Annotated in this window: 45 protein-coding genes (2 of these 45 only partly in view); 35 read left to right on the top strand and 10 right to left on the bottom strand. The window is 47.2% G+C overall.

Going from position 1 to position 57,671, the window contains the following annotated elements; genetic code table 11:
* The 22 genes from SO_RS19050 to SO_RS18945 all read left to right on the top strand — a co-directional run.
* Positions 1 to 592 carry the 3' portion of a GspE/PulE family protein gene (locus tag SO_RS19050; RefSeq protein ID WP_011073811.1) on the top strand. The gene continues 1,169 nt to the left of window position 1, outside the view, so only the last 592 of its 1,761 coding nucleotides appear in the window; its start codon lies off the left edge, out of view; it ends in the stop codon at positions 590 to 592.
* A gap of 2 nt (positions 593 to 594) precedes the next feature.
* Positions 595 to 1,815 (top strand): type II secretion system F family protein, encoded by a 1,221-nt coding sequence (locus SO_RS19045; protein ID WP_011073810.1) that lies wholly within the window; start codon positions 595 to 597, stop codon positions 1,813 to 1,815.
* 26 nt (positions 1,816 to 1,841) lie between these two features.
* Positions 1,842 to 2,336 carry an MSHA biogenesis protein MshF gene (locus SO_RS19040; RefSeq protein WP_011073809.1) on the top strand — a complete coding sequence of 165 codons (495 nt, stop codon included), beginning with the start codon at positions 1,842 to 1,844 and terminating at the stop codon, positions 2,334 to 2,336.
* A 76-nt stretch (positions 2,337 to 2,412) separates the two neighbouring features.
* Positions 2,413 to 3,030, top strand: coding sequence for a prepilin-type N-terminal cleavage/methylation domain-containing protein (locus SO_RS19035; protein WP_011073808.1), 618 nt, complete (start codon positions 2,413 to 2,415; stop codon positions 3,028 to 3,030).
* 85 nt (positions 3,031 to 3,115) lie between these two features.
* Positions 3,116 to 3,631 (top strand): type II secretion system protein, encoded by a 516-nt coding sequence (locus SO_RS19030; RefSeq protein WP_011073807.1) that lies wholly within the window; start codon positions 3,116 to 3,118, stop codon positions 3,629 to 3,631.
* Positions 3,632 to 3,815: 184 nt separating this feature from the next.
* Positions 3,816 to 4,289, top strand: coding sequence for a type II secretion system protein (locus SO_RS19025; RefSeq protein WP_011073806.1), 474 nt, complete (start codon positions 3,816 to 3,818; stop codon positions 4,287 to 4,289).
* Positions 4,279 to 4,845 carry a prepilin-type N-terminal cleavage/methylation domain-containing protein gene (locus SO_RS19020; protein ID WP_011073805.1) on the top strand — a complete coding sequence of 189 codons (567 nt, stop codon included), beginning with the start codon at positions 4,279 to 4,281 and terminating at the stop codon, positions 4,843 to 4,845. The genes SO_RS19025 and SO_RS19020 overlap by 11 nt, the downstream gene beginning before the upstream one ends.
* Positions 4,845 to 5,693, top strand: a complete 849-nt coding sequence (locus tag SO_RS19015; RefSeq protein WP_011073804.1) for a PilW family protein — start codon at positions 4,845 to 4,847, stop codon at positions 5,691 to 5,693. The genes SO_RS19020 and SO_RS19015 overlap by 1 nt, the downstream gene beginning before the upstream one ends.
* Complete coding sequence (locus SO_RS19010; RefSeq protein WP_011073803.1) at positions 5,683 to 6,138, top strand: MSHA biogenesis protein MshP; 456 nt, start codon at positions 5,683 to 5,685, stop codon at positions 6,136 to 6,138. The genes SO_RS19015 and SO_RS19010 overlap by 11 nt, the downstream gene beginning before the upstream one ends.
* Positions 6,131 to 9,904, top strand: a complete 3,774-nt coding sequence (locus tag SO_RS19005; protein ID WP_011073802.1) for a DUF6701 domain-containing protein — start codon at positions 6,131 to 6,133, stop codon at positions 9,902 to 9,904. The genes SO_RS19010 and SO_RS19005 overlap by 8 nt, the downstream gene beginning before the upstream one ends.
* 342 nt (positions 9,905 to 10,246) lie before the next feature.
* Positions 10,247 to 11,296, top strand: a complete 1,050-nt coding sequence (locus SO_RS19000) for a rod shape-determining protein (protein WP_007651015.1) — start codon at positions 10,247 to 10,249, stop codon at positions 11,294 to 11,296.
* Positions 11,297 to 11,340: 44 nt separating this feature from the next.
* Entirely contained in the window at positions 11,341 to 12,408 is a 1,068-nt protein-coding gene (gene mreC / locus SO_RS18995; RefSeq protein ID WP_011073801.1) for a rod shape-determining protein MreC, read from the top strand.
* The gene (mreD, locus tag SO_RS18990; RefSeq protein ID WP_011073800.1) at positions 12,408 to 12,896 is read left to right on the top strand and encodes a rod shape-determining protein MreD; all 489 of its coding nucleotides are present in this window, start codon (positions 12,408 to 12,410) and stop codon (positions 12,894 to 12,896) included. The genes mreC and mreD overlap by 1 nt, the downstream gene beginning before the upstream one ends.
* Positions 12,897 to 12,898: 2 nt before the next feature.
* Entirely contained in the window at positions 12,899 to 13,483 is a 585-nt protein-coding gene (locus SO_RS18985) for a Maf family protein (RefSeq protein ID WP_011073799.1), read from the top strand.
* A 175-nt stretch (positions 13,484 to 13,658) separates the two neighbouring features.
* On the top strand, positions 13,659 to 15,125 hold the full coding sequence (gene rng / locus SO_RS18980; RefSeq protein ID WP_164925918.1) for a ribonuclease G: 1,467 nt from the start codon (positions 13,659 to 13,661) through the stop codon (positions 15,123 to 15,125).
* Positions 15,125 to 19,297: a YhdP family protein gene (locus tag SO_RS18975; RefSeq protein ID WP_011073797.1), complete on the top strand. Its 4,173-nt coding sequence runs from the start codon at positions 15,125 to 15,127 to the stop codon at positions 19,295 to 19,297. Before rng ends, SO_RS18975 begins: the two co-directional genes overlap by 1 nt.
* On the top strand, positions 19,221 to 20,069 hold the full coding sequence (locus SO_RS18970) for a carbon-nitrogen hydrolase family protein (protein WP_011073796.1): 849 nt from the start codon (positions 19,221 to 19,223) through the stop codon (positions 20,067 to 20,069). The genes SO_RS18975 and SO_RS18970 overlap by 77 nt, the downstream gene beginning before the upstream one ends.
* 139 nt (positions 20,070 to 20,208) lie before the next feature.
* Complete coding sequence (gene tldD / locus SO_RS18965) at positions 20,209 to 21,657, top strand: metalloprotease TldD (RefSeq protein WP_011073795.1); 1,449 nt, start codon at positions 20,209 to 20,211, stop codon at positions 21,655 to 21,657.
* 133 nt (positions 21,658 to 21,790) lie between these two features.
* Positions 21,791 to 23,212 carry a TolC family protein gene (locus SO_RS18960; RefSeq protein WP_011073794.1) on the top strand — a complete coding sequence of 474 codons (1,422 nt, stop codon included), beginning with the start codon at positions 21,791 to 21,793 and terminating at the stop codon, positions 23,210 to 23,212.
* Complete coding sequence (locus SO_RS18955; protein WP_011073793.1) at positions 23,202 to 24,176, top strand: HlyD family secretion protein; 975 nt, start codon at positions 23,202 to 23,204, stop codon at positions 24,174 to 24,176. The genes SO_RS18960 and SO_RS18955 overlap by 11 nt, the downstream gene beginning before the upstream one ends.
* A gap of 98 nt (positions 24,177 to 24,274) precedes the next feature.
* Positions 24,275 to 25,489, top strand: a complete 1,215-nt coding sequence (locus SO_RS18950) for an ABC transporter permease (protein WP_164925917.1) — start codon at positions 24,275 to 24,277, stop codon at positions 25,487 to 25,489.
* A 1-nt stretch (position 25,490) separates the two neighbouring features.
* Positions 25,491 to 26,627, top strand: coding sequence for an ABC transporter permease (locus SO_RS18945; RefSeq protein ID WP_011073791.1), 1,137 nt, complete (start codon positions 25,491 to 25,493; stop codon positions 26,625 to 26,627).
* Between the two features lie 159 nt (positions 26,628 to 26,786).
* On the opposite strand, the gene SO_RS23430 is transcribed toward SO_RS18945, so the two are convergent.
* The gene (locus tag SO_RS23430) at positions 26,787 to 28,976 is read right to left on the bottom strand and encodes an immunoglobulin-like domain-containing protein (protein WP_011073790.1); all 2,190 of its coding nucleotides are present in this window, start codon (positions 28,974 to 28,976) and stop codon (positions 26,787 to 26,789) included.
* Positions 28,977 to 29,598: 622 nt separating this feature from the next.
* On the opposite strand from SO_RS23430, the gene SO_RS18935 reads away from it, so the two are divergent.
* On the top strand, positions 29,599 to 30,930 hold the full coding sequence (locus tag SO_RS18935; RefSeq protein WP_011073788.1) for an APC family permease: 1,332 nt from the start codon (positions 29,599 to 29,601) through the stop codon (positions 30,928 to 30,930).
* Between the two features lie 54 nt (positions 30,931 to 30,984).
* Here the strand turns inward: SO_RS18935 and SO_RS18930 are convergent, their stop codons facing one another.
* Complete coding sequence (locus SO_RS18930) at positions 30,985 to 33,465, bottom strand: Ig-like domain-containing protein (protein WP_011073787.1); 2,481 nt, start codon at positions 33,463 to 33,465, stop codon at positions 30,985 to 30,987.
* Between the two features lie 28 nt (positions 33,466 to 33,493).
* Positions 33,494 to 34,027 carry a ribosome biogenesis factor YjgA gene (gene yjgA, locus SO_RS18925; RefSeq protein WP_011073786.1) on the bottom strand — a complete coding sequence of 178 codons (534 nt, stop codon included), beginning with the start codon at positions 34,025 to 34,027 and terminating at the stop codon, positions 33,494 to 33,496.
* Between the two features lie 161 nt (positions 34,028 to 34,188).
* Here yjgA and pmbA point away from each other — a divergent pair, with 161 nt between their 5' ends.
* Positions 34,189 to 35,532 carry a metalloprotease PmbA gene (gene pmbA, locus SO_RS18920; RefSeq protein WP_011073785.1) on the top strand — a complete coding sequence of 448 codons (1,344 nt, stop codon included), beginning with the start codon at positions 34,189 to 34,191 and terminating at the stop codon, positions 35,530 to 35,532.
* Between the two features lie 117 nt (positions 35,533 to 35,649).
* On the opposite strand, the gene SO_RS18915 is transcribed toward pmbA, so the two are convergent.
* Positions 35,650 to 37,776 carry a TonB-dependent receptor plug domain-containing protein gene (locus tag SO_RS18915; protein ID WP_011073784.1) on the bottom strand — a complete coding sequence of 709 codons (2,127 nt, stop codon included), beginning with the start codon at positions 37,774 to 37,776 and terminating at the stop codon, positions 35,650 to 35,652.
* Between the two features lie 180 nt (positions 37,777 to 37,956).
* Positions 37,957 to 38,802, bottom strand: coding sequence for a substrate-binding periplasmic protein (locus SO_RS18910; RefSeq protein WP_011073783.1), 846 nt, complete (start codon positions 38,800 to 38,802; stop codon positions 37,957 to 37,959).
* Positions 38,803 to 39,090: 288 nt separating this feature from the next.
* On the opposite strand from SO_RS18910, the gene SO_RS18905 reads away from it, so the two are divergent.
* Together SO_RS18905 and SO_RS23275 are read left to right on the top strand one after the other, a co-directional pair.
* Entirely contained in the window at positions 39,091 to 39,324 is a 234-nt protein-coding gene (locus SO_RS18905; protein WP_164925916.1) for an alternative ribosome-rescue factor A, read from the top strand.
* A gap of 170 nt (positions 39,325 to 39,494) precedes the next feature.
* Positions 39,495 to 39,701 (top strand): hypothetical protein, encoded by a 207-nt coding sequence (locus SO_RS23275; RefSeq protein ID WP_238560612.1) that lies wholly within the window; start codon positions 39,495 to 39,497, stop codon positions 39,699 to 39,701.
* An 85-nt stretch (positions 39,702 to 39,786) separates the two neighbouring features.
* On the opposite strand, the gene rimO is transcribed toward SO_RS23275, so the two are convergent.
* Positions 39,787 to 41,232 carry a 30S ribosomal protein S12 methylthiotransferase RimO gene (rimO, locus tag SO_RS18900; RefSeq protein ID WP_011073781.1) on the bottom strand — a complete coding sequence of 482 codons (1,446 nt, stop codon included), beginning with the start codon at positions 41,230 to 41,232 and terminating at the stop codon, positions 39,787 to 39,789.
* A gap of 391 nt (positions 41,233 to 41,623) precedes the next feature.
* Between rimO and SO_RS18895 the strand changes: the two genes are divergently transcribed.
* Positions 41,624 to 42,337 (top strand): oxidative stress defense protein, encoded by a 714-nt coding sequence (locus SO_RS18895; RefSeq protein ID WP_011073780.1) that lies wholly within the window; start codon positions 41,624 to 41,626, stop codon positions 42,335 to 42,337.
* Positions 42,338 to 42,601: 264 nt separating this feature from the next.
* Positions 42,602 to 43,387, top strand: a complete 786-nt coding sequence (locus SO_RS18890; RefSeq protein ID WP_011073779.1) for a class I SAM-dependent DNA methyltransferase — start codon at positions 42,602 to 42,604, stop codon at positions 43,385 to 43,387.
* A gap of 484 nt (positions 43,388 to 43,871) precedes the next feature.
* Here SO_RS18890 and SO_RS18885 read toward each other — a convergent pair whose 3' ends face one another.
* A complete protein-coding gene (locus SO_RS18885; protein WP_011073778.1) occupies positions 43,872 to 45,980 on the bottom strand; it encodes a hypothetical protein in 2,109 nt (702 codons plus the stop codon).
* 165 nt (positions 45,981 to 46,145) lie between these two features.
* Here SO_RS18885 and SO_RS18880 point away from each other — a divergent pair, with 165 nt between their 5' ends.
* The gene (locus SO_RS18880; RefSeq protein WP_164925779.1) at positions 46,146 to 46,292 is read left to right on the top strand and encodes a hypothetical protein; all 147 of its coding nucleotides are present in this window, start codon (positions 46,146 to 46,148) and stop codon (positions 46,290 to 46,292) included.
* A gap of 335 nt (positions 46,293 to 46,627) precedes the next feature.
* On the opposite strand, the gene SO_RS18875 is transcribed toward SO_RS18880, so the two are convergent.
* Positions 46,628 to 47,731 (bottom strand): phosphoribosylaminoimidazolesuccinocarboxamide synthase, encoded by a 1,104-nt coding sequence (locus tag SO_RS18875; RefSeq protein WP_011073777.1) that lies wholly within the window; start codon positions 47,729 to 47,731, stop codon positions 46,628 to 46,630.
* A gap of 600 nt (positions 47,732 to 48,331) precedes the next feature.
* Between SO_RS18875 and SO_RS18870 the strand changes: the two genes are divergently transcribed.
* From SO_RS18870 to nrfD, 4 genes are all read left to right on the top strand, one after another.
* Positions 48,332 to 49,039 carry a pentapeptide repeat-containing protein gene (locus SO_RS18870; protein ID WP_238560508.1) on the top strand — a complete coding sequence of 236 codons (708 nt, stop codon included), beginning with the start codon at positions 48,332 to 48,334 and terminating at the stop codon, positions 49,037 to 49,039.
* Positions 49,040 to 49,683: 644 nt separating this feature from the next.
* The gene (phsA, locus tag SO_RS18865) at positions 49,684 to 51,966 is read left to right on the top strand and encodes a thiosulfate reductase PhsA (protein ID WP_011073774.1); all 2,283 of its coding nucleotides are present in this window, start codon (positions 49,684 to 49,686) and stop codon (positions 51,964 to 51,966) included.
* A gap of 12 nt (positions 51,967 to 51,978) precedes the next feature.
* Entirely contained in the window at positions 51,979 to 52,545 is a 567-nt protein-coding gene (locus tag SO_RS18860) for a 4Fe-4S dicluster domain-containing protein (protein ID WP_011073773.1), read from the top strand.
* A 2-nt stretch (positions 52,546 to 52,547) separates the two neighbouring features.
* The gene (gene nrfD / locus SO_RS18855; protein ID WP_011073772.1) at positions 52,548 to 53,492 is read left to right on the top strand and encodes an NrfD/PsrC family molybdoenzyme membrane anchor subunit; all 945 of its coding nucleotides are present in this window, start codon (positions 52,548 to 52,550) and stop codon (positions 53,490 to 53,492) included.
* Positions 53,493 to 53,643: 151 nt separating this feature from the next.
* Here nrfD and SO_RS18850 read toward each other — a convergent pair whose 3' ends face one another.
* Both SO_RS18850 and metJ read right to left on the bottom strand, forming a co-directional pair.
* A complete protein-coding gene (locus tag SO_RS18850) occupies positions 53,644 to 54,387 on the bottom strand; it encodes a sulfite exporter TauE/SafE family protein (protein WP_011073771.1) in 744 nt (247 codons plus the stop codon).
* Positions 54,388 to 54,483: 96 nt separating this feature from the next.
* Positions 54,484 to 54,798, bottom strand: coding sequence for a met regulon transcriptional regulator MetJ (metJ, locus tag SO_RS18845; protein WP_011073770.1), 315 nt, complete (start codon positions 54,796 to 54,798; stop codon positions 54,484 to 54,486).
* Between the two features lie 221 nt (positions 54,799 to 55,019).
* Between metJ and metB the strand changes: the two genes are divergently transcribed.
* Both metB and SO_RS18835 read left to right on the top strand, forming a co-directional pair.
* A complete protein-coding gene (metB, locus tag SO_RS18840) occupies positions 55,020 to 56,183 on the top strand; it encodes a cystathionine gamma-synthase (RefSeq protein ID WP_164925915.1) in 1,164 nt (387 codons plus the stop codon).
* 11 nt (positions 56,184 to 56,194) lie between these two features.
* A protein-coding gene (locus SO_RS18835) for a bifunctional aspartate kinase/homoserine dehydrogenase II (RefSeq protein ID WP_011073768.1) crosses the window boundary here: on the top strand, positions 56,195 to 57,671 show its 5' portion. Its footprint extends 917 nt past the window's final position; the window shows 1,477 of its 2,394 coding nt (coding positions 1-1,477); it begins with the start codon at positions 56,195 to 56,197; the stop codon falls past the right edge of the window.

Genomic DNA, 57,671 nt, shown 5'->3' with positions numbered 1-57,671 from the left:
CATGGTCGGGGAGATGCGCGACCAAGAAACCGTTGAAATTGGCCTGAGGGGCGCACTTACGGGTCACTTTGTGTTATCCACTTTGCACACCAATGATGCGGTAACCAGCGCGCTGCGTTTGCTCGATATGGGCGCTGCCAGTTATTTAGTCGCAAGTGCCTTAAGGGTGATTATTGCCCAGCGATTAGTGCGCCGTGTATGCCATAACTGCGGCGTAGAACATCAACCTACTGCGCAGGAAAAAGCGTGGTTAAATAGCGTAAGCCGTCAAGATTTTACCCATGCGAATTTCCGTATTGGTACGGGTTGTCAGAGCTGTAATGGCAGTGGTTATCGTGGCCGTATCGGTATTTTTGAAATCCTCGAACTGGATGAAAAAATGATTGATGCCATGCGCACTGGCAATCCGCAGGATTTTGCCTGCGCAGCACTACAAAGCCCGAACTTTACCCCGTTAGCCGAATCGGCATTGCAATATTTAAGTGAGGGTATGACGACCATTGAAGAGGTGGCTAAGCTGGTAGAGGATGTGAGTGAATCTCAAGTGCCACTCTCACGGGATATTATTAGTCAACAAGGCGTCGAGGCCTAATTATGCCAGTTTATCAATACCGTGGACGCAGTGGACAAGGTCAAGCCGTAACGGGTCAGCTCGATGCCGCCTCCGAAAGTGCGGCGGCCGATATGCTGTTATCCCGCGGCATTATTCCTTTGGAAGTTAAAGCGGCAAAGGTCGCGAAGTCATTTTCACTGACGCAGCTCTTTGGTAGTAAAGTCGGTTTGGATGAATTACAAATTTTTACTCGGCAAATGTATTCACTCACGCGTTCGGGGATCCCGATTTTGCGGGCCATTGCCGGTTTATCTGAAACCGCGCATTCCCAACGGATGAAGGATGCGCTTAATGATATTTCTGAGCAACTCACCGCAGGTCGCCCGTTGTCATCTGCTATGAACCAACATCCAGATGTGTTTGATTCACTGTTTGTTTCTATGGTGCATGTGGGGGAGAACACAGGTAAGTTGGAGGATGCCTTTATTCAGCTCTCGGGCTATATCGAGCGTGAGCAGGAAACTCGCCGCCGGATTAAGGCCGCGATGCGTTATCCGATCTTTGTATTGATTGCGATTGGCCTGGCGATGGTGATCTTAAATATCATGGTGATCCCCAAATTTGCCGAAATGTTTTCCCGTTTCGGTGCAGATTTGCCTTGGGCGACCAAGGTGCTGATTGGCACATCTAACTTATTTGTTAACTATTGGCCTTTGATGTTGGTGATGTTACTTGGCGCCATCATTGGGATCCGTTATTGGCACCATACGGAAAAAGGTGAAAAACAATGGGATAAGTGGAAATTACATATTCCCGCAGTGGGTTCGATTATTGAGCGTTCGACCCTTGCCCGTTATTGCCGCAGTTTTTCGATGATGTTAAGCGCGGGCGTGCCGATGACACAGGCGCTGAGCCTTGTGGCGGATGCGGTGGATAACGCCTATATGCACGACAAGATTGTTGGTATGCGCCGCGGCATCGAATCCGGCGAATCTATGCTGAGGGTATCGAATCAGAGCAAGTTATTTACACCATTGGTGTTGCAAATGGTCGCAGTAGGAGAAGAAACCGGGCAGATTGATCAGTTATTGAATGATGCTGCCGATTTCTACGAAGGGGAGGTCGACTATGACCTTAAAAATCTTACCGCCAAATTAGAACCGATCTTAATTGGTATTGTGGCCGTTATTGTATTGATATTAGCCTTGGGTATTTATCTGCCCATGTGGGATATGCTCAATGTGGTCAAAGGTGGTAAGTAATGCTTTATGTTTTCAGGATCAAATAGATGCAGAGCCAACAGAAGGCTGACAGCGATCTATTACGGGTATACGGGCGACTAATTAGCCTTTGCCTGATCTTGATTATCTTAGCCGTGATTGGAGTTAAGTACTTTTCCACCATGCCACAGCTTGCCGCCCGTACTGTGGAATTAGAGCATACACGTTTCTTAAATGTATTAACCATGGTGCGCTCCCAATGGTTATCCCTTGGCAAACCGTCACAAATGCGGCTAGATTGGGAATTATTAAATGAGCAAAGTGCCAGAAATGACCAAACGCTGGTGATGATGAATTCACAGGGCTGGCCGCAGCCAAATACGCTTGATGACCAAGGTTGTCAGGCGCTATGGCAACAATTTATGGGGCAAGAGCTAGCGGAAAATACCTTAATGGGTGCCTATTTTAGTAAGGATAATAGCTGCCGTTATCGCTCAAAAAATGGGGACAGCATCGGTTACCAACTAAACTCTGGCAGGGTCATTTTTTTGACTAATTCCTAAAAGATTGTTAAGTAACGGGCTTTTATAAACTGATTTAGCTGTTAGAATGGACTTTCATCAAGATAGGGAGAGACTAATGAAGACGAAGCAAAATGGTTTTTCATTGATTGAACTGGTCATAGTGATCGTCATTTTGGGTTTGTTAGCGGCAACAGCGATCCCACGGTTTTTAAATGTCACTGACGATGCTGAAGATGCCAGTGTGGACGGTGTGGCTGGTGGTTTATCGACTGCGGTGAGTTTTGTGCGCTCACAATGGGAAGTCGACGGTCGCCAAAATAGCAGTGTGATCTTAGACGGTACCTCAGTATCCCTCGACCCACGTTTTGGTTATCCCACGGGGACATCGGGTACCGATGCTACAGCCATGACAGATGCAAGCTGTCAGCAGGTATTTAATACGGTACTGCAAAGTGCACCGCGTAACGTATTGTATTCTCAAGATGCGCGTAATCAACGCTATACAGTGCGTGTGATTGATGGCGCAGGTGGCAGTGCTAATTCGATTACCGGAGCAGCCGTGAGTGGTTTGGATTTATGTGTTTATCACCAAGTAGCCTCACTAGTGTTAAACCAAACCACGGGTGTACCCTCTCCAGCCCCTGACTTATCTACCACAGGAGCTAAAGGGGTGGTTTATAATCCAGGTACGGGTAAAGTATTAAGCTTCACTCAAACACCATTTACGCCTTAATTTAATGTTTTATTTGGTTTATCTTTTAAGTAGTTTGTTTTTAAGTTACTTAAGTTAATTGGTTCTCAAAAAAGGGTAGTTTTATATGAAAAGACAACAAGGTTTTACCTTAATCGAATTAGTCGTAGTGATCATTATCTTAGGTATTCTTGCTGTCACAGCAGCACCTAAGTTTATTAATCTGCAAGGCGATGCGCGTGCGTCTGCATTACAAGGTCTAAAAGGTGCAATTCAAGGTGCAAATAGTTTAGTGTTTTCTAAAGCTGCATTAGCTGGTAAAGAAAAGGGATCACAACCAACCTTTTCATTGGGAGACACTGGAACAATCGCAATTCTTGATGGTTATATGCTAGCAACAAAAGCTTCATTAGAAGCTGGTATGGATATTACTTTTGACGCTAAAGCTGATCCTCAGCCTGTTACTGCAGATTGGATTATAGATCCAACAGCTGGTACACCAGGTACTGCTAAGATTTATCAACATGGCGCACCTGCAAATTGTTTTTTAACTTATACAGAAGCAAAAGCTGCTAATACTTCAACAAATCCAGCCACCCCAGGTGAACTGCCTAAGTATGTTATTACAGATAGTGGTTGTTAATTTGAATTACGGAAAAAGGCCTGCCTAGCAGGCCTTTTTTTTAGGTCGATAATCTATTGATTTTTTTAGTTCTAATAAATTGAATTTACGTATTATTTATCTTGGTTGTGCGAAATATTTGCCTTACTAATCAAGTTGGTAGAAACTGAACCTAGAACCTTATATCAACAATGGCTAATTTTTGATGGCGAAACAGGCTGGATTTACCTTAGTCGAACTTGTGACCACCATTATCCTGATTGGGATTTTGTCGGTGACGGTATTGCCGCGCTTATTTAGCCAGTCCTCCTATAGTGCCTTTAGTCTACGTAATGAATTTATGGCTGAGCTGCGCCAAGTTCAGCAAAAAGCGTTAAATAATACTGACAGATGCTTCCGTGTTGCGGTTTCGACTACGGGTTATCAGGTGAGCCAGTTTGCAAGCCGTAATAGTGCTGGTTGCACAGGTGCGGCACTGGCACCCAATCCGTTATATACCCAAGCCTTTCAAGGTGGTGCACAGTTAGTGCTCACTGGCAATAGCGCAAATAGTTTCAATCTTGATTTTGATATTAATGGTAGACCTTCGCTGGCTTGTAATGGCTCATGCATTAAAGTGATTGCCAATGATACTCTGGTCATTAACATCTCCAGCGAGGGTTATATTTATGCGAATTAATCCTCGGCTGTTTTCAATGAAAACATCGATAGATACATCCCCAAACGCCGCTCAAAATACAATCCGGCAACAGGGTTTTACCTTAATCGAACTCGTGGTCGGCATGCTGGTAATAGCCATTGCTATTGTGATGCTCAGCAGCATGTTATTTCCGCAGGCGGATCGCGCGGCCAAGACTTTACATCGAGTAAAAAGTGCTGAACTGGCCCATTCGGTAATGAATGAAGTCTGGGGCAAACGTTATGACCAAAATACTAATGCCAATGGCGGTGTGCCCGCCTGTGGGAGTCCATTAGGCAGTAGCTGTTCAGCCACATTGGGGCCTGAAGCAGGCGAAGGCCGTAACGATTTTAACGATGTGGACGATTATCACGGCTTAAGCCAAAACGACGCTATGCTCAATTCTAGCCAAACCTATGCAGAGGCGTATCCCAACTATCAACTAAGTGTGACTGTTACTTATGGGGCCGCGCCTAATACCAAGTTAGTGACCATTAATGTCACTACCCCGGATAACGAAGTGATCACTTACAATCTGGTGAGGAGCAATTACTAATGGGCTCTTTATCCGTTAAGCGTAAGCATCAATGCTCGCGGGGTTTTACCTTAGTTGAAATGGTCACAGCGATCCTTATCTTAGGCATTCTTGTGGTTGGGGTGAGTAGCTTTATCATTTTCGGCACGCGGATTTTTGTGGAGTCGAGTTCGGTCGACCAAGTGTTAAGTCAAAGCCGTTTTGCCATTGAGCGTATAACCCGTGAACTAAGGAGCGCGCTGCCTAACAGTGTGCGACTTAATGGCAATAATCTCACTTATCAATGTGTAGAGTTTGTTCCCATCGAGGCGAGCACCACCTATTTAGCGATGCCGATTGCGCCGGGGGCTGCAGCCTTAACAGGAACCGTTATTTTAGATAATGTGGCCAGTGATATTGCGGTTAACCAATATGCTTGGATTTATCCTTTGACCGATAGCGATGTGTATAACAGTGCTAGGCAAAAACGTGCGCAGATAAACAGCATTAGCACCGCTGCTAATCAAGTGAACTTAACCTTTACGGCTAGCGCAAGATTTGCCGAAGCTTCTCCGCGCCAACGGATCTATTTTGCTTCTGCCCCCGTCAGTTATTGCTTTGAAAAAGCGCCATCCAGTAATGAGTTAATCTTAACGCGTTATACTGGTTATGGGTTGACTGCTAGCCAGCCAGTACCTGCGGATATGGGGTCTGGCGTGTTGATGGCACAAGGTATCGCAAATGCCTTAACCAGTAGTGCTGATTTACCGTTGATCTTAACGCCGTCGAGTCTAGTCAATAATGCGATGGTGCATCTACAGCCACGATTTAATGTTAATGGCGAGACATTTCAGTATCGACATCAAGTGCAGGTGATCAATGTCCCTTAACTTATTTAGCCTATCACGCTCAACATATTGCCCGTACCCCGCTCACCGCCAAGGTGGCAGTGCTTTAGTCATCGGCATTTTTGTCATTACCGTCATGTTTTTACTGGCGGCTGCGTTAATCAATATTGTTGAAGATGCGGATACTGGATTAACCCAAGAAGTGTGGGGGACTCGCGCTTTAGCTGCGGCCAACAGCGGTGCTGATGCTGCATTGGCGCAATTATTTCCGCTGAATGCGGCGGCAAACTTCACTCCAACATGTGCAAGTGTTTCAAACACTTGGACGCCGCCAGCTGTTGTTGGCTTTCATGCCTGTAGCGTTGGGTTAAGTTGCTCTGCGTATTCGGTTGGCGCCATAACTCAGTATCGAATTAATAGCACAGCGGTATGCGAAAGTGGTGAAACCCGTGTTAGCCGTCAAGTAGAGGTAGAAGCCCGTGGTTAGAGCATTTGGGATTGGTACTCAATTATTTTCCGTGTTGGCAATATTGCTAATGACAATGATGTCTTCACATGCAGCGATTGATTGTGGCAGCGTATTTCCAGGGCCAATACAGAGTTTTAGTTCTAATGGGCAGTTAGAAATGCAAAACCAATCTATGGTTGTTAATTATGACAACCTAGATGTGTGTTTTAAAAAAGCCAAACCTAACGGAGTGAATAATTCTTCGTGTGGTATTGGTCAGTGTAAAGTCAGTGGAATTCCAAGTTTAGCCAAGGCTATTCCCGATATACTTGATAAAACAAATAGTTCTATTAACAGTAATTCAACAGTGGCAAGTTGGACAACACCATCGGTGGAGCTGGGCGTCACTTTGGGATATGGTGCCAAGTTTGATACAACTCGCTGGGATATCGGTAATGTTGAAGTCAATGGCGGTAGCGTCACTGTTTCTGACGCCTATGATGCTTATGTGTTTAAAAGCGTGACATTCTACCAGAATGGCACAATGACATTAAGGGCGGGAAAAACGTATATCATAGATGGTGATCTTAATCTTAGCTTAGGTGCGATTAATATCATTGGTACAGGCAATACTCAGTTTTATGTGAGAGGTACTTTTACAACATCAGATACATCAGTATTTAATGCTTCGAGTACTACAGATATCTATGTTGGTAGAGAATTGGAATTGCAAACAGATTCTAAAGTACAAGGCAGTTTCTACGTTGCTGGTGATGCTACGTTATTTACTCGCTCAACTTTGACTGGTCGTTTAAGTGCACAAAATGTGCGTATGTTTTCAAATTCCAAAGTGATTTATGACACCAGTCCAGCCCTTGAATGTTTTACTGATGATTTTTCCCGCACAAGCCTTGGAAATGATTGGGCGATAAAAGTGCTGGGGAGTTCAACTCCGCCGAGTATTGTCAGTAATCGACTTCGAATTACCCCCGCATCGGGGAACCAAGCAACCGCAAGTACCTTTCAGCGGCTATTTCCTGCAGAAAATAACTTAGTGACGGTCGAGTTTGATTATTATGCGTGGTCGCCATCTTCAGGAACGGGTGGTGATGGGGTTGCGGTCATTCTCTCCGATGCGGCGGTCACGCCTCAACCCGGTAGTTTTGGTGGTGCGCTTGGATATGCACAACGTAATGATGGTACGCCTGGTTTTGCGGGTGGCTGGCTTGGGGTGGGATTGGATGAATATGGTAATTTTTCCAATCCGAATGAAGGGAAAGTCGGGAGACCGGCCACCCTACCATATTTCAGACCACAATCAGTGACTTTACGCGGCTCTGCTGCGGCAAGTTACACCTATTTAGCTGGTACAGCAGCGAATTTAAATCCTAGAGTTGACGTTCGTAGTACGTCAACTGCGGCGCCTAATCATAAATATCGGATTAAGGTTGATTCAACTATTCCTAGCCAAGCTTGGGTTTCAGTTGAACGTGATGTGCGTAATGGGCAAGGGTATCAAGTACTGGTTCCAGCATTTAATGCTAGAGCGATACCTAATCAAGGTGCTGTGCCTGAAGATTTTTACTTGTCTTTTACTGGCTCTACTGGCGGCGCCAACAACAACCATGAAATCGATAATTTTAAGGTGTGCGCCCTAAAATCTCGCCCCGTAGGTCAACAGGTGCATCATTTCGAATTTGATTATTCGAGTTCACCGTTGACCTGTAAAGCGGAAACGATGGCCATTCGTGCTTGTGCAAATGCTAATTGTAGTCAGCTATTTACTGATCCTGTTACTGCGCAATTATCGTTAAATCCCAATGCTAATGGCGCTTGGTATGTGGGTGGGGTGAATACTCCGAGTGTCAATTTTGTCAACGGCTTAGCAACTGCCAGCCTTCGTTATAATGTCAGCACGCCTCCTGTAACCATTGGTGTTAGTAGCTCTATCCCATCCACCATTGCAGGGAGTAATACTCTTTGCCGTAAAGGCTCTGGCCCGTTAAATACGGCTTCCTGCACTTTGAGTTTCGCAGAGAGTGGGTTTATTTTCGATGTCCCTGATAAGTTGGCGAATAAGCCCACCTCTATCAATATTTCTGCCGTGAGAAAGTCCAATTCAAGCCTTGAGTGTGTCCCCGCATTTGGGAATGCGACTAAAAATGTCGGTTTTTGGAGCACTTATGTTTCCCCGTCATCCATTCCGAGCGCTTTGCAGCAAGCGATAACGATTAAGGGGAATGTTACGGGGGCAATAACGGCAATTGGCAAAACCCAAGCCTTGCGTACTCAAATTCCTTTGCGGTTTACTAATGGCGTGGCCTCCCTTGAGATTAATTACCCCGATGCTGGGCGAGTTCAACTCGACGCGAGGCTTGATGGAACTGGGGAAGATACAGGTCTAGTGATGACAGGCTCTGATCAGTTTGTCAGTGTACCTGCGGGATTATGCGTTAAGGCCGCAGATGCCAGTGCTTACTGCCCAAGTGCTGATATGAGCTGTAATGCTTACCGTAAGGCGGGGCAAAATTTTGGTATGACATTACAAGCCATGGCATGGGAAAAAGATGGCGATACGGACTTTTGTTCGGGCAACTTATCCACACCTAACTTTATCGATGCGCAGATGAAACTTGCGAGTGATGTGGTTGCACCCAGCATCGCCAATGGTGGCCATGATGGTGTACTAGGTATGACATCCTACAGTCACACGGCGCAGACCAATAACCTTAATACCATCAGTAATCAGAGCATTAGTGACGTCGGCGTATTCCAAATTGCGGCGCAGGCGACGCCCAATTATTTAGGGACGGCAAGCAGCCTGAATATTCCGATTGGCTATTCAGCCAATATTGGCCGTTTTGTGCCCGATAGGTTTTTAGTCGGTGATATCTCCGTCTTGCCCGCCTGCGGTGGCTTTAGTTATATGGCTCAACCCTTCCCGATGTCGATGAGCATCAAAGCCTTGAATATTGGTGGTGCAGTAACGCAAAACTATTTCCCGCCGTTTTCCCATGCGAGTGCCAAATTAGTGGGAGAAAACAATAATAACGGCGTTGATTTGCAGAGCCGTTTAAGCGCCTTGCCAGTAAATGCGGCAAGTTGGAACCAAGGCGTGGCGACAGTTGATGGCAGTTACCGAGCGAACGTGAGTCGTATGACACCAAATATCGCTGCAAATCAGTATCAGGACGGCCCCTTCGAACTGCTCGATATTGGCGTGCAATTGATGGACAACGACCCAAGACCAAATGGCTTATACAGCTATGTAGCCTTAGCGGATATGGATGCGGCATCTACGGGCACTTGCACTAACTGTAATGCGAGAAAAATCACTACTCAGATCCTACGTCACGGCCGCGTGGTGATGGATAACACCTATGGCCCTGAAACTGAAATCCTCAAAATGCCAACCAGAGCTGAGTATTGGAATGGAACTAACTGGGTGTTAAATGGGGATGATAGCTGTACTATCGCCACCTATGGCTTAGGTTCGCAGGTGGATAATGCTGGCCTTGGCTACAACTTTGATCCCGATTTAGCCGCAGGGCAGAGTATCAATCGAACAGGTGCATCTTTAGCTTTTCAAGCGGGGCAATTTGATTTGCTGTGGCGGGCAGTGACCTCAAGCGGCAATTTATATCGCGGCCAAGTGACTGCGCCTTTGGATGTACCCACATGGTTAGAATGGTATTGGAACTGGAATGGTGTCACGCCCAGTAGCTTATCAGATCCTCGCGCCAGTGGATTTTTTGGGCGTTACCGAGGTCATGACAGAATCATCTATTGGCGAGAAGTCAATTAAGCTGTTTTCAGTTAGGTTTTGCTGAATTGGAATTAGCCTATGGTGATTTATCACGACGAGCTGATCTTTTGGGCACGATCTCAAAGCATCATGCTAAGGCAAAATTGCAAGAAACAGGTTTTACGCATGTTGCCGACTTGTATTTGACATGGTTTTTAACTGTTGGATTTTTCATCAATATCGCGTGTTTTTCGATTAAATAGTGTTTTTGAGCGGCCTAATTAAAAAAAAATCACTCCATTAGCGATTGTTAACCTCAACGGTCTTGTGGAATCAGGGTGGCATTGATAAAGTTAGCTGATTTTTCTTTTCTTCTGACTTCACAGAATACAGGCTAGTTACATGTTCAAGAAGCTGCGTGGCATTTTTTCTAATGATCTATCGATCGATTTGGGTACAGCTAACACCTTAATTTATGTTCGTGATGAAGGCATCGTCCTCAATGAGCCTTCTGTTGTTGCTATACGTGGCGAGCGTAACAGCTCTGGTCAGAAATCTGTAGCAGCTGTCGGTACAGAAGCTAAACAGATGTTAGGCCGTACTCCTGGCAATATTCAAGCAATCCGCCCGATGAAAGACGGTGTGATTGCTGACTTTTATGTGACAGAGAAAATGTTGCAGCATTTTATTAAACAAGTGCATAACAACAGCTTTTTTCGTCCAAGCCCACGCGTTTTAGTCTGTGTTCCCGTTGGCGCAACCCAAGTTGAACGCCGTGCCATTCGCGAGTCAGCCATGGGCGCGGGTGCCCGTGAGGTGTATTTGATTGAAGAGCCAATGGCCGCGGCCATCGGTGCAGGTTTACCTGTTTCTGAAGCCACAGGTTCAATGGTTGTTGATATCGGTGGTGGTACGACTGAAGTCGCCATTATCTCCTTGAACGGTGTTGTATATTCCTCCTCAGTGCGTATTGGTGGCGACAAGTTTGATGACGCGATCATTAACTATGTTCGCCGTAACTATGGCAGCTTGATTGGTGAAGCTACCGCTGAGCGTATCAAACACACGATCGGTACTGCTTACCCAGGCGATGAAGTGTTAGAAATTGAAGTTCGTGGTCGTAACTTGGCCGAAGGTGTGCCTCGTAGCTTCACGCTCAACAGCAACGAAATTTTAGAAGCACTGCAAGAGCCATTATCGGGTATTGTGAGTGCCGTCATGGTGGCATTAGAGCAATCGCCACCAGAATTAGCCTCTGATATCTCTGAGCGCGGCATGGTATTAACTGGTGGTGGTGCCTTACTGCGTGACCTAGACCGTTTATTAATGCAAGAAACGGGAATTCCAGTCATGGTGGCGGACGATCCTCTGACCTGCGTTGCGCGTGGCGGTGGTAAAGCCCTTGAAATGATTGATATGCACGGCGGCGATCTGTTCTCCGAAGAAACCTAATCTAACTTCGGTATAGGGCGGCTAATCACCGCCTTAGCTTTCCTATGAAGCCAATTTTTGTTCGTGGTATTTCGAACCAGTTCCGTTTAACACTGGCAATTATCCTGTCGGTGATTTTGCTCGCGGCAAATCACCGTCTTGAGCCTGCCCGTGAATCCCTTTCATCTGCTTTAAGCCCTATTCAATACCTCGCGAGCGTCCCCAGTGCGATCCTCGATTGGTCATCTGAGAGTTTTGCGACCCGCAATATGCTGGCATTGCAAAATAAAGAGCTGTTAAGGCAACAATTATTAATGAGTGAACGCCTACAGCGTTTCGAACATCTGCGTCAAGAAAACGAACGCTTACGTGCTTTGCTTGGTTCGCCAGCCTATCAGGATTCCCGCAAGATGGTGGTGGAGGTGATGGAGGTTGCCAGTGAACCTTCCCATCACTATGTGGTCTTGAATCGGGGTTCCCGCAGCGGTGTTTTCGTCGGTCAGCCGGTGGTGGATGCGCAGGGGGTTGTGGGGCAAGTTGTACAGGTTAGCGAGATGACCAGCCGAGTGTTACTTGTATCTGACGTTTCCCACGGTTTACCCGTGCGGATTACCCGTAATGATGTACGTTTAATTGCTAATGGTACGGGTGAGCTCGATGAGATTGAGCTGCGCCATGTGGCTAAGAGTACCGATATTCGAGTGGGCGATTTATTAGTCACCTCTGGCTTAGGTAACCGCTTTCCTGAAGGCTATCCTGTTGCGCGAGTGATGAAAGTCTTTACCGAAGATGGCCAAAGCTACACGCGAGTCACGGCTCAGCCTCTGGCGGCACTTGATCGCATTCGTTATCTGCTGCTGATTTGGCCATCACCTGACTCGGGTGTGACTTTGCCTAATCAAATCCCTGTGCCTGCGGCGGATCATCCGGTAGAAGAAGCCAAACCAGATGCTGTTAATGGTGCCATCAATCCTCAAGGCGAAGCGCAGGGCACAAACGCCACTGTTCCTAATGCCACTGTTCCTAATACCACTGCTCCTAATGCCACAGTTCCAAACGCGACTGCGGCACCGAGAAATGCCAATGGTGCATCGAACGCTGCTACCACCCAACCGCCAGCAGAGGTGCACTAATGAGTTTACAAGCGGCTAATGGACGTATCGTGGTTTGGCTGACCTTGTTTGTCGGACTCTTAAGCCAAATTATGCCTCTACCTACGATTGTTGAGGCTTGGCGGCCGGATTGGCTACTGATGATTTTGATCTACTGGTCCATTGCGTTGCCACACAGGTATAACATTCTCACAGCATGGGTAATGGGTTTAGCTCTCGATATTCTCTTGGGCGCCACCTTAGGGGTACGTTCTCTGGCGATGTCGCTAGTGATTTATATTGCGATTTTACATTGTCAGCGTTTACGCAACTTCCCTAAATGGCAACAGTCGCTGGTAGTAATGCTGCTCATTGCTATCTACCACCTGATTGTTTATTGGGTCGAGTTTGTGATGGATGGCGCAACATTCCACGCGGAACTGTTTTTGCCTGCGCTATCGGGCCTGGTATTTTGGCCTTGGATTTTTTGGATTTTACGTCGTATCCGACGTCATTATAAGGTTCGTTAGTTGTGAATTTAGTCTTAGCTTCGACATCGCCGCGCCGTAAAGAATTACTAACCCATATTGGATTAGGGCGGAGTGATTTTACCTTTGAGCAAGTGGCACCGGATATCGACGAAACCCCTAGGTCGGGTGAGTTACCACGGGATTATGTGCAGCGCCTCGCAGCCGAAAAGGCGCAGGCTGGGCTTGCATTATGTTCAGATATGTCACAGCCTGCTGTATTAGGTTCTGATACTATCGTCGTGCTTGAAAATGAAATATTAGGTAAGCCTGTTGATGACGCCGATGCCAAGCGAGTGCTGCGTGCGCTTTCGGGAAGAGCGCACACTGTGATGACGGCTGTGGCCTTGGCAAATGCCAACCATACTGCAATGCGTTTAGTCGAAACCTTAGTGCGTTTTTGTGTGCTTTCTGATGCGGATATTGATGCCTATGTCGCCTCACAAGAACCCATGGATAAAGCAGGCAGCTATGGGATCCAAGGTTTAGGTGGCTGCTTTGTCGAGTCGATTGATGGTAGTTACTCCTGTGTTGTAGGCTTGCCATTAGTGGAAACTCGCCAGCTCTTATCTGAGGCGGGCATTATCTAGTCTGCGGATTGGGCGACTTGCAAATGGGGAGCAATACAGAGGATTGGGTTTTCAACGCTCAACTCTTCTGCGGTATTGGTTTTCAGGCTTATAACATACTGAGATTAATTTAATTTCCCTAATGGGGTGAGTCGTGAATACCGGTCGCTTAAATCCGAATAAAATTCAGCGCAAGATGGGTTCAGAGTTACTTATTAACGTAACCCCATCAGAGGCCCGTGTCGCTTTGGTTGAGCACGGCGTGCTGCAAGAAGTCCATATTGAACGCCGCATGAAGCGTGGCCTTGTGGGCAATATTTACAAAGGTAAAATCAGCCGTGTGTTGCCCGGTATGCAAGCCGCCTTCGTGGATATTGGTTTAGATAAAGCGGCCTTTTTACATGCCTCCGACATAGTGCCGCACACCGAATGTGTCGCCGATGTCGAGAAAGGCCATTTTGTGGTCCGTGATATCGCAGAGCTGGTGCGCCAAGGGCAAGATATTATGGTGCAAGTGGTGAAAGACCCGCTCGGCACTAAAGGTGCACGCCTGACCACGGACATTACTCTGCCTTCCCGTTATTTGGTGTTTATGCCGGGCTCCAGCCATATAGGGGTGTCCCAGCGGATTGAGCAGGAAGAAGAGCGCAGTCGTCTCAAAAAAATCACTCTGCCTTTCGTCGATGAAGACGGCGGCTTTATTATCCGCACCGCCGCCGAGGGCGTAGGTGAGGATGAGCTCGCGCAGGACGCCGCTTTTTTGCGTCGAGTCTGGTCTAAAGTCTCGGAGCGTCGTCAGCGCCGTGGTGTTGCGTTACTCTATCAAGATCTCGCTTTGCCTGTACGGATTGTGCGTGACTTTGTTGGGACGGAATTAGATCGCATTCAAGTCGATTCGCGGCGCACTTTTGCCGAGCTGCAAGCCTTCGCTCAAGAGTTTATGCCGGAAATCGCCGACAAGATTGAGCACTATTCTGGCCCAGCGCCGATTTTCGATCTCTACGATGTTGAGAATGAAATCCAACGCGCCCTTGGACGCAAGGTAGAGCTCAAATCGGGTGGCTATCTGATTATCGATCAGACCGAAGCCATGACCACGGTCGATATCAACACAGGTGCCTTTGTTGGCCACCGCAATCTTGAAGAAACCATCTTTAACACTAACCTCGAAGCTACCCAAGCCATCGCGCGGCAACTTAGGCTACGTAATCTCGGTGGCATCATCATTATCGACTTTATCGATATGCTGAGTGACGAGCATAAAACCCGTGTACTCAATAGCTTAAACAGTGCGTTAGCCAAGGACAGGGTTAAAACCAATGTCAGTGCTTTCTCTGGGTTAGGATTAGTGGAAATGACCCGCAAACGCACCCGAGAGAGTTTAGAGCATGTGCTGTGCGGCGAGTGCCCTGCGTGTAAGGGGACGGGGAGTATGAAAACAGTCGAAACAGTCTCTTATGAAATATTCCGTGAAATTATCCGTTTGAATAGAGCCTATGATGCTGATGAGTTTTTGCTGTACTGCTCGCCTGCTGTGTATAACAGCTTAAGTGGCGATGAAAGTCATCTAGTCGCTGAGCTTGAGGTCTATATCGGTAAACGTATTCGTCTGCAAAATGAGCCTATGTATTCCCAGCATAAATACGACGTGGTGATGATGTAGTGGCAACGCTTTTTACTGCTAAAAAACTAAGCCGTTTTTGCTGGCAACTATTGGCGCTGATCTTAGTCTTGTTTGCCTTGACGGTAAGCTTGATCCGAGGACTATTGCCTCAGGTCGATGAGGTTCGCCAGCAGTTAGTTGAGTATGTAAAAAGCGAATATCAGATCAATATTCAGGTGGGTGAGTTATCTGCCCAGTGGCAGGCCTTTGGCCCCGCGGTAACCATTGATGACCTAGTGATCCCTCCGCAGGAAAAATTACCCGTCACAGTGTTAGTGAAGCAAGTCCAAATCAAGTTGGATTTTTGGCAGTCTTTGCTGACCACCAGTCCGCGCATCGAAGATGTGAATTTTGAAGGTGTTCATATCGCCCTCGATATGGATAAATTGTCTGGCAGAACAACGGGCCGAGTCTCTGGACAATCCACGCAAACCGATTGGTTGTATATATTACTACTCAAGCAGCTCGAACGATTTTCGCTGGAGGATGCTTCGGTGCAGCTGCTGAGCTTGCACAATGAGTATCGACCCATTCATATTCGCCACCTCAATTGGCGTAATAGCGGCATGCAACATCGCGGTGCAGGGGAAATTTACCTCGATAACAATGCCATGGTAAAGGAATCCCTCAGCCTACAGCTTGATATTACTGGTGATGCGACTGCGCCCGATACGCTGAAGGGACAAATCTATTTGGCGGCTCAGTCACTCGATTTAGGCGAATGGGCATCGCGCCAACCTAATCCCTATGACCCAAGCAAAAAGCTGCCCCTAGAGGGCATAGTGAATCTTAAGGCATGGTTTGATGTAGCCCATCGTAGTATACGTTCTGGTCTGGTGCAGTTTGAACCCAGTTGGTTGCAGTGGTCGATGCAAGGACAGCCACAAAAGTTTGAGATCCAATCCGGTAGTATCCGTTGGGAGCCCAAGGCGACAGGATGGGAGATCAGTAGCGCTGATTTAGATTTTGTCACTAATGGTGAGCATTGGCCTGAACTAAAATTAGCGGCGAAACAACAAGATGATGCTTTATATGCCTATGTGAGCCGTGTAGATTTACCGACCTTGTTTCCATTGTTGCCGCTTTTCCCCGGTGTCGATTTAGCCGTACTTAAGCAATGGTTCCATCTCGCGCCCGAGGGCAGTGTTGGGCCTATTCGCCTCTATCAAGCTGCCGATCAACCTTTGCTAGCAAGTACTAGCGTCACGCAATTACACTGGCAGAAAGTGGAGGGGATACCCAATACCCAGCCCTTAGATCTTAAGTTGCAATGGCAGGATGAAACGCTCGTTTTTTCGCTTCCCGAGCAAACTTATACCCTCGATTTTGGCGATGAATTTTCTGCTCCCTTAGTGCTCCAAGGCGCTGAATTAACCGGTGCATTTGATACTAAGCGTGCGACGTTATCTATGCCCCATGTTCAGCTTGCAAACGATGACATTGGCCTCTCTGCCGCCCTAAAACTGGATTTTAGCACCGCAGCCAGTATGTCCCTTGCTGCTAATGTTGCAGTCAAAAATGCTGCTAATGCAGATAAATACTTTCCTATCAAAGCTATGGGGGAGTCTTTGGCCGAGTATCTTGATGGCGCGATAAAAGCGGGACAGAGTCAAAATGCGCAAGTACTGTGGCAGGGTGCGTTATCGAGCTTCCCCTTTGAGGATAATAGTGGCGTGTTCCAAGCGGCATTTACCTTAAACAATGCCGAATACCAATTCCAACCTGATTGGCCTGCAGTCACAGATCTTTCCCTTGATGCGTTATTTGAAAATGCCCGTATGGATATCTGGGTCAACCAAGGCAAACTGATGAATGTGGTGGCCGATGGTGCCCATGTGTTTATTCCTGAACTGGGTGAGCGTTCCCTGTTAAAAATTCAGGCAGACCTCGTCACCGACGGCAGTGCGGCGACGAAAGTGTTACAGGCATCTCCCCTTGCAGATACGGTGGGCGAGACCTTAAAAGTTGTGCAGGTTCAGGGCGCGGTAGCGGGTAACTTAGACATCAGTATCCCCTTGTACGAGGGAGAGGCCGAGGATATTCGTGGTCAAATTGTATTTGATAATACGCCAGTTTTTATTGCCCAGCCTGGGTTACAACTGAAAGCCGTTACGGGCACAGTGCAGTTTGCCAATGAAGTCGTTGAAGGACAAGGTATTAAGTCACGCCTATTTGAGCAGCCCTTGGAGTTTAGCTTTGCAACTAAGCCCGAAGGTAAAGATTTCACGCTGAATTTAGATATGAAAAGTCGTTGGGATCTCAGTCGCTTACCTCAAGAACTCCATAATCCACTGAGTGGTTTTTACCAAGGTAAGGTTGCGTGGGGCGGCAATTTGAGCATGGTATTCGATGAGCAAGGCTATCAAATTCAAGCCAATTTAGGCTCAGATCTGGTCGGTGCAACCTTAAAATTACCTGGTGTTTTTGCAAAGCCGACTGATGAGCCTAGACCCTTAATGGCCGAGTTTTCCGGCGATCAGCAAGCCGCAATCCTTAGGGTCAAACTCGATAAACAGGCTGAGTTTATTGGCGGTTTTGAGGCTGAAAAAGGCACTCAATTTAGCTATTTTGATCTGCTATTAGGGCGACTCTTTGAGGCTACCGAGGTGCCCAATACCGAGCTTGGACACATTAATATCGATGTAACCAGTGGTAAGTTAGCCCATTGGCTACCCGTGATTAATGCCTTTATCGGTACTGATAACAAGCCCGTCCGTACTGGTATTTTGGTAGAAAAGGCAAATCATTCCGCTCTGTTCCCTGCCGTTGTTGGGATAGACGCCAATATCGGCAAATTTGATTTACTGGGACAGGGACTGACAGATTTAAGACTGAGCGCCAACCCTAACGACAATGGCTGGCGTTTCGATGCTAAAGCCAGTGAATTTGAAGGAACTATTGATTTTTATCCTAATTGGATGACACAGGGTCTGAAAGTGGCCGCCAGCAAGTTTTATTTTTCGCCTGAAGTGAAGTCCGAAGGTGAAGCCGATTTTGCGGCGGATCAGGTGCTGACAAACTTGCCACCCGTTGCGGTGAATGTGGACGATTTTCGCTTTTTCGATAAGTCATTTGGCAAGTTAGTGGTGCAAGCGAGTCCACAAGCCTCTGGCTACCGTATCCAGACACTGTCTTTGACGACGCCTGAAGTTTCCCTGCAGGGTAACGGTATTTGGCAACAGCAGAATGGTCAAAACCAAACCGAGTTATCCGTCAGCTTAAATGCTAGCCAATTTCACCACTTGAGTGACCAGCTTGGGATAAATCCGGGTGTAGACGAAGCACCATTAAAAGTGAATGCCGATCTTGCTTGGCAAGGTGCACCCTATGCATTTTCCCTCGAAACCTTGAACGGTAAGGTCAAATTTGAGTTAGGCAAGGGCCATTTATCCCAAGTGAGTGATAAGGGCGCGCGGATTTTCTCGCTGTTTAGTCTCGATTCATTAGTTCGTAAATTATCCTTAGATTTCAGTGATGTGTTTGGGCAAGGGATGTACTTCAACTCCTTTACTGGCAATCTGCAAATTGATAATGGTGTGGTGAAAACGACAGACACTGAAATGGATGCGATTGCGGGCAATATGAAGGTGCGCGGCTATACGGATCTCACGACTGAAAGCTTAAACTACGATATCCGCTTTGTACCGCAATTAGCCTCCAGTGTACCGACTGTGGTGCTGCTGAGCACCAGTGCCTGGACGCTCGGACTCGGCGCTTTTGCCTTAACCAAAGTACTTGAACCTGTGATTGAGGTGATTTCTGAAATCCGTTTCCGCGTGAAAGGCACTATGTCTGAGCCTGTGGTTGAGGAGCTTGAGCGTAAGAGTAAAGAGATTGAAATCCCCGAGTCGATTTTGCCTATGGTTGGCGGCGAGTTACCTGCTACAGCTGAGGGCGATAAGCCTAAGGCGGATGGCGCAGCGGTAAATAAAACTATACCAGCACCTCAGACTGAATCTGAAGCAAAAACTGAGCAAAATAAAGTCGGATCTAAGGAAAAGATTGAACAGCCAGCGACAGATATTCGTAAACCCAATGCTGAACCAGTGAGTTCCAAAGCTGCCCTGCCGATAAAACAAATTCAAGGAGAGAGTCATGCGCATCAGCTTGTTGCAATGTCAGAGCAGTCGCGACGTCAGTGCGAACCTGTTGTTTATCGAATCGCAGCTTGAGGAATTAACTCAGGAGCGGCAGCAGTGGGGCGATAATTCCCCTCATTTGGTGGTGTTACCCGAATGCAGTTTATTGTTTGGTGGCCATGAGAGCCAGCAACTTGCCTATGCGGGCGATAGTCATCACAGCCAGTTAAAATCAGCGTTAAGTGCTTTAGCTACGCGCTATCGGGTGTTTATGGTGGCAGGGACGATTCCTGCGCTAGCGGAGGGTGGTCGTGTCTATAGCCGTTGTTATCTGTTTGATGATAAAGGTGATACCTTAGGGCATTACGATAAACTGCATTTATTTGATGTTGATGTTGCCGATGGCACCAAACAATACCGCGAGAGCGAAACCTTTTGCCCCGGCGATCATATCAGTGTTATCGATACACCTTTTGGCAAAATTGGCCTATCCATCTGTTATGATTTACGCTTTCCTGACTTATTTCGGGCAATGCGTCTCGCTGGAGCCGAGATTATTACCGTTCCTTCGGCCTTTACTAAGGTCACCGGAGAAGCCCACTGGCAAGTGTTATTGCAGGCCAGAGCCATTGAGACTCAATGTTTTATCGTAGCCGCTGCCCAGTGGGGAGCCCATAACCAAGGTAGCCGTGAAACTTGGGGGCAAAGCATGGTGATTGGCCCTTGGGGCAACATCATTGCCGAGCGGAAAACAGGAACGGGTTGGGTACATGCCGATATCGATTTAACCGAGGTGAATAGCATCCGCAGCAAAATGCCCGTAATGCAACATAATCGGTTTAATGTACCGATGATTAAACGCTAAGCGTTTAATCCTGAATGCGTTAAACACTGAACAAAAGCCATAGATAAATAGACTCACAACGAATTTAGATAATTTTAAAAATGAGTGAGTTGCGAATTTCAGCCAAGCAAGATCGCTTAAGCGAATAGAGAGAACCTCGATGCCTTTTTTAGCACAAGTAGAGCAAAGTTTATTAAAGGGTGGCTTAGCCCTAGATGGTTTACAACAGTATTTAAACAGCATACACCAACATAAAGTCGATTTTTCTGACCTCTATTTCCAAGGTAGCCGCCATGAATCTTGGGTGCTCGAAGATGGCATTATTAAAGATGGTAGCTTCCACATTGAGCGTGGTGTGGGTGTGCGCGCCATTAGTGGCGAGAAAACCGGTTTTGCCTATGCCGATGATATTACGCCTGCTGCATTAACGGCTGCGGTTGAAGCTGCCCGTGGCATTGCTAGTGCGGGTGAGCAAACTCAAGTGCAAGCCTTTAAACGTCAAAAAGCATTGGCGTTATACGACAGCTTAGATCCGATTGCGGCGATGGAAGAAGTCAAAAAAATCAACCTGCTGAAAGAAGCCGATGCGTTTATTCGCAGTCTAGATAGCCGGATTATTCAAGTGGTGGTCAGTCTTGCGGGCGTGCATGAAGAAATACTGGTTGCCGCCAGCGATGGTACGTTAGCCGCGGACATTCGTCCCTTAGTGCGCTTTAACTGCAGTGTGATTTTAGAAGAAAACGGTAAACGTGAACGTGGTGGCGCTGGTGGTGGTGGTCGTCACGATTACAGCGTGTTAATGGTCAATGATGACACTGGTTTGCCGATGTGCTTTGCTTTCGCCCGCGAAGCGGTGCGTCAAGCGCAGGTCAACCTGAATGCCATCGATGCTCCAGCAGGGGAAATGACCGTGGTGTTAGGCAATGGCTGGCCGGGGGTGTTACTCCATGAGGCGGTTGGTCATGGACTTGAAGGTGACTTTAACCGTAAGGGCAGCAGTGCCTTTAGTGGCATGGTTGGTCAGCAAGTGGCGTCGAAACTCGTGACTGTGGTGGACGATGGCACGCTTGCGAATCGTCGTGGCTCACTGAGCATCGATGATGAAGGGGTACAAACCCAGAGAACCGTGTTAATTGAAGACGGTATTCTCAAAGGTTACCTACAAGATAAATTAAATGCGCGCCTGATGGGCGTTGCACCAACGGGTAATGGTCGCCGCGAATCCTATGCGCATCTGCCGATGCCGCGAATGACCAATACCTATATGACATCGGGTGAGTCCGAACCGAGCGACATCATCAAGTCGGTGAAGAAGGGCATTTACGCGCCTAACTTCGGCGGTGGTCAGGTCGATATCACCTCTGGCAAGTTTGTGTTCTCAGCCTCCGAAGCCTATTTGATCGAAAATGGTGAAGTGACTCAAGCGATTAAGGGTGCGACCCTGATTGGTAATGGTCCTGAGGCCATGAGCCAGATTTCCATGGTGGGTAACGACATGGCGCTAGATAAGGGTGTCGGCGTATGTGGTAAGGATGGCCAAAGCGTGCCTGTGGGTGTGGGTCAACCGACCCTTAAGCTCGACAAACTAACCGTAGGCGGTACTGCATAAAAGCGAGAACCTAGAGCCTAGAATCTAGAAACCTCGAACTTACCCAACACTTCCAGTGGTGGGTTCTGGCTGCCTTTCACTATGGATGTTATCATTTGCAAAGGAAATTAGAGTAACTACTCTAGAGGTGTTAATGAAACTATCACGTATGGCATGGCTGGGTTTATGGTGTTTGCCCTCGCTCGCCCCGTTAGCGACCTATGCCCAGCCCAGTAGTTTTACTGAGGCTTGGCAGCAAGTCCTTAAGGTGAGCGATAAACTTCAGGCCCAATCCCAAGAGGTGAATCGCGCCAAGGGAGAGCAAGAGGCGGGCGAAAGTTTAAATCTGCCGTCCCTCAGTCTGAATGGCAGTTATACCCACCTTGAAAAACCGATTGAATTAGATTTAAGGGATCTCAATCCCTTAGCTTCACTTGATCCTGCGACCTTGCCACCCGCCCTCGGCGGCGCCTTGGCGAGTATTCCGGGATCATTATTTGTTACGCCTTTTACCGAGCAAGATATTTTCCGCGCCAGCTTACAGGCGATGTGGCCTATCTATACTGGTGGGCAGATCACCGCAGCCCAAGGCATTCATGCCGCCATGGTGGCCGAGAAACAACAGGAATTACAGTTAGCTAGCCGCGACTTATTCACTCAGTTGGTTGATAGGTACTATGCCGTTGATGTGACTCAGTCTTTAGTTAATACCCAAACTGAGCTGGTGGCCTCCTTAACTAAGCACGTTGACCATGCGCTAGCCCTTGAACGTGAAGGACAAATTGCTAAAGTCGAGCGCCTCAATGCCCAAGTCGCCTTAGATAATGCTAAGGTCAATTTAGGTAGCGCCCGCCGTCAACATGAAATGGCCGTTATCGCCCTATCACGTATGTTACAGCAGAGTGATGTCAGTACTAACTCGCCGCTATTTGTGCTGCCACAGGCGCCGTCATTGGGGGACTTGACCCAAATGACCTTAAATCAACATCCGGCGCTTAAACTGCTTGAGGCTAAAGAGGCGCAAGCCAATGGTTTGGTTTCCTTGGAGAAAGGTAAATATCATCCCACGGTTTTTCTCTTTGGTAATTACACCCTATACGAAGATGACAGCTTGTTTTCTAAGGTCGAGCCGGACTGGATGGTCGGCGTTGGAGTAAAAGTGCCCTTGCTGAGCCGCGATGGCCGCAGTGGTAAAGTCGAAGCGGCTAAGAGCGCTTTGCTGCAAGCCCGTTACACTAAGGCGCAAACACGCCAAGACTTAAGTTTGCTGCTCGATCAAAGTTATCGCCAGCTGTTGCAGGCCGAGGAAGAGGTCAACTCACTCAATACCTCACTTGAATTGGCGAGTGAAAACTTACGCCTAAGGGAAATCGCCTTTAATCAAGGGCTTTCAACCTCTATTGACAGAGTGGATGCCGAATTAAAACTGAGCGCAGTTAAAACTCAGCAACTCGGTGCCCGTTATCGTTATGTGCAAGCCTATGCCAGATTAATGGCCATCAGTGGTCAATTAGATGAATTTATCGGTCGCAGTGCCACAGGCATTCAATCGCAGGAGACTATCAATGCGCGCTAACAGAATTCTTGCTCTAACGGCGTTGGTCGCATTAGGCCTTATTTTAGCCTATGGGCTCAAATTGGCTTATAGCCCAAAGCCGAGTGTGCTGCAGGGGCAGATTGAAGCCCGCGAATATAACGTTTCCTCTAAGGTGCCTGGGCGGGTCGAGCAAGTGCTTGTGCGCCGTGGCGATAGTGTCAACGAAGGTGATTTACTGTTTGCTATCCACAGCCCAGAGCTAGATGCCAAGCTCATGCAGGCCGAAGGTGGCCGTGATGCCGCCAAAGCCTTGCAACAAGAGGCAAATAATGGTGCCCGCAGCCAAGAAGTGATGGCAGCTAAGGAGCAATGGCTCAAGGCGCAAGCGGCAGCAACGCTGGCAAAAACCACTTATACCCGAGTCGAAAACTTATTTGCTGAAGGAGTCGCTGCGCGGCAAAAACGCGATGAAGCTTTTACCCAGTGGCAAGCGGCTAAGTACACAGAACAAGCGGCGTTAGCCATGTATCAAATGGCTGAAGAAGGCGCGCGGGTAGAAACCAAAGCCGCTGCGGCGGGGAATGCGCGTATGGCTGAAGGCGCGGTGAAAGAAGTCAGTGCCATTATGGCCGATAGCCAAATGCGTGCGCCTAAATCTGGGGAAATTAGCGAAGTATTATTGCAAGCAGGTGAACTGGCGCCGAGCGGCTTCCCTGTGGTGAGTCTGATTGATATGCAGGACGCTTGGGCGGTATTCCAAGTACGTGAAGACCAGCTAAAGCGTTTTAAAAAGGGCGATAAACTGCAATTAACCCTGCCAGCGCTAGATAAAACGCTAGAGTTTACTGTATCCCATATCAGTGTGATGGGTGACTTTGCGACTTGGCGTTCAACCGAAAGTGGCCATGATTTTGATATGCGCACCTTTGAGGTGGAACTGCGCCCAACGGCGCCCATTGCGGATCTGCGCGTCGGTATGTCCGTGTTGCTCAATGGTGAGTAACGATTGTGGCCCAGTTACCGAACGAGCCCACGCGTTTGAGCGAGCCTAAGTCTTTGAATGAGGCTCAGAATGCGGTGCATCCTGCATCCTCTGGCTTTATGGCGTTGCTCATGGCATTGGTGCGCCGCGAGCTTAGGGCATTGTGGCGCGATCCTTGGCAACTGGCTTTAATCAGTTATATTCCGCTGCTGGGCATATTGTGTCTGTGGTGGTTATTTAGTGCGGGTTTACCGCGGCAGTTGCCCGTGGCGATTGTTGACCTAGACCATAGCCAACTTAGCCGGATGTTGACCCGTCAACTCAAAGCCAACCCTGTGACAGATCCCCAGAGTTTTACCGATCTCTCTTCGGCCATTACCGCGATGCAGCAGGCGCAGGTCTATGCGGTGGTAGTTTTCCCCTATGATATGAAAAAGGATCTACTCACCGGTCATACACCCACTATCGATGTGCGCTATAACAGCCAATTTTTGCTGGTGGGAAAACTGCTGTCAAGCCAGATTCAGATGAGTTTAGGAGATGGACTGTTACAAGTTGCAGGGCTAAAGCAACTGATGACGGGCACGCCAAAATCCCAAGTGGCGGTGAATTTGAGCCCAGTCAAAAGCCAAACCACGGCACTGTTTAATCGCAATAATAACTACATTGGCTTTTTAGTGCCGCCCGTATTGGTCGCGCTGTGGCAGTTGTTATCTATGTTGGTGATCGCTAACAGCTTAAATCGCGAGTTGCACCTTAATGCCGCTCAGTCAGTGGGTGGGATATCCAATCGGTTAACCGAGCATTTTTGGCCTAAGGTGTTGGCTAAGATCCTGTTGTTTACGCCTATCTTGATGTTACAGGGTGGGTTTATCCTCACATGGCTGTATCAGTATTTAGCCTTGCCTTTGGCGGGCAGCTTAGCCCTACTGCTCTTTGCCCAGTTGATCATGTTGCTGGCGGTATGGAGTTTGGTGTTACTGGTGTTTGTGCTGATGCGTGATAGCGCGCGGGTCATCAGTTTTTGTACGGCGTTATTTGCGCCTGCCTTTGCCTTTATGGGGATCACTTTCCCTACCCACGAAATGCCACAACTCGCCCAGTGGTGGCGACTTGTTATGCCATCAAGCCATTATATTGAGTCCCACGTGAGCGTGGTCAGTTATGGTGCTGCTTGGCCAACGGTGGCACAGCAATTGAGTAGCTATTGGGGATTTATTTGCCTATTCCCCGTGATTTATGCCTTGGCGAACAAACTTCTGCCGATGACGGTCAATGCTAACTCTGAGGCGGCTGCAAACGCCGATGCGTCTCTGCCACTGAAGGGGCAATAACATGAATTTATGGCAGTTAGTGCTCACTGAATTAAAGGCGATTGTTAGCGATAAGGCGATCGCTGTAACACTATTTGGCGGTGTGCTATTTTATTCGGTGCTTTATCCTTTGCCCTATTTGCACCAAGTCCCCACTGAGCAGCAACTGATCGTGGTGGATTTAGACCATTCCTCCTTAAGTCGTCAGTTGATTCGCCACGCCGATGCGAGTGCAAAAATCCAAGTAATAGGCCAAGTCGGCTCAATCACCGAGGCGAAGCGCTTTATCGAAACGGGTAAGGCTCACGGTTTATTGGTGATCCCTGAAGGATTTCGCCGCGATTTGCTGCTCGGTAAGGGCGTGACCTTAAGTTACGGTGGCGATGCCAGTTACTTTTTGATCTACTCCGCTGTGGCTGAAGGTCTTGTCAGTGCGGGGATGGATGCGGGTAAGCAAATACAATGGATTGGTATGTTAGCCCAAGGGAAAAATCCTAAAGAGGCCGAGCAGAACCTGAACTCGCTGCACTTAAACAGCATGCCCGCCTTTAACCCAAGCCTAGGCTATACGCCCTATGTGGTGCCGGGGTTATTTTTACTGATCCTGCATCAAACGCTGCTGATCGGCACTGGCATTTTAGGTGCTGGCCAGTGGCGCCATCAGGGCTATTGGCAGCAGGTGTCGCCGCTGCAATTGGTTTGCGGTCGAATTTTAGCGTTTATGTTGATTTATCTCCTGTTTACCAGCTTTTATGTGGGCTATTGCTACCACTGGTATAATGTGAGTATTCAAGCGAATTTTGGCCTTGTCGCACTGTGGTTATTACCGTTTTTACTGGCGACTGCGGCGGCCGGAGTCGCGATGAGCACCTTGTTTACCCGCCGCGATTTGCCGACTCAAGTATTGCTATTAATTTCAATGCCGATCCTGTTTGTCTCTGGTTTTGTCTGGCCAATTGCCTTAATCCCTGAGCCTTTGGTGCTGGGCTCGCAGATGATTCCTGCCGTTCCGGCCATTATGGGGATGTTAGAACTCAATCAAATGGGCGCTAGCTGGGCGAGTGTATTACCAAAGTGGTTACAGCTTTGGGTCTTGTTTGCGGTGTTTTTTGGCTTAGCCCTCTTAGGTATTCACCGCCGAGCGCGGGCTTGGGTTTAGCTTGTGAACTTGTGGCGAGAGTGTGCTTAGGAAGATTTTTAAGGGCTTAATTTCACTTTTGTATTGAATTGGTTGTGAAATGAATCCAAAGATTTGCCCTTTGGCATCACAAGATGCCGCAGGGCTTGTTGTCAAAGTAATATGACCGCAACGCTAGTATTAATGCTTAGTCCACGCATCTTGCCAAGCGCTACCTGTACCTGGCGCATAGTAAGGCGCTGAGCCGCTACACCAACCACTGTTTGGCCAAGGTCGGCATTGGTAGACACCACCGGCGTTTGTAACAATATTCCCCGCTTGATATTGATTACCTGCGACATAGGCTGGGTATTCAACGGGTTCACTACCATCATCACCTTGAACTAGCGAGACGTTATAGGACTGCGTAAGATTCTTATCTTTAGCGCTGATCACAACTTGATAAGCACCCGCTTCCAATGATTCCGCTTGTAATACCATGGCACCGTTGCCATTTATTGTTGCAGTCGTGCTAGCAAGGATTCGTTGCTCTTGAGTGAGGTTAGCGGTTAACTCCATTGCTTGGTTCGTGTTAACGTTAAAATTAATGCTAACTTGACCTTGATTGAGAATGTAGCTTGAGGCTAAGCCACTCACTGTAAAGTTAGGAGTGATAACCGGAGGTAAGCCTGAGTCACAATCGCTGTCGCCCTTAGACTTCCAAACACCCCACTCGCCTGCCAAATCAGGTTGTTCACCTTGAGTCCACCATCCCGCTAACCAAATTTTTCCAGCATAATTTACTGTGTCGCCACCTAGGTAAATTTTGCTAGCGCTCCATAGATTTTCACACACAGCACCTTGTTCTTGCACGGTTACAAGGCGTACTGCGCGGGTTTGTTCACCTGCGCTATCGCTAACGCTATAGGTCAGTTGATATTGGCCCACACGATTGCTATCCACTTCGCCTTCAACACGGATATTTGGGGTTAAGTTGCCATCTTCAGCATCTGTGGCGCTGACGCCAGCCATAGCATCAAATGGGGTTGCAAGTATGATTGTGGTGTTGCTAACACCAGATAGCTCCGGTTTAGTGTTATACACTTCAACCGTACGCACTTGTTCAGTGGTGTTATTGTCGGAATCTGTCACTTTATATGTCAGGGGATAGAGGCCAATCTGGTTGGTGTTAACGTCGCCTGTGACTTGGATTTGTTGGGTCAGATCTTTATCTTCTTCATCATAGGCGCTTACTCCGTCCATAGCATTGAAGGTTCCGCCTAATTTAACACGAGTATTGCTTAGGCCACTGAAAATAGGTTTACCGTTTTCAGGTTCAGGTGGAGTGATATCTTGGCCGTGGATAAAGGGTCCATATGCCTTAATAAACGACTCATTATAGGCCTGCCCAGCGGCATTTTTGCCCATATCCCAGTTCACTGACCATGTCATAAGGCCGCGTAACGGTTGTCCTTGGTTCTTTAATTGTTCAAAGGCTGCAAACAATGCATTTGGATCGCTGACATACCCTGTAGCTGCGGCATCAATATTGGTTGGAATACCAAAAACTAGCTTGTCATGGGGGATTTTAGTGAAGCCGTTTGTGCCATTCACTAGCGCGTCAGAGATATGGTAAATAAATTCTTGCTTTAAACTGTCGTTGTTTTGGGCAATCCAACCTATGCCTTCGATATAAATGCCATCGCCGCCTTGGTTGTAAAACTGTGGATTAATCCAATCATAATAACCTTCAAGGGCGTTGATATAAGGCACGTATTTTCCCCCTGTAGTGAGGTAAGGGAATTCGGGTGCCATGGTGATTAAAAAGTTTTTCTGCTGTTTACGGTAATGATCTTTAACGATCCGTAGCGCCGCGGGAATGACGATTTGGTTATCTGCAGCCGTTACGGCAGCTTGCTCTAAATCGATATCCAGTCCATCAAAGCCGTACTTTTCAACCAGACGAATAATTTCATTGGCCAGATCGTGTTCTTGTCCTTTGCGAAGCTCAATGTGTGCGTCAGCGCCGCCCAATGCGATTAATACCGCGCGGCCTTGGCGATTGAGTTCACCAATTTGGTCAATAAATTGTGCTTCAGATAAGCCAACAGCGGGATCGAGTTTAAAAGTAGGGATACTTCCTGTTGCGCCATATACCTTCATGAATGAGATATCGACAACATTATATTGAGGGTTCACCTGCGCCAAGCTAACACATGGAGCAACGCCACCTTTATAGCCAGCGCCACCACACCAGTTATGCCAGTAACCCACGACGACACCAGCTTGCGGGTTAACCATCATTGACCCCTGTGCACTTGCTGGGGAGGCTAATACCGCTGTGGAGAGTGCTATGCAGCTAAACAGTGTATTGAATTTAAAAGATTTCATTGAGTCTTGCCTTTTTTATCGATAAAAAATAACCAAAATAGTCTAAGGTGCTTAAGTTGTGTTTAGTTTGGTGAAAAACAGTGTTAATTCTGATTAACGGGTGGTTTAAGTGAGCTTTTATTGTTTTTATATGCTTTCTTAGTTCATGGTTATTATGCATAAAGTCTTAAAAATTTATATAAAAAATGATTTTGTGGTTTATTTTATTTGAAGTTCGCATTTATTGGTCATTTGTTTGGCAGTGTCAATTTTGTGGTAAATGTGACTTTTGGCCTTTAGTGTCATCAATGTGATTTAGCAAAGACGTGAAAAGCCAATTTTTGAGACAAAGATAAGGACTGTGAAGCAAACTATGGTTTTTTGCTTGTCTTCCTGCTTGTTTAAGGCGAAAATGCGCGCCGAAAAAATAACCGAGGTATTCAGTGCCTCGGTTATTTTCTTTTTGAATGTATGGGTTTTAAACCAATAGAGGCCGGTAAACATCCGGAAATGATATGAGGTTCGTTTGAACCTACTTTACTGAGGACAATTCAATGGGGCTGTTGTTTACCGGATTTTCGGTCGTTGCCGTCAATCAACATGTTGCGTTAGTCATTCCACCTACTTTACTGGGAGGTGGTGTATGAGCCAACAAAAACCGGGCTTAAAGCAAAGCCTTAATCTGTGGCAGGTGGTTGTGATGGGGCTTGCGTACCTCACGCCTATGGCCGTGTTTGACACCTTCGGAATTGTCTCTGAGATCACCTCTGGCCATGTGGCCACTTCTTACTTGCTCGCATTAGCGGGGATTCTCTTTACCGCTTTTAGCTATGGTCATTTAGTGCGTAAATATCCCTATGCGGGGTCGGCTTATACCTATGCTCAAAAAAACTTTAGTCCAAATGTCGGTTTTATGGTGGGCTGGTCATCGCTACTCGATTATATGTTTATGCCGATGATCAACATGCTACTGGCCAAAATCTACCTCACCGCTATGTTCCCTAATGTGGAACCTTGGATTTTTATCTTTGGTTTAGTCACAGTTATGACGGTACTCAACCTTAGAGGCATTGATTTAGTTGCGAATTTTAATGGGGTTATCGTATTTGCCCAGATAGCGATTATCTTAGTGTTTATTGGCTTAATGGCCCATAGCCTGTCCCTTGGGGAAGGTGAAGGGGTGATTGCCAGCGTGCGTCCATTCTATTCGGAGCAGGTAACCTTAGCGCCGCTCTTTACCGGTGCAACCATTCTGTGTTTCTCCTTCTTAGGTTTTGATGGCTTAAGTTCGCTAAGTGAAGAAACTAAGGATGCAAAACGAGTCATCCCACGTGCTATTTTGTTGACGGCGTTGATTGGCGGGGTGATTTTTGTCAGCGTGTCCTATTTCTTGCAACTCTATTTCCCTGATATTTCTCGCTTCGAGCAGTTGGATGCCGTTTTGCCTGAGATTGCGCTCTATGTGGGCGGTAATTTATTCCAGTCTATTGTACTAGTGGCGACAACAATTGCGGTGTTAGCTTCGGGCATGGCAGCTCATGCGGGGGTGGCGCGCATCCTCTATGTGATGGGGCGCGACAATATGTTGCCCAATAAAGGCTTTGGTTATGTTCACCCTAAATGGCGTACCCCGGCATTTAACGTGGTTCTGGTGGGGTTACTGGCGCTTTCGGCGGTGTCCTTTGATTTAGAAATGGCTTTAGCCTTAGTGAACTTCGGTGCTTTAGTTGCCTTTACCTTTGTTAACCTGTCGGTGATTGTGCAGTTTTATATTAAAGAAAAACGTAATCAATCCCTTAAGGAGCATTTGCAGTATTTCGTTTTGCCCTTGTGTGGCGCGGCAACCATTGGCGTGCTGTGGATTAACCTTGAGCCTCAGTCATTAGAACTCGGTTTAATTTGGGGAGCTGTGGGGATGCTGTATCTGGCGCTGCGCAGCCTACGCTTGCGCAAGGCGGTAGAATTGCAGAGTTAACCAACGTATTAACCCATAAAGTAAAAGACCCGCATCAGCGGGTCTTTTTGTTGGTTACAACGTTGGCACCGTAAAGCCTAAATTGGTGGTTTTGATACCCTTAGGGGTCGTGGCAATAATGCTGACATTATTGCCTGCGAAGGCGCTAAAACTGAGTGGAGTGCCTAAACCATCCTTAGCAGAGAGGGTATTAGGAACCTCGGTAATCTCTGGAGCACCATTACAGTCGACACAGAGTTCGATACTGGTTTTGGCGGGCAGAATTTGTTTGGCACTGTCGTGAACAAACACCACAAACTTAGATTGGGCACCTGCGGCAACGGGTTTTATATCATTGACGCTGGCAAGTCGCACACCGTCCTGCATCACACTGATATAAGCCTGTGAGCCAGACATGCTCATTACCAATCCTTTGCGAACATAGGTTTTGTTAGCTTGACCTGTACCACAGAGGCTGCCTAGGCATTGCGGGCCGTTAAACTTGCCATCGGCTGCAGGATAAGTGTCACGGGCGAGGTTGTCGAAATAGCGCTCGCCACTGTCGAAGCTAAAGTTTTCATTATCATCACGAAACGCCGTCGGTAAGTCGCTAAACCCCTTGCTGTGGAAGGTTTCGACATCCATACCATTACCGCTGCAGTTAGTTGCTACACCATTGAATAAACAGGCTTTAGCGATAGCCCCGCCATCTGCGCTATCAAACTGGTTGTTGCCATTGGTATCGAAAAAGGTTTCGTGACCGAGGGCGTAAGCCAATATGCTAATGCGATGATCCTGAGGGCGATAATCGCTGGATGTCCAAGTCACGCTGCAAGCACCATTTTTGGTCTGGCAGCTTGGGGCGATTTGCCCGCCCTCTGTGGTGAAGTTAATCGTGGTATCGTCGGGCGCTGGGTTTCCAAAACTGTCCGATAGTCTTGCGGTTATCGTCGCTGTTTCACCATCATGATCGCCCGCTTCTGGGTTGACTATCGTCGTCGACAGGCTAAAACCAAGCTGTTGTGGCAAACCTGTATTGACGGTTAATTGCTCTGACTGGCTGGTAATCACCTCTTTGGTATCAGCATCCACGGCAGTGGCAACAACGCGAACGGGGGTGGGCACAGTGCCCGATAGCACTCGCACACTGGCGATACCTTGGGAGTTAGTGAGGCTCTCTGCACTGGCGCTGCCATTGGCAAAACTTAAGCCGCCAACAACGGTATCTAAACTAAAACTGACCTTTTGCTGCGCTGCGGGCTGGCCATTTGCGCTGGTGACTTTAAAGCTGACTAGGGATGATTCACTCGACCCTGTACCACCCGCACCTTTGATGCGAATTTGGCTAGGCGTTGCCGATTCAAAGCTTAGGCTTGCGAGGGTTTGGCGCTGTAGCGTGAACGGGAAATTGGCCGTAAGCGTTTGATTGCCGACCACTGTGGTCGCGATAATTTGGTCATTACGCTCACTGTTACCGCTGCAACTGGTGTCTTGGAAGGTTGAGCTGGCATTGCCCGATAAGGTAGTGACAGGCGTGTCTAAGGTGGCGTTATTGCTGGCAGTACAGTCAGAGCTAAAACTCATTGATGAAGGCGTTTGTACTCGAGTAATCGTGCCATCACTCGCTTCTAATACTAAGCTTGCGGTTACCCCAAAGCTGCCGCCGGCGCTAATTTTATAGCTGCCATCAGTCTGTGGCGTTAAAGTGCTGCCAAGTTTACCTTCAGTGAAGCTGGTTCCGTTAAACGATCCTAGCTTGAGGGTGCCCGTTTCGTTGATGGCATCTTTGCTGAGCACTTCATATAAGCTGCTACTTTGCAGCGATTGACCTTGATAATCGACTGTCACTGTTAAGGTATTTGCCCCTAACTCAGTCGCGCTTGGCGTATAAGTCACCTGGGCAAGACCTTGGCTATTGGTCAATGCGCTAGCTGGATTGAGGGTGGCGGTGCCCGCACTAAAGGTGACTTTAGCATCGGCAATGCCTTTGCTTTCAGTATCAAGCAAGATGGCTTGCAGTTGTACGGCTTCATCCACTTTAAAGCGTGTGACCAAGTTTGCACCATTGACAATACTAGCACTCAGTTTGGGTGGAGTAACGGTACCCGACCCGCCCTTGCCAATAAATTCATAGTTACGTGTAGCCGTTAAGGCTGCAGCACCTGTGGGAGTGTAGGTTGCGCTGACGGTCCCCGCACCTTCGGTTAAGCTTGCATTAGCAATAATCACTTCAGCCACACCATTGGCATTGGTTAATTTCGTTGCTGGGGAGACTGTGCCTAAGGTGGCGCTAAAATTAATCAGTTGTCCGCTGACGTTTGCTGAGCCTTGTTTTAAGGTTGCAAGCGCACAAAAGCTGGCGTCAGTAGGGAAACTTAAACTGCTCGTGCTATCGGCACATTGACCGTTAACTAAGGTTTTGTAGCTTAAGCTGAGGCTATAACTGTCGGTACTGCCATCAGCGTCAGTGCCATCAGCGGCGCCATTACAACCACTGAGCGCAGTTGCGCCCAGTAATGCCCAAGAAAATACTGATAACGTTTTGCTAAATCGCATAAGCAAACATCCTTGTGGTGCAGGTTGATTAGTCTTGGATTTCGCTGCGTAAATATTTAAACAGCTCTTTTGAGGATTTTGACTCTGGGCCTTTCGCCAGCTCTTTGGTCGCTTGGCGCACTAAGGTGCGGAGTTTTTGTCTATCCAACTGTGGGTAATGTTCCACTACGGTTTGGATTTCACCGTCGCCTTGGGTGAGTAAACGCTCACGCATTTTCTCGAACATTTGCAGCTTGGCGGTTTCGTTGCTGTTTTTGTTCAGCACCACGGCGAGCGACGCCTTGATCGGTTCAATATCGACGTTGCGCATCAGTTTGCCGATATATTGCATATGGCGGCGATAGGCTTCGGTCTTTGGCTTGATCTTATGAGCTTGCTGAATGCTGTCGTATAAGTGCTCGTCCAGCTCGATTTTATCTAGCTGGGTTTTGCTGAGTGAGACCAGTTCCATACCGACTTTTTGAGCCGCTTCGCAGTCACGCTTATCCTCAGTTTTACTGACATACTCGTCGTTACTGTCATAGGGCTGTTTAAAATGTTCTGAATCACCAACAATCTTCATATAGATAAAACCTCAGTTAAATTACGCGCTAATAATAACATCTCCCGCCAAAATTCGCCTAGCTAAAGCGCGATTCAATCAGTAAAGCACGCAATAAATAATGTGAATGGGATGGGTGTTTGTTATGCTAGCGTCATTGCCTATAACGAAAGAGTTGCTTTGTGTCTTTGAACAGAATCGATAGTGAATTGACCGCGCTGAAAGATGCGGTTGCTGTGGCCCTCGAATATGCGAATAAATTAGGGACAAATGCCGCTGAAGTGGCGATCAGTAAACAACAGGGATTATCGGTTTCAACCCGTTTAAAGGAAGTTGAAACGGTAGAGTTTAATAAAGATGGCGCCCTCGGTATTACGGTTTATCGCGATGGTTGCAAGGGCAGTTCATCAACCTCTGATCTCAGCCCTGAAGCCATTGCGCTGGCGGTAAAAGCGGCCGATGATATCGCCCGTTACACTTCGGCAGATCCCTTTAGTGGCCTGGCGGATAAAGCGCTGATGGCGACCGAGATCCGCGATCTTAAGCTCTACTATCCGCAAGAGATTTCAGCCGACGAATTAGCCCAATTGGCCATTCGCGCCGAAACCGCTGCGCTCGATGCCGATCCGCGCATCAATAACTCCGACGGAGCGAGCGCCAATGCCCATACATCGGTAAAGGTCTACGGTAATAGTCATGGCTTTTTAAATGGTTACTGCAGCTCCCGTTATAGCTTAAGTTGCAGCGTGATTGGTGAAGACCGCAACGGCAATATGCAGCGGGATTACGATTACACTATCGCCCGTAAATTCAATGAGATGCTTTCACCTGAATCGGTGGGGCTAAAAACCGCCGAGAAAACCGTGAGCCGTTTAGGGGCGCGTAAGATCGCCACCACCCGTTTGCCAATATTACTGGCGCCAGAGATTGCGACCGGCTTAATCGGCCATTTGATTGGTGCCATCAGCGGTGGCAGCTTGTATCGTAAATCGAGCTTCTTACTCGATGCCATTCACACCCAAATCTTCCCTGATTGGTTCAGCATTGAAGAGCAGCCGCATCTATTAGGTGCGCTCGCCAGTGCCAACTACGATAGTGAAGGGGTTGCGACCCAAGATAGGCGCATTATCGATCGCGGCATGTTAGAAACCTACCTGCTAACCAGTTATTCGGCGCGCAAATTGAGCCTACCAAACACTGGACATGCGGGCGGGATCTATAACTGGACCTTAGCGCACACTGGCCAAGGTTTTGATGAATTAGTCAAAGGCATGGGCACGGGCTTGATTGTCACTGAGGTGATGGGCCAAGGCGTGAATATGGTGACGGGGGATTATTCCCGTGGCGCCGCGGGTTTTTACGTCGAAAATGGTGAAGTCCAATTCCCCGTGGAAGAAATTACCATTGCTGGCAATCTTAAGGATATGTTCCGTGGGATACAGGCGGTCAGTAAAGACTTCGATTTACGCTCTTCTATTCGCACTGGCGGGATTTTATTATCCGAGATGAAGGTTGCGGGTAACTGATTTAGTTAACCTAATTGAGTCATTCAGTCTAACGGCTCAGCGTTAACTGAATGAGCTTTAAACAAAAGGGCAAATGCGTTCGCATTTGCCCTTTTTGATTTTATGTCGTTCTACTTTTTAGAAGCGGTAGCTTGCACCTAATTCAAATGAGCGACCCGAGCCCGCGACTTGGCTAAAGCCATTGCTGCTATCGGCCTTAAACTCGGCAATGCTTACACCACCGAGTGGCAGCTCATAGTAAGTATCAAACAGGTTATTGATCGCAAAGGTTAAACTCAGCTCTTGCCATTTGATGCTACTGCTTAAGTTCAGTAGCGAATAGCTGCTCGTTTCGTTCTCTAAACGGCGATCATCAACGCGATCCTTTGTCGCCACCCATTGCCATGCCAAGCGGTTTTCCCAATCGCCGAGTTGGTGGCTGAGGGCTAACTCGGTTTGTAACGGTTTGATTTGATAAAGTGGTTCATTACCTTCATCGCGCTCGCCACGGGTGATGTTGAGTTTACCGAGCATCTGCCACTTACCACTGTCGGTATCGGCTAATAGGTAGAGTGCGCTGAACTTAGCGCCATATAAATTGGCATCTTCGTTGGTGAATTTTAGGATATTGCGTTTACCTGCGGGTGTACTGGTACGGTTAAAGCTGCCAATCACTTCAGCATCGATATAATCGGTTACTGCGCTATACCAAGCCGTGGTCGAGAACTGCCATGCATCGCCATTAAATTTGTAAGCTGCACTTAGGGTGTGGGCCGTTTCGGGCTTTAGATCGGGGTTGCCGACATAACCGTTACCGTCGCCATACCAGCCAATCATAGTGGTTGCCATGACGCCGCGGCCCCAACTGTAACGCTCATAGAGGTTAGGGGCGCGATTTTTACGGGCTAAGCCAAATTCCAGTTGTTGTTTGGCCGACAATTGATAGCGTGCCAGCAATGTCGCATCGATTAGGTTATCGTCTCGGCTTCTGTCCATGGCATTAAAGGCTTTTGCCGCCTCGGCATCCACATTGGGCATGCCCATCATTGGCATGTTGCTGTAGGCCTGCACTTCACCCGTATCTGTGGTCACATATTCATAGCGTACCCCAGCGGATAACCACCAAAGCGGATTGAGGTTTTGTTGCCATTCACCGTAAACTGCAGCGCGGCGACGTTCACCATCGTTAATATTGATATAGTCATTGGGGGCCATCATAGTGCCTGGCACCGCTGGCCAAATATCATCTAATTGATAGCTATAGTATTCCTGGCCAAGCAGTAGCGTACTGTCATCCCCCATAGTTAAGCGCCAGTGCAGTTGGTAGCTGTAATCGCTACCCTCTGTATTCATCGGCATTTTGCCGGTTTTTTCTGGGGTGAAGAAGCCCATTTCATGTTTTACACTGTGCCAGTTGAGCTGGGCACTAAACTCGCCGTCATTTTCTAAATCCCGTAGATAGCGAACTAGGGCACCGTAGCTCTTGTTATCAGTCATATCCATGTATTGGTTAGGAAAACCTTGAAATGGAATGGCTTGATGGGTCAGTTTAACGGCCAGTTGTTGTTTTTCATCGCGCCATGCTGCCGTTAAGGCGTGGTTTTGAGCGCGATATAAAGTATCGAGCACTTTGTCGCCGTTACCATCGTGGTAACTGTTGGCGTCTTCATAGGCTCCTTGATAGCTTAAGCTTACATTTTTGCTGGCAATACCGGCTTTGGCGCCGAGTAATAAGCTGTCGCTGGTGCTGCGGTATCCCGATGAAATCTCACCGCTTTCAAAACTTAAGTTTTCGCTGTCAGTAAACTTAGGATTGAGACTATTAACCTTAATCACGCCAGCAATATTGTCGCCGCCCGCACTGACGGGGGACACGCCCGCGACCACTTCGACCGAGTTGATTTGGTTGGCAGAAACATAAGATAGCGGTGGGTTCATTTGGTTGGCGCAGGAGGCGGTAATGTCTGCGCCGTCGACTAACACTTTAATGCGATCGCCCATCATGCCGTTCAGCACTGGTAGCGCCGAAACTCCTCCAGCTTCAGAGAAATCAACGCCTTGATCTTTAAGTAAGGCATCGGCTGAGCCTAGGGCATTGCGGCAGATACTCTGCTCACCGTGGACCAAAATACGCTCAATCTGAGTCTGTTCATTATCATTGGCCATTGCCAGCGGGGCAAAGGATAAGCCTAATGCAAGGGTAAGTGCGGTGGATATTTCCGAGCATTTAAAACCATGGGGGATATTTAAAGCAGTTGCAGCCATCTTATTGTCTTCCATTCACTTGGATAAATTGCGCTGCATTATAAAGATCATCGAAGTGTGACAGGTGCGGCATTTTGTCGCAGAGCTTATAAAGATAAGGCTTAAGTAGTTGTTGCTTAAGCGTTGGCTGCACTTAAGTCGTCAGTATCTGAGTAGGTAATCGCCTTAGTGAGCTGTACATTAACCAAAGTGATTGAAATAGATCCGCTGGGTTTCACCCTCTGCATCCATTATGGCCAGTGCTCTGGCAAACTCGTAGGCCTTGGAATCTTCTGCAAGCACGCTTGGGATGTTATCAGGGCTTAAGGGGAGATTGGCACGATAATAGGGGTTTTGTAGCGCCCGAAAGTGACGACTTTTTTTGGAAAATCCCAGATACATGGCTTGAGGTTGCTGGCAACAATCGGGGTGCAGCTGAAATTGGCTAATATCACGATTTTTAAGGTAATAGTTAAGCGTTGCTAGATCGTAGATAAAAAAATCACCTTGGCTGGCAAGCAGGTAATCTAAGGCCTTAGGTACATCCAGTTCAGGTGGTTTGCGTACCGACATGGTTTTGGATATGCCATTAAAGTCATAACTACCTGGCGCAATTAATAGCGTCATACCTGTTTGGGATAACTGCGCGAGTGAATTAATACTTGCTGCGCCAGCTCGGCTTATTCCTATGTAGCGCTCCGACAGACCATTAGGGATAAAATAGGCGAATTGGGCGCGTTCTTCACTAAAATGCAGACCAGGATAAAAATCGACATTACCGAGTTTGAGATCCCGTAAAATCCGCAGTTTAGGAGCTCGAACTACCCGCAATTTGCAACCAATTTTTTCTGCAGCGGCTTGGTAAATATCGCGGTAAAACCCCTGATTACTTGGTTCCTGTTCGATAAAGGGACGACGCTCACTGGTGCGGTAACCCATGGTAATGATGCATTCTGAGCTTGAAAAAGCCTGAGCTAGGCTAGGGGATAGGATAACGAATAGGCAAAAAAGACTCAGTAACGGCCGATAAATAACTGCAAACTGCAAAATGATCTCCTTCTCCAGTGATTACCAAGGGTAATCGTGTCGATAAATAGCGACCTAAAGTAGTGTTAAAGATAGGGCTTTGTTGCTCTAATGTATTCTTTTTGTTGGGTTAATCTATCATACTTTTCGATAATAAAAAGTGCGATTCTTTGCACTACTGCACAAACTCTGTACATCTTTTTAGATTGGTTTATAGTGTCGCCGCTGGCCGAGACTGATTAACTTGGCCCTTGACCAATATAGGATTAATTGAGGATTAATTGAGGAGTCATTATGACGAAGGTAAATGTGGCAAAAGTAAAAGCCGAAGGTGTGCTAGAGCATGAAAATGGTCGCGGCACCATTACAGACAATGCACTTAAGGCGCTAGTGACCAGTCCGTTATTTCGGATGCGAACCGAAAAGCCGAAAAAGGGCAAAGGGTCTTATAACCGTAAAGGCAAGGCATTCAAAATGAGTAACCGAGAGGGGTATCAGCACAAGGGCGATACCCCTTTCGGCTTTATGGGGATGATGTTTTAACGTTTTTGCCACGTTATACCAATCACATTAAATATCTAATCAGTTCAGAGCCTCACAGGCATTTCAATCCAAGGCGCATTGACGCAGAAATGGTCATTCCCTTTTAAGTCAATGCAACACCGGAGTGGGATGCCTGTGAGGCTCCCGAAGGGCAGGTTTCTACGCGCTTTATACTGCGTTTAAGGCTTTCGACAGAGCGCCACTATGCCTTCAAGCCTTCGCCTTGTCTAAAGCGCGTTGAACTCCCGCTGAATGAACAGATATTTAATACGATTGGTATTAGTCCTGCTCATTTAATCCCTGCTAGACTCCCCACACTGCCTTGCGATTTTCCTCTTCAACCCCTTTTGTCACACTATCTAGCCTTCACCTATTGAGAGGATGCGCCTGCTTTTGCCCATAAAAAACGAGCTACAATTGAGACTGTGGCTCGTCTTTTTAAAACTTGAATGATTTGAAGGCTTAAGCTTCGACTTCATCCTCAGCATCGGCATCCACTAACTCGGCCCACAGATCGTGCTCATCTGAGTGAGTGATCACGGCGCGAACTAACATGCCGGGTTCGAGTTCGGTTTCACCGTTGATAAATACCATACCGTCGATTTCTGGGGCATCGGCGAAGCTGCGGCCAATCGCGCCTTCTTCGTCAACATCATCGATCAGGATATCCATGGTGCGGCCAACAAAGCGCGCTAAACGCTCGGCGCTGATCTCGGCTTGGACTTCCATAAATCTGTGGTATCTGTCTTCTTTGACTTCTTCACTGATAAGCTCGGCGATGGTGTTGGCGACAGCGCCTTCCACTTCTGAGTATTTGAAGCAACCAACGCGGTCGAGGCGTGCTTCACGCAGGAAGTCGAGCAGCATTTCGAAGTCTTCTTCGGTTTCACCCGGGAAGCCCACGATAAAGGTTGAGCGGATAACCAAATCTGGGCAGATTTCGCGCCAGCGTTGGATGGCTTCTAATTGACGGTCAACACGGCCTGGGCGTTTCATCATCTTCAGGATGCGTGGGCTAGCGTGCTGCATTGGAATATCTAAGTAAGGCAGGATTAAGCCTTCGGCCATTAATGGGATCAGATCGTCAACCCATGGATATGGGTAGATGTAATGTAAGCGTACCCACGCGCCCATTTTGCCAAGTTGGCGAGCAAGGCTGGTGATGTCTTGCTTAACTGGCATACCGTTCCAAAAATCGGTGCGACCGCCTTTGTCTTTACCGTAGGCAGAGGTGTCTTGGCTCACCACAAGGATTTCTTGTACGCCAGCTTCAACTAAACGTTTGGCCTCATCTAATACGCTACCCGCGCCGCGGCTATCTAAATCGCCACGCAGTGCAGGGATGATGCAGAAGGTACAGCGGTTGTCGCAACCTTCTGAAATCTTTAAATAAGCATAATGCTTAGGCGTTAACTTGACCCCAGTTTGTGGGATTAACGAGGTAAAGGGATTGTGCTCTGGTTTTGGCACGTACTTGTGGACGTGCTTTAACACGGCTTCGTAGCTGTGTGGGCCTGTGATTTCGAGTACGTCTGGGTGTACTTCGCGGATTTGGTTTTCTTTGGCGCCTAAGCAGCCGGTCACGATCACTTTGCCGTTTTCTTCTAAGGCTTCGCGCACCGCATCTAAGGATTCTTCAACCGCCGCATCGATAAAACCACAGGTGTTAACGATCACTAGATCGGCATTGTCGTAGCTGTTGGTTACTTCATAGCCGTCAATGCGTAACTGGGTCAGAATGCGCTCTGAGTCCACGAGGTTTTTGGGACAACCTAAAGACACAAAACCGATGCGATTGCCTGTGGCAACATTACCCGTATTAACAGAGTCAGCACTGGCGGCTTCTAATGTTTTGGCAGGGGTCTCAAGCGTGGTTGTTTGCTTAGGATGAAAAGTTTCAACTGTCATGGTGTCTCGCTGATGCTGATAAAAGAGCGCCTTAAAAAGAGCGCGGATTATACCTGAAGTGATTAAAAGGTACAGTATCTGTGGCTGAAAAGTGTACAGCCAAGATGGCGTTTCTACCAGTTACAGCCCACACAATGCTGTGTTTCGTTATCAATCGGCATTTCGCCCTGCGGGGATTCATTTTAGGGCGCGTAGCCGAGTACAAGGCAGAACGTAGCCGATTGAAAAAATTTTTTAAAAAATTAACCCTTTTTATGTTTGCCCTCGTTTATAGGGATAGTTTGTATGACTCGTTGGTATAACGCTCAGACGCTAAATTGGCCTGTTAGCCGATAGCCATCGCGTTAGCATCACGGCAGTCTCGCCTTAAATGATTTAGTTGGAGTTAATAATGAAGCATTCTCTTTTAGCTGTATTAGTTGCAGGTGGTCTTTTCTCTGGTGCATTTACTGCCACCACACTTGCGGCCGAGGTGGATTTTCCCCATATCGAAACCATGGGCGTGAGCCAAATTCAAGTCGAGCCCGATATGGCCGAACTTAATGTGGAAGTGGCGGTTACCGAGAAAGACGCTAAGGCCGCTAAAGATAACTCGGATGCGGCTGTCGCGAAATTTATCGCCCGCCTCGCCGCCGCAGGGGTGAGTAAAGAACATATTCAAAGTGCTAACTTAAATCTGCAACCCCAATATATTTATGCCCAGGATAAAGCGCCAGAGCTGACGGGGTACATCGCCAGTCGTCAAATCACAGTAACGGTAACAGAGTTAAGCCGCTTAAATACGATTGTTGATTCGGCCATCGAAGAGGGCATGAATCGAGTGAATAACATCGCCCTTAAATCAAGCAAAGAGGCTGAATATGTAGCCAAGGCGCGCCAAGAGGCCATTGTCGATGCTAAGCAAAAAGCCGAGTCCTTAGCCAAGGGATTTGGGGAAAACTTAGGTAAGATTTGGCAAATTCGCTATTACGATCAACGTCCAGTACAACCAGTTATGCTGCGTATGAATGCCAAAGCCGATTATGCAATGGCCGCGGCTGAAAGTTATCAATATGGTCAAGTGACTATCGAAGACCGAGTTGAAGTGGTCTATAAATTGAAATAAATCAATCATAAACCGATAAGATGGATGAGGCTTACTTAGCTCATCCATCTTGGCTGATTTGTGTTGATTGTCGATGACGTACTGAGGTTTAACCACCTTTGAGGTGTTGGATTGTTACTCAGCACCCTAGTGTGCTGTTTTGTATAATAAAATTGATTCAAGCGACTTGTTCTCGCACCTAGTTGTGGAATTGCGAGTATCGGTTATGGGCTAACTGATATATCATGCGCCACCCTTAATTGCCCATGCCTTCTCTTTGCTGCTATGTCTTCTAACGCGCTTTATACCGATCTATCCGGTTATTACGATTTAATGTGCTCCGATATTAACTATCAACAACAGAGTGCCAGCATCCATCGATTGCATCAGTTCTTAGGGAATAATGGCAAACAACACCTTGATTTAGCCTGTGGCACAGGCCCGCATGTACGACATTTTATCGACCTTGGTTATCAGTGCAGTGGCCTGGATATTAATCAGCCGATGCTCGATATGGCCATGCGTCGTTGCCCTGAGGCCCAGTTTAATCTGCAAGATATGACCGCGTTTTATCTTGAGCAGCCAGTTGATTTAATTACCTGTTTTTTATATTCCATCCATTACAGTGCCGGCATAGAGCGCCTAAAAAGTTGCATCGCGAGTGTGCACCGTGCCCTTAATGACGGTGGGATATTTTGTTTCAACTCGGTTGATAAGCACTGCATCGATAACCGCTTATCGATTAAGCATTTTGCCGAGTTTGAAGGGTACCATTTTGCCTTTGAATCTGGCTGGCATTACAATGGCCAAGGCGAAAAACAGTCATTAAATCTAAGCATTGCAAAGCGTCAGCAGCCGTTTACTCAACTGACTGATTTTGAAGCCGATACGTCTCTGCATCAGACTGAGTTATGGCAAGACCAACATACTATGGTCGCCACCAGTTTTGCTGAGCTACAAGCGTTACTCGCGCCATATTTTGAAGTGCATATCTTTGAGCATGATTATGAAAAAATCGTCCCATGGGATTTAAGCTCAGGTAATGCGCTGTTTGTCTGTGTGAAGATTTAACCTTGGGTTGAAGGTGTGACAACTTGGGATGTTAGTCCTTACGTTCGTGCTAGAACATGAAAGTGCTTCAGTTTCATTAGTCGTGTTAGCAGGCTAAATCAAAGTCCAAATCAAAGTCGTGGGGCTTCATCTCACACTTGTTTATGTAGATGTATCGTCATTGCGGCCTCATGGCCGAGGTGAATCAAAGTCGTGGGGCTTCACCCCACACCCGACCAAAAGGGGAAAAACGCCTGTTCCCCTTTTGGAAATCCCCCGGCGTCCCTAGCAAAGTTAAATGCATTGATTAGTGGCTTCGTGCTTATTCGAAAATCGCTAACGCTTCCGATGGGGCGTCCCTTCCCCCCGAAAGCTACGCAGACATCCTGTCTGCGTCACGCTATTTTCTTCAACGCCCTTCAGCAACTTCGCAGGGGAAGGTGAACTTCTGTGATCTCGGTGTTTGCTGTTAATCCCAAAGATTTATGCCTGTCCTATCTTTATCTCAGTTCTGCTCTTCAAGTTCAAGTTCAAGAATTTTTATATCTTGGTCAATGTTGGATATATCATTGTCAAGTTTTGAAATTTCATCATTGAGCTGTTTAATAATCTCATCTGTCAGCCCTTTTTTTTCAAACTTTTTATTTAAGTGTATATTATCAAACTTAGATATAGTGTTTCTCAAGTTTTCTATTTTTATCATGTCTCCAAAATACCAAATTATAAATGTTGATAACGTAGTGGCTCCTGATATTTTTATAAGATTTGTTATTTTCTCTATATCTTCAGATAATAAGTAATATATAGATGGTATTACTGTTATAATTAAAGTCATAGTGAGTATTTTTAATGTTTTTTTTGAACGATAGTATGTTTTGTTTATGTCTGTTCTTTTGCTTTCAAAAGTTTCAAGTTGTTGAGTTGTACTCTGTTTTTTTTCTTGGTAAAGAGTTTTGGTAGTTAATTTTGACTCAATTAAAGTTTTTATATTTATGTCGTTTCTTTCTCTTTCATGAACAAGTTTTTTCATCAGCTTGGCATTTTCTGACTCGCGTAAAGAATTGATTTGCTCCAAATGATTTTTGTTTCTCAAGTAAGCGTCAATGCTGGAGTCTTCAATGAGTGACAGCATTTGTTCAGTTTCAACAGCTTTTATTTCTTCTGGTTTTCTTGTGTCGCTGCGGCATTCAGCGAGTATTGCTGTTGCCGTCTCCTTATCTAGAGTTCCGTTAGAATAGTTTTTCTGGAATTCGGTGTATCGTTTGCTGACGGATTCATTTACTTTGGAAGATAATACAATCTTCGCTTTTGTTATTACATCAAAAGATGTGATACTTCCCTGCTGTCCAAATCCTCTATTTAGTTTAAACCAGAATTTACTAATCATGAAGTTAAGATTAGTCGCCAACGGTACCTCACCTTTTTCTTTTAGTGAAGAACTCCATGCAATATTAAGTGTTTTATAATTTTCTGTTACTAAAATATGTGTAATTCTATCAAATCGACTGCTATCTCCTTTACGAAGTATGTTTATGTAATTTAGCTCATTAATATGGTTTTCCATAAGTTCATTGCGCGGGTCTGATTGAATTTCATTTATTATAGAAGAGTTTATTATGTTGTATTTATGATTTTCTTCTGAAAAGAAAGATTCATCCTCTAATGGCTTAATACCCTTTACTTCAAGTAGCCTAATTAGTTCTTTCTTTTTTTTCAATAAATCGAATCTGCTTTCACACCCATTAGTTAAATGTACCATAGCCGAAACATGAGGTAATGCTTTATCTTTTCCTGCAACAATGTCATCTGCTTTTGAAAAATATGAGTTTATTCCATCAAGAGTTTCATTGAAATATCTTAGTTTTATTTTTTCTTTTCTTCCGCTATTTATTTCTGATATATAGCTTAGGAATTCGTCAGTTATTTTTTTGAACACCAGTCCGTTATATCCCGCCAAGTGGAAAATAATCTCCGTACCTAGTAGTATTGTTATTTCATTTTTCCAAGATCCAGTTTCAGATATGTTGTTATTAAATCTTATTTCCGACTCTATTATCGAACCATCTTTTATCTCTTGTACGTGCTCGATAAAATCCTTTTTTTCTGAGTTCTCTATTATGAATGCGCTAATGTGTTCGGAGAATTTCCTTCCATTTGCAGTGTCTTGAATGAAAGATGTGAATGAGTGAATTAAATCATCAACTTCACTTTCTGAAAGTTCTCTCTTTATTTTTGAAGAGATATATCCTTCTAAATCAACAAGCAGAGCTTTGTTTTTTGCCTCTGCATTCGATATTTCTAACAACATCTTGGAGTTTGATTCTTGCTGTTTTTCATCAGGAGTATAAATGTAATGCGTTTTTGGTTTGGTGGCTCTTTCTAAATGGCTAATTCTTTTGAGTGATGTTGATATCACACCTTCTGGAAAGGTGAATGAGAATTCACTATTAACATGTGCAGTTAATTCAGGGCATGTAAATGATTTTAAAGCTCTCTTAATTATAGTTGCTTCAATAAATGCTGCGATTACGTCGATAATATCGGTATTATTCTTATAGGTTTGGCTAAAGACAGCTAGTGAAGATAGTAAGTGTATTTCATCTCTTTTATTCATACTTTTTTCCATATTATTTGAGGAAACGACATTAAAACTCGGAACCATGAATAATTTGGTTCAGGTCATGTCACTGTCCCTAAATTAAATCTGACAATCTATGCTAAAACAGCAACATAACGTCATTTTATTGAGTATTCAACTAAGAATTTAACGAGCCACCCATTGTTAAATTTTCTAAAAGTGATGTTTGGTATCACTCTGTTTGCTTTGCATTACTCGCAAGCAACACCAAAGCCTCAGAAGTACACCTTCCCCTGCGAAGTTGCCGCGGGGCGTTGGAATAAATTGCGTGAGTCCGGTCATGGATGACTGGCTAGCTTTCGCAGGTGCAGGGACGCATCCTTCGGAAGCGATAGCAATTTATCCATAAGACCAAGGCTAGTCTCTAATGCATGTAACTTCGCTAGGGGCGTCTTGGAGCATCCAAGGAGGATAGGACGAGCAGTCCTCCTTGGTCGGGTGTGGGGTGAAGCCCCACGACTTTGACTTTGGCTTTGATTTTTCTAAGATTAACATTTCAGAATTGAGTTAAATTGATTCATACAAATAAATTCAAATCCAAGTTTGAAAAACAAAAAAGGCGCCTAAGCGCCTTTTCTGCATTTAGAGGTTAAGGAAAAACTCCCTACCTCATCGAAATCTGATTAAACAATCAGATCATACTCTTCCCGTAGGATCTTAATAATATCTGCCTTAGGATTGGCTGGCAGCGGAATTGCCGCGCCGGTCACCTTCTCGGCGATGCCAGTGTAAGTGCGTGACACTTGCATCATCGCCTCAAGTGGTAGGGCATTATCGCGGGCAAGGGCTTCGCGCTCTGGCATTCTGTCTTTGTTAAGCAGAATATCCGGATCGGGGAAGTGGTTCAGCAGGAATTGGCGGAAACCTTCCTTAGAGTTTTCAAGGATCTTGCCATCGCGGTAGGCGGCGCCGTCCCAAATACGGGATGAATCTGGGGTGCCCACTTCATCCATATAGATCAGTTTTGAGTTGCCATCTTGGTCGGTCACATAACCAAACTCGAACTTGGTATCCACAAACACTTGGTCAAGGTCGGCCAAAGCCTTTGAGATCACCTTAAAGCCATCTTTTAACAGCTTCTCGTACAGGTCGATATCTTCTACCTTTTCAAAACCAAAGGCTTGGTAGTTGGCTTCGATATCGCTGCGACTGATGTTCACATCATCCTGCGCGGGCACACCGGGAATACCAGTTAAAATGCCTTTGGTTGAAGGGGTGATCAGTAACTCAGGCAGTTTTTGATCTTTCTCTAAGCCTTCTGGCAGGGTGATACCACAGAATACGCGCTCGCCCTTGGAGTAGGCGCGCCACATGGAGCCAGTAATGTATTGGCGGCAAATGGCTTCAACTTTAATCGGGCGGGCTTTTTGGACTATCCAAACGAAGGGATGCGGAATATCTAAAATATGGCTATCGGCTAAACCGTTTTCGGCAAATAGCTTAAACCAATGATTAGAAATGGCATTTAATGCCGCGCCTTTACCTGGAATGCCTTTTAATCCGCCTTCACCGTGGAAGATGCAGTCGAAGGCGGAGATGCGATCGCTAATCACCATAATGGCAAGCGGCGTATCTTCGGGCACATTGTAGCCCTTGGTCTTGATTAAACGGCGGCTGTCGGCGTCGGTTAGCCAGTAAACGCTACGTACCTTGCCGCTATGGACTGATTTGTCGGTGCGGATGGGTAAATCGTTGTTCACGGCTAATACGGAATCAGCAAGACTCATGACGAGTATTCCTTTGGATAGAGAGTGTAGGGACGAGTGTTTTATGTATTGCGGTGTGCTTAAACGTGAGATGCTTAGCCACCTTTTTATTATTAACCAATAGCTTATTGCTAAGTTTGCGTAAAGCTTTGGTGAAGGTTAAGCGTAAAGCGAATAGTGGATTTTCGGGCGTTGGGGACAATAAAGGAGGACGAGATTCGGGGTAAAAATGAAACGCAGAGCAAGGTTGGCGCCAGAGTAATACTGGTCTGCTCAAGCGGGGGAACCCCGTGCCATTTTGCTCGAAAAGGCTAACCATTAATCCCAGAGAACCTTGTTAGACAGCCGCGAAAAAGTGGCGACATTCTACCTTTTTTGACGAAATTTACCATGGCTATTTATTTCTATGTTGGTGATTTCTGTTCTGATGCGGTGTAGGTTCACATTATTTCGCAATCCGTGTGGTTAGCGGTTTCATCTCCTTAAGAGTCAAGCCAAATCGCATGTGGAGCACTGCGAGTTGGCAACAACATGGGGAGCGGTGGTGACAGCTCCCATTACACCCATTACAAGAGTGGGTTGCCAGTTTCTAGGTTTATTGAATATCCTTTGAGTTTAAGCATGCCGTTAACTCAAACGCCTTTGCGCAAGGTTTATGGAAGAAATCGAGGACCTATGACGACCGACGCTAACACCAGTGCTAACATCACCGCGCAAACCACCATAGTGCAACGGGTATCGTTGCGGGGACGGCATTTTTTTGCGCAGCAATTTATTGGCTTAGATGAAACGCAGGCTCATTGGCAAGATCTCGAATTTGAAGAATGTGAGTTCCATGATTGTCAGTTTAGCGATAGCACATTTCGCCAATGTAAGTTTATCGATTGCCGATTTGTGGGCTGTAATTTAAGTCTGGTCAAGGTGTCATTAAGCCATTTTAACGGCGTAAGTTTTGAAGAATGTAAACTCGTGGGCGTTGATTGGACCCGCGCCTCATGGCCACGCGTAGCCTTTGCGGCTCCTTTTACTTTTAAGGCGTGCATTTTGAACGACAGCTCGTTTATGGGGATTAAGCTCGATGAAATGGTGCTCGAAGCCTGCAAAGTTCATGATGTGGATTTTCGCGAGGGGAGTTTTAATCGGGCTAACTTTACGTTTAGCGATTTTCGCCACAGCTTATTTGGTCGTACCGAGTTGTTGGAGGCGGATTTCTCCGAGGCAACCGATTACGATATTGATATTTTTAACAATAAAATTAAAGGCGCTAAGTTTAGTCGCGATGAAGCGATTCGGTTGTTAAATGGCTTAGATATTACCTTGGTAGATTAGGGCGTGTTGACGTTTCGAGATTAAATAACCCTGAAGCGTCAACATGCCCTACCTCATATCAACACCTGTTCGCGCTTTATACTGCGTTTAAGGCTTTCGACAGAGCACCACTATGCCTTCAAGCCTTCGCCTTGTCTAAAGCGCGTTTAACTCCCGCTGAATGAACAGATATTTAATACGATTGGTATTAAGTGTTGATGAGGCGAGTATTAACCTCCTTTCAAATCAGTGCTGATTCAAATTATCCTATCGACAGCCACCTCGCTAACTTCTTAGTTTTGCGAGTGCTTTTAGGTTTTTTGATAACTTTTTAGCGTGATTCATATTATAAAAATACCTCAAGCGGTTGCTTAAATCCGCCAAACCGCTCTGTTGATCGTATTCACGATTTTTTAGAACAATTTTAACTTTTAGTTGCCGCAGATCACACTCAACTTGCCTATGTGGTTTACCACAATAGCCGCCTACCCCTTTAGGAATAACAATCACTCTGGAACAGCAAAATGCCAGCGTTTCTTAAGGCATTGGCATTAATAACTAAAAACCTGTGAGCAAATTTAGTGTTTCACCGCAGTGGTGACCCAAAGCCTAAGTTTGCGTGTGCCATGCGGTGCATAGGGTGGATGAGTGTGATGGAGGTAACCATGATTGAGCTTAATAGGCGAACCTTTTTAAAGGGCGCAGGGGCCAGCGGTGCAACGTGTGCATTAGCCAGCTTGTTGCCGGGCAGCTTAGCGGCATTAGAGAGCAAGCAGCTAAAGGGCATGGGCAAAGAAATTGCCAGTATCTGTGAGATGTGTTCAACCCGCTGCCCGATTTCAGCGCGGGTGATTGAAGGCAAAAACGTCTTTATTAGCGGTAACAAGGCAGCTAAATCCTTTGGCGGTAAAGTCTGTGCCCGTGGCGGTGCTGGCCATAGTTTGCTGTACGATCCACAGCGGATTGTGAAACCCCTAAAACGGGTTGGCGAGCGTGGTGAGGGTAAGTGGGCTGAAATCAGTTGGGATGAAGCTTATCAACTGATTGCCGATAATCTCACTAAAATTAAGCAAGCACACGGCCCAGAGGCGGTGGCGTTTTCCTCTAAATCTGGCTCGCAAGAAAAACACTTATTCCATCTCGCCACTGCGTTTGGCAGCCCAAATACCTTTACCCATGCGTCTACTTGCCCTGGTGGTTATGAAATTGCCGCCAAGGCTATGTTTGGCACTAAGGTGAAACGCGATTTAAGTAACTCAAAATACATCATTAACTTCGGCCATAACCTGTACGAAGGCATCAACATGTCCGAAACCCGTGGCATGATGGCGGCGCAAATGGATAAAGGCGCTAAGCTGGTGGTGTTTGAGCCAAGATTCTCTATCGTCGCCGATAAAGCCGATGAATGGTATGCGATCCGTCCCGGCACCGACGTCGCCGTCGCTTTAGCCTTATGCCATGTATTGATTGAAGAAAATCTTTACGACAAGGCCTTTGTTGAGCGTTATGTAGAAGGCTTTGATGCCTTTGCGGCTGAAGTCAAAGCCTATACCCCTGAGTGGGCCGAAACCATTTCCGATGTGCCCGCTAAAGATATTCGCCGTATTGTCCGCGAATATGCGGCTAAAGCACCCCATGCTGTAGTGGATTTTGGTCACAGAGCCACCTTTACCACCGAAGAGTTTGAAATGCGCCGCGCCTTGTACGCCGCCAACATCTTGATTGGTAACATCGAGCGTAAGGGTGGTATCTACCTTGGTCAAAAGCCTGGCGACTATAACAAGCTCGCCGGTGAAGATGTGGCCCCCGTGCTGGGTAAGCCCGGCGTAAAAGATATGCCAAAGCCTGCGGCAAAACGTATCGACCAAGTGGAAGAGCAGTACGCCATGATGTGGTCAGCGGGTGGAATTTATCAAACCGTCCTCGATGCGACCTTAAGCGCGGTGCCTTATCAGTTACATGGCTGGGTGATGTCCCGTACCAACCCAATGCAAACCATGACCGACAGAGCGCGTGTGGTTGAAGCCTTGAAAAAGCTCGACTTTGTTGCCGTGTGCGATGTGTATATTAGTGAAACTGCGGCCTATGCCGACGTGATTTTACCTGAGTCTACCTACCTTGAACGCGATGAGGAAATCGCTGACAAGTCAGGTAAAAACCCTGCCTACTATGTGCGCCAACGGGTAGTCGAAACCTTAAGCGATACTCGTCCTTCATGGCAAATCTTTAAAGATATTGGCCACAAACTGGGGCTTAGTGAATTCTATCCATGGGAAAACATGGAGACCCTGCAACTGTTGCAGGTAAACCGCGACACAGAGCTGCTGCGCCGGATCAAAGACGAAGGTTTTGTCAGCTTCGGTAAGCCGATTATGTTGTGCGAACCTAAAATGGTGGCCGAATTTACCAAGGCCTATGCCAATGCCAAACCTGCGGATGAAGACGGTACCTACGGCAGCTTACTCAGCTTTAAAACCCCAAGCGGCAAGATTGAATTGACCTCCGCCAAGGTTGAAGCCATGGCGCCAGGACGCGGTGTCATTAAATTCCGCGAAGTGCAGCTTAAAAAGCCAAATGAACTCTACTTTATCCAAGGTAAGGTTGCGGTGCATACCAATGGCGCGACCCACAATGTGCCCATGCTGGCGAATTTGATGTCGGATAACGCCGTATGGGTGCATCCCGTCACCGCAGGCAAGTTAGGGATCAGTAATGGCGACCCTATCCGCTTAACCAGCAGTGTAGGTACAGAGGAAGGTCATGCGTTAGTCACCCCGGGCATTCGCCCCGATACCGTGTTTGCCTATATGGGCTTTGGCTCTAAAAACAAAGAGTTGGTTAGAGCGACAGGCAAAGGTATCCACTGCGGAAACTTACTGCCCCACGTTACCGCACCTGTGTGTGGCATGACGGTACACACCACTGGCGTCACGCTGGCAAAACGCTAATTGGAGGCTCAAATGACGAAAAGATATGTGATGGTGCACGATGAGAACAAGTGCATCGGCTGCCAAGCCTGTAACGTGGCTTGCCGCAGTGAAAACGGCGTTCCAGAAGGGGTTACCCGTTTGCAGGTGAGAGTCGAAGGGCCCTATGGCGAAATGCCCAATCTGCACTTTAAGTACCACAGGGTGTCTTGTCAGCAGTGTGAAGATGCGCCTTGTGTGAAGGTGTGTCCAACGGGCGCGGCCTATGTGGGCGAAGATGGCATTGTCTCCATCCACGGCGACAAGTGTGTGGGTTGTATGTACTGCGTGGCGGCGTGCCCCTACAAAGTGCGTTTTATGAATCCCGAAACCAAAGTGGCTGACAAGTGTAACTTCTGTAAGGACACCCGCTTAGCCCGTGGTGAAGAGCCAGCCTGTGTGACTGTGTGTCCAACCGATGCCTTGGTGTTTGGCGATGCTAACGATCCACAAAGTGAAGTGGCCACACTGCTCAACACTAAGATCACTTACCAAGATAAGACCCATTTAGGCACTAAACCTAGGGTATATCGCGTTCCTACCAAAAGAGGGGGGATTTGATTATGAACAATACTTGGGGCGATATGGCGCAATATGATCCCGTCACTTGGCACTGGGTCATCGCCGTGTATCTGTTTATGGCGGGTTTATCCGCCGGAAGTTTGCTGATTGGTATCGGTTTGCGTTGGTTCAATCAAGAACAAACGCAAGTTGAGAGCAATATCCTCAAGGCCGCGGCAATTATTGGCCCTGTGGCCATCAGCTTAGGCTTGGCTTGTTTAGTGTTTGATTTAACTAAGCCTTTCCACTTCTGGTTGATTTTAATTAACTACAACTTCCAGTCAGTGATGGCGATTGGGGTATTAGCGCTGCTGGCTTACTCACCCTTGGCATTTGCCTACGCGATTTTAGTACTGCGTGACGATTTGCCAAAGTGGGGCTTAGGTTTCTTAGTGCCTATCGCTAAGCTGCTTATGCCCTTTAGAAAGCTGATTGAAGTGCTGTTGTTTGTCCTCGCCATTGGTGTGGGCGCTTACACTGGCTTCTTAATCTCGGCCATGAATGCCTATCCGATGCTAAACACTGCGGTATTGCCAGCACTGTTCTTGGTATCTGGTTTATCAGCGGGTGCGGCGGCCAATGCGGTGCTGGCACTGGTGATGTTCAAAACCGATAGTCACGACAAGACGTTAGCCAAAATGCATGGCTTAGAGCTACCAGTGATGGCAATCGAAATCATGTTCCTGTTTATGTTGTTCTGCGCCTTGTACTTTAAGGGCGGTGCGGCGGCTGCGGCGCTAGCATCACTCACCTCTGGCGTGTGGGCAAGCGTATTCTGGATTGGTGTCGTGGGGATTGGCTTTGGTGTGCCATTGCTGTTTATGCTGCTTCCCGCCGCGACTCGCCATACTAAGGGCGCAATGATTATGGTGGCCTGTGCCAGCTTAACCGGCGTGCTCGCGCTGAGACACTTTATTGTGTATGCGGGCCAAAGCTACTTAAACTAACGTATTGATGCTAGAACTAACGTATTGATGCTAGAGCAATAAGCATCACTTAAATGCGATTAAGTGATGCTCGAATGGATGAAAACTTGCATCCACACCAACAAAAAGCACCGTTAAACGGTGCTTTTTTATGGCAGCTATTTGCAGGGGATTATTGCGGTAATAACTCAATCACAGATTTGACCGTGAGCACTAAGGCGCTGATAGCGCAGAGGGCTAAGGTCGCCATTTTAGTTTTATGTTTATCAACACTGCCCACCAGTTTACCCGCCACGAGATAGCCTAACAATACCGAGGGCAATAGCATTAACGACAGCCAGAAGTGCTTGATTTCAAGTAGGCCCGTTATGCCAAGAATCGTCAAGGCAATGGCTGAACTAAAGATAAAGAAGGCCGATAGCGCCGCGCGAAACTGCGAAGCATCCTTACCCGCCAATAAAATCGCCATCGGTGGGCCACCAATGGCGGCAATATTGCCAAAGATCCCCGAGATAACGCCAGCCCCAAAGAGCGTGGTTTTGTTCACTGGTAAGCTAAATTTGTACAAACTGAGCACCACGGCAACCGTCACAATCGCGGCAATCGCCAGACCGAGAACTGGCTGCGGCGCAAACAGTAATAAGCTGGCACCGATAAAGCCACCGGGCACCCGACCTAGGAGCGCGTATTGCAAGCCATTGAATTCTAAATGGCCGCGTTCACGCAATAGGGTGAGTAGCGCGATGGAAAATCCCATCACAATCACGGGGGCGGGTACTAATTGGGGATCGACGATATACAGCAGCGGACTGGCGACCACGGCTAAGCCAAACCCAATCAGGCTCTGGGTGAGGGCACCTAAAAACACAATCACAGACGCGATGGCAAGCGTTTGTGGATCGATCAAGGAGAACATAGGATTCCATCAAAACAAAATAGGGATCGTTACTTTGCCGGATGGCATTAACGATCCCTAATAATTAGTTACGGCAGGGTTATGGACGCTTAAGCGTTATTCCATGTCTTCCCACTCGATCCCCATTTCGTCCATCAACCGCTTCGCTTCGGCGGGGATGCTGTCTGGGCACTCTTTCGACAGATCGGCATCATCAGGCAGAGGCTGGCCGGTGTAGGCATGCAAAAATGCTTCGCACAACAGTTCGCTATTGGTCGCATGGCGCAGGTTGTTGACCTGACGACGCGTACGTTCATCCGTGAGGACTTTTAGCACTTTGAGCGGAATAGACACAGTAATTTTCTTTACTTGTTCATTCTTCTTGCCATGTTCAGCATAGGGGCTGATGTATTCCCCATTCCATTCAGTCATTGACTCACCTGTTATAACGCTAAATTCGGGGCAGATTTTAAACCCTTACAGACTACAGTCAAATTATTGCTACTATTTCTGAGCGATTGCAAACAGATTTCTTTATGTTTAGACGTCTAAACGTCTTAACGCCTATTGACGATACCACTGGGCTTAGGTACATTTAGACGTCCAGACATCTCTTTGCGAACTTAGGAATTCCGATGACCGAAGGAAAATTAGTGACTGAGCGTCAATTAGCCACATTGGCAGTGCGTCAGGGTATCGAAAGCGATACTCAATATGGCGCCGTGGTGCCGCCAATTTACCTGTCGACGAATTACGCTTTCGATGGTCATAAAAATCCGCGCGAATTTGACTACAGTCGCTCCGGCAATCCGACTCGCAGTATTTTAGGCGATGCCTTAGCCAAGTTGGAAAAGGGCGCAACGGGTGTGGTGACTTGTACTGGTATGGCAGCCATTACCTTAGTGACCACTTTACTGGGCCCCGATGATTTACTGGTGGTGCCCCATGATTGTTACGGTGGCTCTTACCGTTTATTCACTAACTTGGCGAAAAAAGGCCAATTTAAATTGCTGGTGGTGGATCAAACCGACAACCAAGCGCTTGCGCAAGCCATCGCCCAGCAGCCTAAAATGGTGTGGATTGAAACCCCCTCTAACCCTTTGCTGCGAGTCGTCGATATTGAGGCTATCGCGAAGGCGAGCCATGGTGTGGGCGCGTTAGTGGTAGTGGACAACACTTTCCTGTCGCCGATTTTGCAGCAACCGCTATTGCTCGGCGCCGATATCGTTATCCACTCCACCACGAAATACATTAATGGCCATAGCGATGTGGTGGGCGGCGCGGTGATCGCCAAAGACCCCCAAATTGGTGAGACCTTACATTGGTGGTCAAATACCTTAGGCTTAACCGGTAGCGCGTTTGATAGTTATCAAACCCTGCGTGGCCTGCGTACTTTGGCCGTGCGCATTCGCGAGCACCAACGCAATGCTCAGCGTATTGTGGAGTTACTGAGTAACAGCCCTGTGGTCAGTAAAGTGTATTACCCAGGTCTTGCGGATCATCCTGGCCATGCCATTGCCGCCAAGCAACAAAAAGGCTTTGGCGCTATGCTGAGTTTTGAGCTTAAGGGCGGTGAGGCTGAAGTGGTCGCCTTTTTAGATGCGTTAAGTTTATTTAGCGTTGCCGAGAGTTTAGGTGGCGTTGAGAGTTTAGTGGCCGTGCCTGCGACCATGACCCACAGGGCGATGGAGCCGCAGGCGCGTTTTGAAGCTGGCATTAAAGACACCCTATTACGTTTGTCGGTTGGTATTGAAGATGCCGACGACTTAGTTGCAGATATTCAAGCAGGATTGGCCGCCGTAGCGGCTTGTCAGTAGAGGAATAATAGATGGCACGTTGTCACTTACATAAATTTGGTGGTTCCAGCTTAGCCGATGCCGATTGTTACCGCCGAGTCGCCCATATTCTGTTAACCCATGGCCACAGTGATGATCTGGTGGTGGTGTCTGCCGCGGGTAAAACCACTAACTTTTTATATAAGTTGTTGTCACTGCGCGACAGCAACCAATTATGGCAAGAAGAATTACAAGTCCTTATCAGCTATCAGCAAGGCTTGATTGAGCAGCTGTTATCTAACGAACAAGCGCGGGATTTACGTGAGCGTTTAACCACGGATAAAGCCCAGTTAATCAGTCTGTTATCTTTAGATGTACGTAATGATTATCAAATTAGCCATGTGGTGAGTTTTGGTGAGCGTTGGTCAGCACGGCTGATGGCAGCGCTGCTGCGCGAATCGGGTGTGGCCGCAAGCCATGTGGATGCCTGCTCGATTCTTGTGGCCGACGAGGCCGCCGTGCCGCAAATCCGTGTGCAAGAATCCCGCGCCAAAGTGCAAGCCTTACTGGCGGCCCACCCTAACGAGCGCTTAGTGATCACCGGTTTTATTTGTGCTAACGAGCGCGGCGATACCTTGCTGCTTGGCCGCAATGGCTCTGACTTTAGTGCCAGCTTAATTGCTAGCCTTGCCGACATTGAGCGTGTGACCATTTGGACCGACGTTGAAGGGGTATTTAACGCTGACCCGAATAAGATCAACGATGCGAAATTACTCAAGAGCATGTCCCTCGCCGAAGCCGACCGCTTGGCGCGTTTAGGCTCACCCGTGTTGCATTCACGCACTTTGCAGCCGCTGTTTAACACTGAGGTGAGCTTGGCTGTGCGCTCAAGCTACGCCTCCCACACCGACTTTACCCTGATTGCGCCGCACAGTTCCTCAGCGAGTGCGCCCGTGGTGACCAATCTAAATGCCGTGGTGTTATTTGGCTTTAAGATTGCGGGCGATGTGGCCAGTTTGCTTGATCAATTGGTGGAGGCGGGATTAACGCCACTGGCACATTGGGTATCGGCGCATCAACGACTCGAACTTGCCTATACCGCTGAAAACCAAAAACAAGTACAAAAGTTATTGGATGCGCAGGCCGAAGCCCTCGGCATTAGAGATCTGCAAATTAATACCGAACTCGGTTTAGTGGCGCTTGTGAGTGCCGATGCCGAGCATTATCGCCGCAGTTTTGCCCGCTTATTGAGCCGCGATGCTAAGCCCTTGTTCAGTGGTGATTTAAGTCTTGTGACCTTAGTGCCACAGTCGCAGGTTAATCTGCTGACCCAAAAAGTGCATCGCCGCTGCGCTGGCCCGCGCAAACGTATTGGGGTATTGCTGCTGGGTGTGGGCAATATTGGCGAGGCGTGGGTGAAGCTGTTTAAGTCAGTTTCTCCCTCGTTAAATCAAGAGCTTGAAGCGCAAGTCGAGTTAGTCGGTCTGGTCACTTCCAGTAAAGCCCTGATTAAGTCTAAGGGGGTGGATC

The sequence above is a fragment of the Shewanella oneidensis MR-1 genome (assembly GCF_000146165.2).
GTDB classification, from domain to species: Bacteria; Pseudomonadota; Gammaproteobacteria; order Enterobacterales; family Shewanellaceae; genus Shewanella; species Shewanella oneidensis.
The sequence above is the reverse complement of the archived record's forward strand: the minus strand, read 5'-3'. Positions and strand labels throughout refer to the sequence as shown.

Bases quoted from the DNA above. Each gene is read 5' to 3' on its own strand.
- SO_RS19045 (WP_011073810.1), top strand. From the start codon at position 595: ATGCCAGTTTATCAATACCGTGGACGCAGTGGACAAGGTCAAGCCGTA.
- SO_RS19040 (WP_011073809.1), top strand. From the start codon at position 1,842: ATGCAGAGCCAACAGAAGGCTGACAGCGATCTATTACGGGTATACGGG.
- SO_RS19035 (WP_011073808.1), top strand. From the start codon at position 2,413: ATGAAGACGAAGCAAAATGGTTTTTCATTGATTGAACTGGTCATAGTG.
- SO_RS19030 (WP_011073807.1), top strand. From the start codon at position 3,116: ATGAAAAGACAACAAGGTTTTACCTTAATCGAATTAGTCGTAGTGATC.
- SO_RS19025 (WP_011073806.1), top strand. From the start codon at position 3,816: ATGGCGAAACAGGCTGGATTTACCTTAGTCGAACTTGTGACCACCATT.
- SO_RS19020 (WP_011073805.1), top strand. From the start codon at position 4,279: ATGCGAATTAATCCTCGGCTGTTTTCAATGAAAACATCGATAGATACA.
- SO_RS19015 (WP_011073804.1), top strand. From the start codon at position 4,845: ATGGGCTCTTTATCCGTTAAGCGTAAGCATCAATGCTCGCGGGGTTTT.
- SO_RS19010 (WP_011073803.1), top strand. From the start codon at position 5,683: ATGTCCCTTAACTTATTTAGCCTATCACGCTCAACATATTGCCCGTAC.
- SO_RS19000 (WP_007651015.1), top strand. From the start codon at position 10,247: ATGTTCAAGAAGCTGCGTGGCATTTTTTCTAATGATCTATCGATCGAT.
- mreC (WP_011073801.1), top strand. From the start codon at position 11,341: ATGAAGCCAATTTTTGTTCGTGGTATTTCGAACCAGTTCCGTTTAACA.
- mreD (WP_011073800.1), top strand. From the start codon at position 12,408: ATGAGTTTACAAGCGGCTAATGGACGTATCGTGGTTTGGCTGACCTTG.
- rng (WP_164925918.1), top strand. From the start codon at position 13,659: ATGGGTTCAGAGTTACTTATTAACGTAACCCCATCAGAGGCCCGTGTC.
- SO_RS18970 (WP_011073796.1), top strand. From the start codon at position 19,221: ATGCGCATCAGCTTGTTGCAATGTCAGAGCAGTCGCGACGTCAGTGCG.
- tldD (WP_011073795.1), top strand. From the start codon at position 20,209: ATGCCTTTTTTAGCACAAGTAGAGCAAAGTTTATTAAAGGGTGGCTTA.
- SO_RS18960 (WP_011073794.1), top strand. From the start codon at position 21,791: ATGAAACTATCACGTATGGCATGGCTGGGTTTATGGTGTTTGCCCTCG.
- SO_RS18955 (WP_011073793.1), top strand. From the start codon at position 23,202: ATGCGCGCTAACAGAATTCTTGCTCTAACGGCGTTGGTCGCATTAGGC.
- SO_RS18950 (WP_164925917.1), top strand. From the start codon at position 24,275: ATGGCGTTGCTCATGGCATTGGTGCGCCGCGAGCTTAGGGCATTGTGG.
- SO_RS18945 (WP_011073791.1), top strand. From the start codon at position 25,491: ATGAATTTATGGCAGTTAGTGCTCACTGAATTAAAGGCGATTGTTAGC.
- SO_RS23430 (WP_011073790.1), bottom strand. From the start codon at position 28,976: ATGAAATCTTTTAAATTCAATACACTGTTTAGCTGCATAGCACTCTCC.
- SO_RS18935 (WP_011073788.1), top strand. From the start codon at position 29,599: ATGAGCCAACAAAAACCGGGCTTAAAGCAAAGCCTTAATCTGTGGCAG.
- SO_RS18930 (WP_011073787.1), bottom strand. From the start codon at position 33,465: ATGCGATTTAGCAAAACGTTATCAGTATTTTCTTGGGCATTACTGGGC.
- yjgA (WP_011073786.1), bottom strand. From the start codon at position 34,027: ATGAAGATTGTTGGTGATTCAGAACATTTTAAACAGCCCTATGACAGT.
- SO_RS18915 (WP_011073784.1), bottom strand. From the start codon at position 37,776: ATGGCTGCAACTGCTTTAAATATCCCCCATGGTTTTAAATGCTCGGAA.
- rimO (WP_011073781.1), bottom strand. From the start codon at position 41,232: ATGACAGTTGAAACTTTTCATCCTAAGCAAACAACCACGCTTGAGACC.
- SO_RS18895 (WP_011073780.1), top strand. From the start codon at position 41,624: ATGAAGCATTCTCTTTTAGCTGTATTAGTTGCAGGTGGTCTTTTCTCT.
- SO_RS18890 (WP_011073779.1), top strand. From the start codon at position 42,602: ATGTCTTCTAACGCGCTTTATACCGATCTATCCGGTTATTACGATTTA.
- SO_RS18885 (WP_011073778.1), bottom strand. From the start codon at position 45,980: ATGAATAAAAGAGATGAAATACACTTACTATCTTCACTAGCTGTCTTT.
- SO_RS18875 (WP_011073777.1), bottom strand. From the start codon at position 47,731: ATGAGTCTTGCTGATTCCGTATTAGCCGTGAACAACGATTTACCCATC.
- SO_RS18870 (WP_238560508.1), top strand. From the start codon at position 48,332: ATGCCGTTAACTCAAACGCCTTTGCGCAAGGTTTATGGAAGAAATCGA.
- phsA (WP_011073774.1), top strand. From the start codon at position 49,684: ATGATTGAGCTTAATAGGCGAACCTTTTTAAAGGGCGCAGGGGCCAGC.
- SO_RS18860 (WP_011073773.1), top strand. From the start codon at position 51,979: ATGACGAAAAGATATGTGATGGTGCACGATGAGAACAAGTGCATCGGC.
- nrfD (WP_011073772.1), top strand. From the start codon at position 52,548: ATGAACAATACTTGGGGCGATATGGCGCAATATGATCCCGTCACTTGG.
- SO_RS18850 (WP_011073771.1), bottom strand. From the start codon at position 54,387: ATGTTCTCCTTGATCGATCCACAAACGCTTGCCATCGCGTCTGTGATT.
- metJ (WP_011073770.1), bottom strand. From the start codon at position 54,798: ATGACTGAATGGAATGGGGAATACATCAGCCCCTATGCTGAACATGGC.